62 protein-coding genes (2 of these 62 only partly in view) are annotated in these 54,710 nt (G+C 64.0%); 29 read left to right on the top strand and 33 right to left on the bottom strand.

The window, feature by feature from the left end:
* The 3 genes in view from AC3YMN_RS08510 to AC3YMN_RS08500 are tightly spaced (each overlapping or abutting the next) and all read right to left on the bottom strand, a layout consistent with a single transcriptional unit that may run on beyond the window.
* Positions 1-1,297, bottom strand: partial view of an error-prone DNA polymerase gene (locus AC3YMN_RS08510; protein ID WP_489889680.1) — the start only. Its footprint begins 2,126 nt before the window's first position; 1,297 of the gene's 3,423 nt are visible here — the first part of the coding sequence; its start codon is at positions 1,295-1,297; its stop codon lies off the left edge, out of view.
* Entirely contained in the window at positions 1,294-2,964 is a 1,671-nt protein-coding gene (locus AC3YMN_RS08505) for a Y-family DNA polymerase (RefSeq protein WP_489889679.1), read from the bottom strand. The genes AC3YMN_RS08510 and AC3YMN_RS08505 overlap by 4 nt, the downstream gene beginning before the upstream one ends.
* Complete coding sequence (locus AC3YMN_RS08500; RefSeq protein ID WP_489889678.1) at positions 2,849-3,655, bottom strand: ImuA family protein; 807 nt, start codon at positions 3,653-3,655, stop codon at positions 2,849-2,851. The genes AC3YMN_RS08505 and AC3YMN_RS08500 overlap by 116 nt, the downstream gene beginning before the upstream one ends.
* A 200-nt stretch (positions 3,656-3,855) precedes the next feature.
* Between AC3YMN_RS08500 and AC3YMN_RS08495 the strand changes: the two genes are divergently transcribed.
* Positions 3,856-4,296, top strand: a complete 441-nt coding sequence (locus AC3YMN_RS08495; protein WP_127754712.1) for a tellurite resistance TerB family protein — start codon at positions 3,856-3,858, stop codon at positions 4,294-4,296.
* 1 nt (position 4,297) lies between these two features.
* On the opposite strand, the gene AC3YMN_RS08490 is transcribed toward AC3YMN_RS08495, so the two are convergent.
* Entirely contained in the window at positions 4,298-4,810 is a 513-nt protein-coding gene (locus AC3YMN_RS08490; protein ID WP_127754713.1) for a hypothetical protein, read from the bottom strand.
* Between the two features lie 126 nt (positions 4,811-4,936).
* Between AC3YMN_RS08490 and AC3YMN_RS08485 the strand changes: the two genes are divergently transcribed.
* From AC3YMN_RS08485 to AC3YMN_RS08470, 4 genes are all read left to right on the top strand, one after another.
* Positions 4,937-5,389 (top strand): universal stress protein, encoded by a 453-nt coding sequence (locus tag AC3YMN_RS08485; RefSeq protein ID WP_489889677.1) that lies wholly within the window; start codon positions 4,937-4,939, stop codon positions 5,387-5,389.
* A 94-nt stretch (positions 5,390-5,483) separates the two neighbouring features.
* On the top strand, positions 5,484-6,017 hold the full coding sequence (ppa, locus tag AC3YMN_RS08480) for an inorganic diphosphatase (RefSeq protein ID WP_127754715.1): 534 nt from the start codon (positions 5,484-5,486) through the stop codon (positions 6,015-6,017).
* A 65-nt stretch (positions 6,018-6,082) separates the two neighbouring features.
* Positions 6,083-7,453: a serine hydrolase gene (locus tag AC3YMN_RS08475; protein ID WP_489889676.1), complete on the top strand. Its 1,371-nt coding sequence runs from the start codon at positions 6,083-6,085 to the stop codon at positions 7,451-7,453.
* Positions 7,450-8,049, top strand: coding sequence for a chloramphenicol phosphotransferase CPT family protein (locus tag AC3YMN_RS08470; protein WP_489889675.1), 600 nt, complete (start codon positions 7,450-7,452; stop codon positions 8,047-8,049). The genes AC3YMN_RS08475 and AC3YMN_RS08470 overlap by 4 nt, the downstream gene beginning before the upstream one ends.
* On the opposite strand, the gene AC3YMN_RS08465 is transcribed toward AC3YMN_RS08470, so the two are convergent.
* Positions 8,046-8,588 carry a cytochrome b gene (locus tag AC3YMN_RS08465; protein ID WP_489889674.1) on the bottom strand — a complete coding sequence of 181 codons (543 nt, stop codon included), beginning with the start codon at positions 8,586-8,588 and terminating at the stop codon, positions 8,046-8,048. The two genes, AC3YMN_RS08470 and AC3YMN_RS08465, sit on opposite strands and share 4 nt — an antisense overlap.
* A 75-nt stretch (positions 8,589-8,663) precedes the next feature.
* Between AC3YMN_RS08465 and AC3YMN_RS08460 the strand changes: the two genes are divergently transcribed.
* Positions 8,664-9,122 (top strand): MarR family winged helix-turn-helix transcriptional regulator, encoded by a 459-nt coding sequence (locus tag AC3YMN_RS08460; RefSeq protein WP_489889673.1) that lies wholly within the window; start codon positions 8,664-8,666, stop codon positions 9,120-9,122.
* On the opposite strand, the gene AC3YMN_RS08455 is transcribed toward AC3YMN_RS08460, so the two are convergent.
* The 4 genes from AC3YMN_RS08455 to AC3YMN_RS08440 form a co-directional block, all read right to left on the bottom strand.
* Entirely contained in the window at positions 9,119-9,670 is a 552-nt protein-coding gene (locus tag AC3YMN_RS08455) for a dihydrofolate reductase family protein (RefSeq protein WP_489889672.1), read from the bottom strand. The genes AC3YMN_RS08460 and AC3YMN_RS08455 overlap by 4 nt on opposite strands.
* Positions 9,671-9,887: 217 nt before the next feature.
* Positions 9,888-12,029: a sodium-translocating pyrophosphatase gene (locus AC3YMN_RS08450; protein ID WP_489889671.1), complete on the bottom strand. Its 2,142-nt coding sequence runs from the start codon at positions 12,027-12,029 to the stop codon at positions 9,888-9,890.
* A 126-nt stretch (positions 12,030-12,155) separates the two neighbouring features.
* Positions 12,156-12,446 carry a DUF167 family protein gene (locus tag AC3YMN_RS08445; protein ID WP_489889670.1) on the bottom strand — a complete coding sequence of 97 codons (291 nt, stop codon included), beginning with the start codon at positions 12,444-12,446 and terminating at the stop codon, positions 12,156-12,158.
* 46 nt (positions 12,447-12,492) lie between these two features.
* Positions 12,493-12,783, bottom strand: coding sequence for a YggT family protein (locus AC3YMN_RS08440; protein WP_489889669.1), 291 nt, complete (start codon positions 12,781-12,783; stop codon positions 12,493-12,495).
* A 153-nt stretch (positions 12,784-12,936) separates the two neighbouring features.
* Here AC3YMN_RS08440 and AC3YMN_RS08435 point away from each other — a divergent pair, with 153 nt between their 5' ends.
* Complete coding sequence (locus AC3YMN_RS08435; protein ID WP_489889668.1) at positions 12,937-13,434, top strand: DUF3597 domain-containing protein; 498 nt, start codon at positions 12,937-12,939, stop codon at positions 13,432-13,434.
* A 39-nt stretch (positions 13,435-13,473) separates the two neighbouring features.
* Here the strand turns inward: AC3YMN_RS08435 and AC3YMN_RS08430 are convergent, their stop codons facing one another.
* The 5 genes from AC3YMN_RS08430 to AC3YMN_RS08410 form a co-directional block, all read right to left on the bottom strand.
* Entirely contained in the window at positions 13,474-14,082 is a 609-nt protein-coding gene (locus AC3YMN_RS08430) for a DedA family protein (RefSeq protein ID WP_489889667.1), read from the bottom strand.
* A gap of 93 nt (positions 14,083-14,175) precedes the next feature.
* Positions 14,176-15,987 (bottom strand): translational GTPase TypA, encoded by a 1,812-nt coding sequence (typA, locus tag AC3YMN_RS08425; protein WP_127754726.1) that lies wholly within the window; start codon positions 15,985-15,987, stop codon positions 14,176-14,178.
* A gap of 186 nt (positions 15,988-16,173) precedes the next feature.
* A complete protein-coding gene (gene chrA / locus AC3YMN_RS08420) occupies positions 16,174-17,394 on the bottom strand; it encodes a chromate efflux transporter (protein ID WP_489889666.1) in 1,221 nt (406 codons plus the stop codon).
* Positions 17,395-17,454: 60 nt separating this feature from the next.
* The gene (locus AC3YMN_RS08415) at positions 17,455-19,548 is read right to left on the bottom strand and encodes a sensor domain-containing protein (RefSeq protein ID WP_489889806.1); all 2,094 of its coding nucleotides are present in this window, start codon (positions 19,546-19,548) and stop codon (positions 17,455-17,457) included.
* Between the two features lie 115 nt (positions 19,549-19,663).
* On the bottom strand, positions 19,664-20,890 hold the full coding sequence (locus AC3YMN_RS08410) for an argininosuccinate synthase (RefSeq protein WP_489889665.1): 1,227 nt from the start codon (positions 20,888-20,890) through the stop codon (positions 19,664-19,666).
* A 114-nt stretch (positions 20,891-21,004) separates the two neighbouring features.
* On the opposite strand from AC3YMN_RS08410, the gene AC3YMN_RS08405 reads away from it, so the two are divergent.
* The gene (locus AC3YMN_RS08405) at positions 21,005-21,652 is read left to right on the top strand and encodes a LysE family translocator (RefSeq protein ID WP_489889664.1); all 648 of its coding nucleotides are present in this window, start codon (positions 21,005-21,007) and stop codon (positions 21,650-21,652) included.
* A gap of 51 nt (positions 21,653-21,703) precedes the next feature.
* Positions 21,704-21,862, top strand: coding sequence for a YqaE/Pmp3 family membrane protein (locus tag AC3YMN_RS08400; RefSeq protein WP_072343446.1), 159 nt, complete (start codon positions 21,704-21,706; stop codon positions 21,860-21,862).
* Positions 21,863-21,864: 2 nt separating this feature from the next.
* On the opposite strand, the gene AC3YMN_RS08395 is transcribed toward AC3YMN_RS08400, so the two are convergent.
* The 8 genes from AC3YMN_RS08395 to thpR all read right to left on the bottom strand — a co-directional run bounded on the left by AC3YMN_RS08395 (position 21,865) and on the right by thpR (position 26,177).
* Positions 21,865-22,245 carry an HNH endonuclease family protein gene (locus tag AC3YMN_RS08395; RefSeq protein WP_489889663.1) on the bottom strand — a complete coding sequence of 127 codons (381 nt, stop codon included), beginning with the start codon at positions 22,243-22,245 and terminating at the stop codon, positions 21,865-21,867.
* Complete coding sequence (locus AC3YMN_RS08390; protein ID WP_172121543.1) at positions 22,245-22,649, bottom strand: bleomycin resistance protein; 405 nt, start codon at positions 22,647-22,649, stop codon at positions 22,245-22,247. Before AC3YMN_RS08390 ends, AC3YMN_RS08395 begins: the two co-directional genes overlap by 1 nt.
* 10 nt (positions 22,650-22,659) lie before the next feature.
* Complete coding sequence (gene rlmN / locus AC3YMN_RS08385; RefSeq protein WP_172121544.1) at positions 22,660-23,862, bottom strand: dual-specificity RNA methyltransferase RlmN; 1,203 nt, start codon at positions 23,860-23,862, stop codon at positions 22,660-22,662.
* Positions 23,863-23,957: 95 nt separating this feature from the next.
* Complete coding sequence (locus AC3YMN_RS08380) at positions 23,958-24,083, bottom strand: hypothetical protein (protein ID WP_489889662.1); 126 nt, start codon at positions 24,081-24,083, stop codon at positions 23,958-23,960.
* The gene (locus AC3YMN_RS08375) at positions 24,080-24,301 is read right to left on the bottom strand and encodes an amino acid transporter (RefSeq protein ID WP_489889661.1); all 222 of its coding nucleotides are present in this window, start codon (positions 24,299-24,301) and stop codon (positions 24,080-24,082) included. Before AC3YMN_RS08375 ends, AC3YMN_RS08380 begins: the two co-directional genes overlap by 4 nt.
* Positions 24,302-24,305: 4 nt before the next feature.
* Complete coding sequence (locus tag AC3YMN_RS08370) at positions 24,306-24,809, bottom strand: invasion associated locus B family protein (protein ID WP_489889660.1); 504 nt, start codon at positions 24,807-24,809, stop codon at positions 24,306-24,308.
* A gap of 90 nt (positions 24,810-24,899) precedes the next feature.
* Positions 24,900-25,421, bottom strand: coding sequence for an invasion associated locus B family protein (locus tag AC3YMN_RS08365; protein ID WP_127754737.1), 522 nt, complete (start codon positions 25,419-25,421; stop codon positions 24,900-24,902).
* 216 nt (positions 25,422-25,637) lie between these two features.
* Complete coding sequence (thpR, locus tag AC3YMN_RS08360) at positions 25,638-26,177, bottom strand: RNA 2',3'-cyclic phosphodiesterase (RefSeq protein ID WP_127754738.1); 540 nt, start codon at positions 26,175-26,177, stop codon at positions 25,638-25,640.
* A gap of 201 nt (positions 26,178-26,378) precedes the next feature.
* On the opposite strand from thpR, the gene AC3YMN_RS08355 reads away from it, so the two are divergent.
* A complete protein-coding gene (locus AC3YMN_RS08355; protein WP_127754739.1) occupies positions 26,379-27,149 on the top strand; it encodes a Bax inhibitor-1/YccA family protein in 771 nt (256 codons plus the stop codon).
* A 99-nt stretch (positions 27,150-27,248) separates the two neighbouring features.
* Positions 27,249-27,746 (top strand): GNAT family N-acetyltransferase, encoded by a 498-nt coding sequence (locus AC3YMN_RS08350; RefSeq protein WP_127754740.1) that lies wholly within the window; start codon positions 27,249-27,251, stop codon positions 27,744-27,746.
* 81 nt (positions 27,747-27,827) lie between these two features.
* Here the strand turns inward: AC3YMN_RS08350 and AC3YMN_RS08345 are convergent, their stop codons facing one another.
* The 4 genes from AC3YMN_RS08345 to acnA form a co-directional block, all read right to left on the bottom strand.
* A complete protein-coding gene (locus tag AC3YMN_RS08345; RefSeq protein ID WP_248305368.1) occupies positions 27,828-28,175 on the bottom strand; it encodes a DUF2794 domain-containing protein in 348 nt (115 codons plus the stop codon).
* Positions 28,176-28,497: 322 nt separating this feature from the next.
* Positions 28,498-29,199, bottom strand: a complete 702-nt coding sequence (locus tag AC3YMN_RS08340; protein ID WP_164854909.1) for a DUF1223 domain-containing protein — start codon at positions 29,197-29,199, stop codon at positions 28,498-28,500.
* A 108-nt stretch (positions 29,200-29,307) separates the two neighbouring features.
* The gene (locus AC3YMN_RS08335) at positions 29,308-29,673 is read right to left on the bottom strand and encodes a VOC family protein (RefSeq protein WP_127754743.1); all 366 of its coding nucleotides are present in this window, start codon (positions 29,671-29,673) and stop codon (positions 29,308-29,310) included.
* A gap of 126 nt (positions 29,674-29,799) precedes the next feature.
* Positions 29,800-32,472, bottom strand: a complete 2,673-nt coding sequence (acnA, locus tag AC3YMN_RS08330; RefSeq protein ID WP_127754744.1) for an aconitate hydratase AcnA — start codon at positions 32,470-32,472, stop codon at positions 29,800-29,802.
* Positions 32,473-32,671: 199 nt separating this feature from the next.
* Between acnA and ccmA the strand changes: the two genes are divergently transcribed.
* The 5 genes from ccmA to AC3YMN_RS08305 are packed head-to-tail and all read left to right on the top strand — an operon-like array spanning position 32,672 to position 35,419.
* Positions 32,672-33,280 (top strand): heme ABC exporter ATP-binding protein CcmA, encoded by a 609-nt coding sequence (gene ccmA / locus AC3YMN_RS08325; RefSeq protein ID WP_489889805.1) that lies wholly within the window; start codon positions 32,672-32,674, stop codon positions 33,278-33,280.
* The gene (gene ccmB / locus AC3YMN_RS08320) at positions 33,277-33,942 is read left to right on the top strand and encodes a heme exporter protein CcmB (RefSeq protein WP_489889659.1); all 666 of its coding nucleotides are present in this window, start codon (positions 33,277-33,279) and stop codon (positions 33,940-33,942) included. Before ccmA ends, ccmB begins: the two co-directional genes overlap by 4 nt.
* A 9-nt stretch (positions 33,943-33,951) precedes the next feature.
* Complete coding sequence (locus tag AC3YMN_RS08315; protein ID WP_489889658.1) at positions 33,952-34,716, top strand: heme ABC transporter permease; 765 nt, start codon at positions 33,952-33,954, stop codon at positions 34,714-34,716.
* Complete coding sequence (ccmD, locus tag AC3YMN_RS08310; protein ID WP_489889657.1) at positions 34,713-34,886, top strand: heme exporter protein CcmD; 174 nt, start codon at positions 34,713-34,715, stop codon at positions 34,884-34,886. Before AC3YMN_RS08315 ends, ccmD begins: the two co-directional genes overlap by 4 nt.
* The gene (locus tag AC3YMN_RS08305; RefSeq protein WP_127754749.1) at positions 34,886-35,419 is read left to right on the top strand and encodes a DsbE family thiol:disulfide interchange protein; all 534 of its coding nucleotides are present in this window, start codon (positions 34,886-34,888) and stop codon (positions 35,417-35,419) included. Before ccmD ends, AC3YMN_RS08305 begins: the two co-directional genes overlap by 1 nt.
* 59 nt (positions 35,420-35,478) lie before the next feature.
* On the opposite strand, the gene AC3YMN_RS08300 is transcribed toward AC3YMN_RS08305, so the two are convergent.
* Positions 35,479-35,706, bottom strand: a complete 228-nt coding sequence (locus AC3YMN_RS08300) for a DUF1674 domain-containing protein (RefSeq protein WP_489889656.1) — start codon at positions 35,704-35,706, stop codon at positions 35,479-35,481.
* Positions 35,707-35,799: 93 nt separating this feature from the next.
* On the opposite strand from AC3YMN_RS08300, the gene htpX reads away from it, so the two are divergent.
* From htpX to AC3YMN_RS08270, 6 genes are all read left to right on the top strand, one after another.
* Positions 35,800-36,783 (top strand): zinc metalloprotease HtpX, encoded by a 984-nt coding sequence (htpX, locus tag AC3YMN_RS08295; protein ID WP_489889655.1) that lies wholly within the window; start codon positions 35,800-35,802, stop codon positions 36,781-36,783.
* Positions 36,784-36,857: 74 nt separating this feature from the next.
* Entirely contained in the window at positions 36,858-38,093 is a 1,236-nt protein-coding gene (locus AC3YMN_RS08290; protein ID WP_489889654.1) for an RsmB/NOP family class I SAM-dependent RNA methyltransferase, read from the top strand.
* 116 nt (positions 38,094-38,209) lie between these two features.
* Positions 38,210-39,823, top strand: coding sequence for a heparinase II/III family protein (locus AC3YMN_RS08285; RefSeq protein WP_489889653.1), 1,614 nt, complete (start codon positions 38,210-38,212; stop codon positions 39,821-39,823).
* A gap of 72 nt (positions 39,824-39,895) precedes the next feature.
* Entirely contained in the window at positions 39,896-41,488 is a 1,593-nt protein-coding gene (purH, locus tag AC3YMN_RS08280) for a bifunctional phosphoribosylaminoimidazolecarboxamide formyltransferase/IMP cyclohydrolase (RefSeq protein ID WP_489889652.1), read from the top strand.
* A gap of 98 nt (positions 41,489-41,586) precedes the next feature.
* Positions 41,587-42,990 (top strand): 3-isopropylmalate dehydratase large subunit, encoded by a 1,404-nt coding sequence (gene leuC / locus AC3YMN_RS08275; protein WP_172121561.1) that lies wholly within the window; start codon positions 41,587-41,589, stop codon positions 42,988-42,990.
* On the top strand, positions 42,981-43,397 hold the full coding sequence (locus AC3YMN_RS08270; RefSeq protein WP_489889651.1) for a metallopeptidase family protein: 417 nt from the start codon (positions 42,981-42,983) through the stop codon (positions 43,395-43,397). Before leuC ends, AC3YMN_RS08270 begins: the two co-directional genes overlap by 10 nt.
* A 3-nt stretch (positions 43,398-43,400) precedes the next feature.
* Here AC3YMN_RS08270 and AC3YMN_RS08265 read toward each other — a convergent pair whose 3' ends face one another.
* Positions 43,401-43,793, bottom strand: coding sequence for a hypothetical protein (locus AC3YMN_RS08265; protein WP_489889650.1), 393 nt, complete (start codon positions 43,791-43,793; stop codon positions 43,401-43,403).
* A gap of 125 nt (positions 43,794-43,918) precedes the next feature.
* On the opposite strand from AC3YMN_RS08265, the gene rimM reads away from it, so the two are divergent.
* The 6 genes from rimM (at position 43,919) to AC3YMN_RS08235 (ending at position 48,024) form a co-directional block, all read left to right on the top strand.
* Entirely contained in the window at positions 43,919-44,455 is a 537-nt protein-coding gene (rimM, locus tag AC3YMN_RS08260) for a ribosome maturation factor RimM (RefSeq protein ID WP_127754758.1), read from the top strand.
* A complete protein-coding gene (trmD, locus tag AC3YMN_RS08255) occupies positions 44,452-45,132 on the top strand; it encodes a tRNA (guanosine(37)-N1)-methyltransferase TrmD (protein ID WP_489889649.1) in 681 nt (226 codons plus the stop codon). Before rimM ends, trmD begins: the two co-directional genes overlap by 4 nt.
* 194 nt (positions 45,133-45,326) lie before the next feature.
* Complete coding sequence (gene rplS / locus AC3YMN_RS08250; protein WP_173088316.1) at positions 45,327-45,872, top strand: 50S ribosomal protein L19; 546 nt, start codon at positions 45,327-45,329, stop codon at positions 45,870-45,872.
* A gap of 123 nt (positions 45,873-45,995) precedes the next feature.
* A complete protein-coding gene (locus tag AC3YMN_RS08245; RefSeq protein ID WP_127754761.1) occupies positions 45,996-46,898 on the top strand; it encodes a polyprenyl synthetase family protein in 903 nt (300 codons plus the stop codon).
* Positions 46,899-46,901: 3 nt separating this feature from the next.
* Positions 46,902-47,537 (top strand): MOSC domain-containing protein, encoded by a 636-nt coding sequence (locus AC3YMN_RS08240; protein WP_489889648.1) that lies wholly within the window; start codon positions 46,902-46,904, stop codon positions 47,535-47,537.
* Between the two features lie 7 nt (positions 47,538-47,544).
* Entirely contained in the window at positions 47,545-48,024 is a 480-nt protein-coding gene (locus tag AC3YMN_RS08235) for a YbaK/EbsC family protein (RefSeq protein ID WP_489889647.1), read from the top strand.
* On the opposite strand, the gene AC3YMN_RS08230 is transcribed toward AC3YMN_RS08235, so the two are convergent.
* Together AC3YMN_RS08230 and ispG are read right to left on the bottom strand one after the other, a co-directional pair.
* Positions 48,021-48,158, bottom strand: coding sequence for a hypothetical protein (locus tag AC3YMN_RS08230; protein ID WP_489889646.1), 138 nt, complete (start codon positions 48,156-48,158; stop codon positions 48,021-48,023). The genes AC3YMN_RS08235 and AC3YMN_RS08230 overlap by 4 nt on opposite strands.
* A complete protein-coding gene (gene ispG, locus AC3YMN_RS08225; RefSeq protein ID WP_489889645.1) occupies positions 48,155-49,396 on the bottom strand; it encodes a flavodoxin-dependent (E)-4-hydroxy-3-methylbut-2-enyl-diphosphate synthase in 1,242 nt (413 codons plus the stop codon). Before ispG ends, AC3YMN_RS08230 begins: the two co-directional genes overlap by 4 nt.
* Positions 49,397-49,511: 115 nt before the next feature.
* Here ispG and AC3YMN_RS08220 point away from each other — a divergent pair, with 115 nt between their 5' ends.
* The gene (locus tag AC3YMN_RS08220; RefSeq protein WP_489889644.1) at positions 49,512-49,868 is read left to right on the top strand and encodes a YkvA family protein; all 357 of its coding nucleotides are present in this window, start codon (positions 49,512-49,514) and stop codon (positions 49,866-49,868) included.
* A gap of 70 nt (positions 49,869-49,938) precedes the next feature.
* On the opposite strand, the gene pyc is transcribed toward AC3YMN_RS08220, so the two are convergent.
* The 3 genes from pyc to AC3YMN_RS08205 form a co-directional block, all read right to left on the bottom strand.
* The gene (gene pyc / locus AC3YMN_RS08215) at positions 49,939-53,379 is read right to left on the bottom strand and encodes a pyruvate carboxylase (protein ID WP_489889643.1); all 3,441 of its coding nucleotides are present in this window, start codon (positions 53,377-53,379) and stop codon (positions 49,939-49,941) included.
* A gap of 93 nt (positions 53,380-53,472) precedes the next feature.
* A complete protein-coding gene (locus AC3YMN_RS08210) occupies positions 53,473-53,889 on the bottom strand; it encodes a protein tyrosine phosphatase family protein (RefSeq protein ID WP_127754766.1) in 417 nt (138 codons plus the stop codon).
* A 168-nt stretch (positions 53,890-54,057) separates the two neighbouring features.
* Positions 54,058-54,710, bottom strand: partial view of a glycine betaine ABC transporter substrate-binding protein gene (locus AC3YMN_RS08205; RefSeq protein ID WP_489889642.1) — the 3' portion only. 373 nt of this gene lie beyond the right edge of the window; the window shows 653 of its 1,026 coding nt (coding positions 374-1,026); the start codon falls outside the window, past its right edge — the gene reads right to left on this strand; it ends in the stop codon at positions 54,058-54,060.

The raw sequence follows: 54,710 nt of genomic DNA, 5'->3' as shown, positions 1-54,710 counted from the left end.
CCGTGCGCCTGCCCCCATATTTCTGGTAAACATATTGCATCACCTCTTCGCGCCGCTCATGCTCGAAATCGACGTCGATATCGGGCGGCTCGTCGCGTTCGGTGGAAATGAAGCGCCCGAACACCAGATTGCCGGTGACCGGATTGACCTCGGTGATCTCAAGGCAAAAGCAGACGGTGGAGTTGGCCGCCGAACCACGCCCCTGGCACAGGATCTTGCGCTCGTAGCGGGCAAACATCACGATGTCATGGACCGTCAGGAAATAGGCCGCATAGCGCTTATAGGCGATCAGGCACAATTCGCTCCAGATCATGCGCTTGACCTCGTCGGGTACCCCTTGAGGGAAGCGCTTGGCGGCCCCCGCCCAGGTCAGGCGCTCAAGGGTTTGCTGGGCGGTTTCCCCATTGCCGACCGTTTCCTCGGGATAGTTGTATTTGAGCTGGTCGAGCGAGAACCCAATCCGGCTCATCAGCAGCTGGGTTTGCCGGAGAGCATCGGGATGTTCGGCAAAGAGCCTTGCCATTTCCCGGCCGGGTTTGAGATGGCGTTCGGCATTGGCTTCGAGCCGCCGGCCAGCGGTTTCGAGGGTCAGGTGCTGACGGATGCAGCTGACCACATCCTGCACCATCCGCCGGTTGGGCTCGTGGTATAAAACGTCATTGGTGGCGAGCATGGGCACGCCATGCCGGTGCCCCATCTCGGCAATGCGGTTGAACCGGGCCCGATCGGCGCCGGCATAGCGGGGGGCGGCAGCAACCCACACCCGCCCCTTGGCCCGCCCGGCCAGGGTTTGCAGCGTGCGCTCGGTCAGATCCCAATCGCTTTCATCGGGCATGAGAATAAGGAGCTGCCCCGCCACCGGCTGTTCCCCCACCGCGTTCTTTTCCAGAAGATCGGCGAGATAAAGCACCGGAGCGCCCTTTTCCCCGCGCCCATTGCCCAGCGTCAGCAGCTGGCACAGGCGGCCATAGGCCTGCCGGTCACTGGGATAGGCGATGATGTCGGGCGTGCCGTCGCTGAACACCAGCCGCACGCCCACGAGATAACGAAAGCCGGGCGCCTGCGGCCCCATGTCTCGCGCCACCATGTAGCCGCGCACCACGCCGGCAAAGCTGTTGCGATCGCATAGCCCGAGCCCGGTCATGCCATAGTGAATGGCGGCCGAAACCAGCTCTTCGGGGTGCGAACCGCTGCGCAGAAACGAGAAATTGCTGGTGCTCACCAGTTCCGAAAATTGCGGCGCCGGCGGCTGCTCCCGCCCGCGCCCGGAACGGGGAAATGACAGCACCTCATTCATGAAAAGAACCCGTGCAAATACCAGGAGGGCCCCGCGGCGCCGCCATAAAAGCCCTGCCGATAGAGCCAGAACCGGCGCCCACCATCATCCTCGGCAATGAAATAATCGCGCGTTTGCGCTTCGGGATCAAAGCGCGCCAATTGGGGCAGATAGGGCTGAGCCTGCCCCGGCTTGCTCCCCTGTCCCTGCGGTGGCACCAATTGCAGGCGCTGGCCGCTGCGCCACCATTCGGCCGCCAGGCGCTCGGGCCCCGAGGTCTTGATGAACTGGTACCCAACCCGCCGCCAGATCATGCCGGCGGGAGGACCATCGGGCACCTGTGCGGCGGTGATGGTGATGGGCTCGGGCACCGGCAGGAGCCGCAGAGGCCGCGCCCGGCCGGGATCGGGCAGCGCTTCGGGATCGTCAGGGGTGCGGGCGATCACCGGTTCGAGCCGCACGGCCCGCTCGGGAATATGGGTATTGCTGAATTTGGTGCGCAGCACCGCCAGCGCCCCCAGGCGGCTGGCCATGCGGTCATAAAGCCGGTCCAGATCCTGTGCCCCATCGGCAGCGGCAAAGGCGCCCACCTGCACGGCATCGAGCGGGGACACTGAGCTGGCAGCAAGCCGGATCGCATCAATGCCGAACCCCGCATCGTAATCTCCGCCCAGCCGCTCGGAGCGATGGGCGAACAAACGCGCAATATGGGCAGGGTCGCGCGTGGCCCGGGCGGCATTGACCGACAGGCACATCACCTTGTGGTCCACCCGATAGAGGAACAGATGAAAGCTTTGCGCGCCCAGCCCTTCGCTTTCGAGCCGCAATCCGATCTGCACCGCCAGGTCATGGGCGCACATCAGCACATCGTCCATCAAGCCGATCGGATCGGCAAAGCGCCGCTCGGCATAGCGTTCGGCCAGGGGCAGGCGGGGTACGGGACGTTCTTCGAGTGCGCCATAGGCCTGGTCGAGCCGGGTCAGCAGCGACAAACCGAACCGAGCCTGCAGGGCCTTGCGCTCGCGCGTCCGCACCTGTCCCACCTGCTTGAGCCCCATTGCATTGAGCCCGGCAATCTGGATCGGGCTGAGGCGAAGCGCGGCGACCGGCAGATGCGCCAAGACCCGCTCGGTATCGGCCGCAGCCACCACCTGGTTGGCGGCAAAATGGGCGACAGCCCAGGCCGCGCCCACAGTGGAGGCCACCGCTCCCTGGACCCGGTAGCCCAGAACCGCCAGCCGCTTGAGCAGGGTTGCAAGCATCGCTTCCTCGCCGCCGAACAGATGCGATACTCCGGTGATATCGAGCACCAGATCGCCAAAGGCGCTTATATCGGGCAGCACCGCGACCAGCGGACTGGCATTGGAATGCCAATCGGCAAAATCGGCAAAGGCGGCTTCCAGGAGCGGCCGGTCGATAGGCAGCGTGTGCAGATTGGGCACCAGCGCGCGCGCATCGGCCAGGTTCTGGCCCGGGCTGAGCCCGGCCGCCGCCGCTTCCCGATCCACCGCTGCCAGCCGCATGCCCCCCTTGATGCGCTCAAACAGCGCCAGGGGTGACTGCAGCCGCCGATCAGCCCGCTTGAGATAGTCGGTCGCCCAATCGGGCAGGTAAAGTGCCAGGAAGCGGCGTGCTCCCCGTTGTTCCATCCACACCGGGGCGGGCTGCTTGCTCTGCTCGAAAGCCATTTTCTGTCCACTCCAGGATCCATTCGCCGCCATGGCTTTGCCCAAGCGCGCCCTTTTCCAGCCGGGCGCTCCAGCGGCTCGCCCCTGGGGCACGGGCATCAAAGGGGGTGGGGGCGCTCAAAACCGGCGCCACATGCCAGCGCAACTGCGCGGCGCTCGATTCGCGCCAGCGCCCATAGCGCAGCAGAAACACCGATGCCCCGCCGCTTTGGGCGCGCATGCTGAGGCGCCGGCTGGCGGTGAAATCGAGGATCTTGGGCTGGCCCGCCACGTCGGCGACCACGGCCGCAACCGCCCCGCAGCCCAGCGCTTCTTCAGCTGCCCACAGCAATTCGGCGATATTGGCCGGGCGGATCAGCACCAGGTCCTTGGCATCAAAGCCAAAAAACTGCAGCCCCCTGCCATAGGGCAGGCCCATTTCCTGGGCATCGGCCGTCATCTGCAGATAAACCACTGCTTGGCGGGTGCCCCCCAGCAATCCCCGCGCCTGCCCCAGCGCAAACCCCAGCACAGCGCCGCCATTGCGCCGTTCATCGGCGAACACTTCATGCACCACCCCCGGGCCAGCCAGGGGAAAGCCGCCCGCCATCGCTCCCGGTGCCGCCGTTTCGGCCAAGGCCGGGCGGCGTTCGAGATCGGCAATACGGGTGCGCAGCGCCGCAAGGCGCGTTTGGCGGTCAAGGTCGCTCATGGGGCTTTCGGTTCTTGGTTCAGAACAAAACAAGAACACTACGGACCGGGTTCCGGAGTCAAGCCGAGTCTTTTTGCGAGGTTGGGGAAAAGGTTAACCTTTGCCATCCACCGCCCTCGCAATGAAGGATGGAACGCTAACCGCGCCTTAGCGCTTTCCTCTTACCGCCGAAAGGCCAGATGCCGGCAGAGGTTTTTTGCATGTTCGACGCCCTTACTCGCTTGTTTGCAAAACCAGAAACGGCAATGGACGAGCATGATCCGCAACTGGCGGCAGCAGCCCTCCTGGTGCATCTGGCATCGGTAGACGGGCAGATGAAGCCCGAAGAGCAGCAGGCCATCAAGACTGCGCTGATGAGCCACTACCAACTCGATGAAGCGGCTGTGGATAAACTGGTGCGGCAAGGCGCCATGCGCGATGCCGAGGCGGTGGATTTCTACCGCTTTACCTCGGCCTTAACCGCGCTGGAGCTCGAGGATCGCATCGCCATCATCCGCATGATGTGGGAAGTGGTGTTTGCCGATGGCAAGAATCACGAACTTGAGGACAACATGGTCTGGCGCATCGCCGAGCTGATCGGCGTACCTTCGCGCGAACGCACCGTGCTGCGCAACCAGATCGGCAAATCCCGATCCTCTTGAGCTACCAGGCCTTGAAGGTGCCGATGGTTTTGGCTTCATCAAGCGCACAATCGAACTCGCCAGCCTGGTCGGCGGCGGCACGCGCCAACTCGTTGGCATCGGGATTAGCCAAGGCGTCCACATAGGCGATGTGACAGGAATTGCCTTCGGCAATCTGGCTAACCACCAGGATCTCGTTGCTGTCTTCGCCCGTTTCGGCATCGGCAGTGTGGTAGCGCACGATGGTCGCGATAGGCAGCCAGCGGCCTGAGGCGTTGGACAGCCGCCATTCCAGCTTGGGGCCGAGGCGGTTGAAGGGCGGCAGGGTTTGGGCGCCGTTCTCGTTGTTGTCGCCAAAGCCATAGGCCAGGGAAAAGCGCAGGTCCCCTTCCATGACCTTGAGCGGAAAGCCTTTATAGCCGGGGCAGGCCCAGCTGGCGCCGAAATCGTCGGCGTCAAGCACGAGGCACTCGTTCAGATCCAGATCGGTATAGGCGCTGTTGAAACCCGATTGGGCCAGGGCGGGGGTCGCCAAGGCACTGGCCCCCCATGCCGCACCGAGGCAAAATAGCCCTGCCATTCTGATCGAGATCAAATTCGCCACCTTTGTGTTTCTGCTACAAAACCGTTGCAAGCCATTCCATCACAGGGAGAAACGCCGATGTTCAACAACATCCTCATCGCCACCGACGGCTCCGAACTGGGCGACAAGGCCCTCGCTGCGGCGCTCAACCTAGGCAAGGGCAGTGGCGGAAAGGTGACCGTTTTGACCGTGACGGATCCGGTGACGACCATGGTTGGGGGCACGGGTGGATTTGGCCAGATCGATGCGGGGCCGCTGATCACCCAGCTCGAGGATGGCTATCGCGAACGTGCCGGCAAGGTACTGGCGGCGGCGCAGGGGCAGGCGCAAGCCCTTGGAATGGCTGCGGAAACGCTGCACCTGCCCGACCATCTAGCGGCTGACGGCATCATCGAAACGGCCGAGCAGCAGGGAAGTGATCTGATCGTGATGGGCTCGCATGGGCGGCGGGGACTAGGGCGATTATTGCTGGGCAGCCAGGCGGCCGAGGTGCTGGCGCGCGCCAAAGTGCCGGTTTTGGTGGTCAAATAAGCCACTAAAGGCAAGAGGCTTGCTTTTGCTGGCGGTTCTGGGCAACAAGGCCGCCACCTTTTCGCCACCCAGATGAACCAAGGCTGAACGCCCAATGAACATCGACGCCATTCCAATCGGCAAGAACCCGCCCGAAGACCTCAATGTGATCATCGAAGTGCCTTTGGGCGGCGAGCCGATCAAGTACGAAATCGACAAGGCCTCGGGCGCGCTGTTCGTGGACCGGTTCCTCTACACCCCAATGCGCTATCCCGGCAATTACGGCTTTGTGCCCCATACGCTGTGTGGCGACGGCGACCCGCTCGATGTGATCGTGATGAATTCGCGCCCGCTGGTACCGGGCGCCGTGGTGCGCTCGCGCCCGGTCGGCGTGTTGTTCATGGAAGACGATGGCGGGCAGGATGAAAAGATCATCGCGGTGCCCGTATCCAAGCTGACGCGCATGTATGACAACATCCTCGATATCGAGGATTTCCCGGAAATCCAGCTTGAGCGGGTGAAGCACTTCTTCACGCACTACAAGGATCTCGAGCCCGGCAAATGGGCCAAGATCGACCGGATCGGCAATCTGGCCGATGCGCGCAAGGTGATTCTCGATTCCATCGAGATGGCCAAGGGCGCCCAATAGGCCCTGCCCCATCTTGGCCGCAACGCGGGTGCAGCTTTCGAGCAATGCACCTGCGAGGGCCCCTGATGAACCGTCGAACTGCAACGCTGCTTACCCTGGGCCTTTGCGCCACCCCGGCGCTGGCCCAGACAGCATCATCCTCCTCGCCCGACATCGCTGCGGCTTTAGCTGACCGGCTCGATCGCGCCGGGCAAGGCAAGGGTATTGCGACGGCCCGGCTGCACAATGGGGAGGTCCAATTTGCCGCCCATGGCGTTGTTGCCCAGGGCGGCGCGCCGGTAAGCGAAACGACGATCTTCGAGATCGGCTCGATCAGCAAGCTCTTCACCAATCTGCTGCTGGCCCAACTTGTGCTCGATGGCGCGGTGAGCCTTCATGCACCCGTTGCCAACTACCTGCCGGCCGGCACGGCGGTACCCAGCCTTGCCGGCCGCGAGATTACCCTGTTTGATCTTGCGACGCACAGTGCGGGCCTGCCCGCCATTCCCCCCGATCTGGGCGTGGCTGATCCCGCCGATCCATATCGCGGCTACAGCGCCGAACAGCTGCTGGCGTTTCTGGCGGGCTACACGCTGCCCCGGGAACCGGGCAGCCAATTTGAATATTCCAATACCGGGGCGGCGCTCCTCGGACTGGCGCTCGAGCATACCGGAGGGAAACCCTACGCCGATCTCGTGCGCGAGCGCATTCTTGAGCCCTTGGGCATGACCGAGACTGGCCTTGTGCCGGTCGATCCCGGGCGGTTTGCCACCGGGCATGACCGGGCCGGCAGTGCGGTACCCCATTGGGGCTTTGACGTGTTTGCCCCGGCGGGTGGTTATTGCTCCACCGCCGCCGATCTCACCCGCTTCGTCCAGGCCGCCAGCGGCGCCGTGGTGACCGATCTCGCTCCAGCCTTCGCGCTGATGCTGGCCGAGCAACGACCGGCTGGTTCGCCCAATATGCGGATTGGGCTGGGCTGGATGGTGCTTAATGGCCCAACCGGCCCACTGATCTGGCACAATGGCATCACGGGGGGCTTCAACAGCTTCATCGGCTATGCGCCCGAAAGCAAAGCGGGTGCGGTGGTGCTGGCCAATGCGGTGACGCAAACCGGGATCGAGGATTTGGGCTTTCACCTGCTCGAGCCCAGCCTGCCGCCGGCGCCACAACCAGATCGGCGAGAGCCGGTCAGCATCGATCCAGGGCTGCTGCCGCGCTATGCCGGCACTTATCGGCTGGGGCCCGAATTCGACCTGGTGGTCACGAGCGAAGGGGGGCGGCTCTTCGTGCAGGCGAGCGGGCAAGAGCGGCTGGAAGTGCTGCCGCAAAGCCAAACCGAGTTCTTTTACACCGTGGTAGACGCCCAGATCAGCTTCGAGCTCGATGCCGAGGGGCAGGTCACCGGTCTCGTGCTGCACCAGAATGGCCAGGATATTCCCGGCAAGCGGCAATGAGCGGCCGTATTGTCATCCTCAATGGCGCGCCGCGCTCGGGTAAATCGAGCATCGCCCGGGCCATGCAGGACAGCCTGCCCGGGCAATGGATCAATCTAGGGGTGGATGGCCAGAACGCCACCCTGCCCGAAGTGCTGCGCCCGGGAATTGGGCTGCGGCCGGGCGGTGAGCGGCGCGATCTCGAGCCGGTGGTGGTCCGGCTTTATCACGCGCTTTACGCCACGATCGCCGCGCATGCCCGCGAAGGTTTTGACGTGGTTGCGGATGTCGGGCACCACGACGGCTATTCGGCACCCCTCGGGATCCTGCCGCGCTCGGCGCGGCAGCTAGCGGGGCTCGATGCACTGCTTATAGGCGTGCGCTGCCCGATCGAGACGATCATGGCGCGCCGCAATGCCGATCCGCAAAACGGGTTCTATGCCGCGGGACCAGGTGTTCCCGCACCGGTGCTGCGCTGGCAGGAGGCGGTGCACCAGCCCGGCATCTATGATGGGGAAGTGGACACGGGCAGCATGAGCCCACAGGACTGCGTGGCCGTGATCGCGGAGGCGCTGACCCGGCCCAAAACGGCCTTGCCCCAGCTCGCCCGGCTCTAGCGCCCCAGCCCCATGCGGGCCAGCAAATTGTCGCGGCGGATGAACTGGTGATAAAGCGCGGCGGCGATGTGGCCGAGCGCCAGGATCAGCAGCAGCCGCGCCACGATGGCATGCACGGTAAAGGGTGGTGCCAGGGCAAAATCGGGCAAGGCACCGCCGCCGCCAAACAGCACCAGATTACCGCCGGTTGTGATCAGGGTGCCCATGCCGCTCGCGACCATGACAAGGATCACCAGGTAAAGCCCATAGTGCACGCTGCGGGCCGCCAGGTGCTCGAGCCGCGAGGGGCTGGCACCATCCTCGGGCCGGCGATCGAAGAACACCCACCAGACAATGCGGAACACGGTCAGCACGGCGATGCAAACCCCGACAATGGCATGAAAGCGCAGCAAGCCCGCTTCGGTCGCCGGATCACTGGCATTGCTGGCATTGCTGGCAGACAGGCCGGTACCCAGCATGACGGCGATGGCCGCCGCGGTGATCCAATGGATGAGGATGGCGATAGTGCCATAACGACGCGGCGTACTCTTGAGCGACATGGGAGTGATCCTTGTGCCGGCTGGAGGGACGGCCTATACATAGCATACTATGAACAAAGATAGCAAGCTATGTAAATGCCACTGAGCCGTGAAACTTCGGCGGGGTACCTCGCCAACTGGGCCGCGCGGCTGTTTGCGCGCGAACTGGACCGCCAGTTGCAGCCCACCGGCATTGCGCCCGCCTATATGCCGGTGATGTTCGCCCTGGGCGACGGGGGAACGCTGACGCAAAAGGAACTGGCGCGCCGCGCGGCCGTGGAGCAACCAACAATGGCCGCAACGCTCAACCGCATGGAGCGCGACGGCTTCATCAGCCGCCGGCCCGACCCGGGGGACCGGCGCAGCGCGCTCGTAGCGCTCACCCCTGCCGGGCTGGCCCTGCTGCCCGAGGTGGAGCGGGTGGTGCACACGATCAATGCTCTGGCCCTGGCGAGCCTTTCCAGCGCCGAACAGGCGGCGTTCTTTGCCGCAATCGGCAAGATCATCGCGGCACTGGAACAGCAGGATCCAGCCCTTGCCCCATCGACCGCCTAATCGGCGCGCCGGCTATAGGTGAGGATGGCATTGCCCTTGCTGGTGCGCTCCATATTCTTGAGCTCGAGGCGGGTGGCCGGATCATCGGGGCCGAACAGGTGCCGCCCCTTGCCGGCAATCACCGGGTGCATGATCAGCACCAGCTCGTCCATGAGGCCCGCGAGCATCAATTGGCGCACCAGCGACAACCCGCCCATGGCGGCGATATCGCCGCCGGGCTGGTTCTTGAGCCGGCGTACGAAATCGAGCAGGTCCCCCTCGATCAGCTCGGCATTGCTCCAGGCAAGCGGCGGGGTCAGGGTTTCGGAGGCGACATATTTGGGCACGCCATTGATGAACTCGGCAAAATCGAGGTCCTGGCTGGCATTGGGCCAATAGCTCGCCCATTGCTCAAAGCCGACGCGACCCATCAAGACCGCATCGATGCTGCTGATGGTCTGGTCCATCAGGGCGCCCAGTTCCTCGTCAAAGCTATCGAATTGAAACTGATCGGGCGCCTCGGCGACCCCATCCACGGAATAAAACAGGCCGGCTATGAGTTTTCGCATGATGTTGTCCTGATCGGGATGACACTTGCTCTTGCGACGCACAGAACGGCCCGAGTTCGACAATTCTGCGGCGATTTTGTTGGGGGTCCCTCCGTTAGCTCGAAAGGTTCAGTCGGTGTTTTCCGTGGGCAAGGGAGCTTCGGGTTCCCGGCTGATGGCAAGAAGGCCCGGGAAACACCCCGGGCCTTCTTCAGTTTCGGTCGAGGCGGATGCCTTGCTAGCCCCAGTGCGCCAGGACGGCGAGCAGTAGCAGGGCGACGATATTGGTGATCTTGATCATCGGATTAACGGCGGGGCCAGCCGTGTCCTTGTAGGGATCGCCGACAGTGTCGCCGGTGACGGAGGCCTTGTGGGCGTCGCTGCCCTTGTGGTGCACCAAGCCGTGGGAGTCAGTGAAGCCGTCCTCAAAACTCTTTTTGGCATTATCCCAGGCGCCGCCGCCGGCGGTCATGGAGATGGCGACAAAAAGCCCGGTGACGATCACGCCCATCAGCATGGCCCCGAGGGCGGAAAAGCCGGCGGCGGGACCAGCGATCCAGTTGATCAGGAAGAACACCACAATGGGCGACAGCACCGGGAGCAGCGACGGCACAATCATTTCGCGGATGGCGGCTTTAGTCAGCATATCCACGGCGCGGGCATAATCAGGCTTGGAAGTGCCGGCCATGATGCCGGGATCGGCCTTGAACTGGCGGCGCACTTCCACCACGACCGATTGGGCGGCGCGCCCCACCGCCGTCATCGACATGCCACCAAAGAGGAACGGCAAGAGGCCACCAAAGAGCAGGCCCACCACCACATAGGGGTCCGCGAGCGAGAAGGTGAGCGTGCCCATGCCCTGGAAGATCGCGGGGGCATCGGGCAGGGCCGAGAAGTAGATCAGGTCCTGCGTATAGGCGGCAAAGAGCACCAGCGCCCCTAGCCCCGCCGAGCCAATGGCATAGCCCTTGGTGACGGCCTTGGTGGTGTTGCCAACGGCGTCGAGCGCGTCGGTGTTGTGCCTGACTTCGGCGGGCAGGCCCGCCATTTCGGCGATGCCGCCGGCATTGTCGGTGACAGGCCCGAAAGCGTCAAGCGCGACGACGATGCCAGCCAGCGCCAGCATGGTGGCGACCGCGACGGCAATGCCGAAGAGCCCCGCCAGCGAATAGGTGATGATGATGCCGGCAATGATCACCAGCGCCGGCAGCGCGGTGGATTCCAGCGATACCGCAAGGCCCTGGATCACATTAGTGCCGTGGCCGGTGACGGAGGCTTCGGCGATGGAATTGACCGGGCGGCGTCCGGTGCCGGTGTAATATTCGGTGATGACGATGATGAGCCCGGTGATGGCGAGCCCCGTCACCCCGCACCAGAACAGCGACCAGGGGGTAAAGACCTTGTCGCTGGCTTCGATCAGAAGGTTCATGTCGCCAAAGATCAGCCAGAGCACGGGCACGAGGACGATCAGGGACAGCACGCCGGTGGCGATGATGCCCTTGTAAAGGGCACCCATGATGTTGTTGCTGGCCCCCAGTTTCACCGCAAACGTGCCGGCGATCGAGGTCAAAACGCAAGCCCCGCCAATGGCGAGGGGCAGCACCATGCCGGCGAGTTTCAGCGTCTCGGGCAGGATGATGGCGGCCAGCACCATGGTCGCAACGATGGTGACCACATAGGTCTCGAACAGATCGGCGGCCATGCCCGCGCAATCGCCGACATTGTCGCCAACATTGTCGGCAATGGTGGCGGGGTTGCGCGGATCATCTTCGGGGATGCCGGCCTCGACCTTGCCCACCATGTCCCCGCCGACATCGGCGCCCTTGGTGAATATGCCGCCGCCCAGGCGCGCAAAGATCGAGATGAGCGAAGCGCCAAAGCTCAGCGCCACGAGGGCATCAATTACGGTGCGGCTGGTGGGCGCATAGCCGATGCCGGTCAGCAGCAGGAAGTAAACGGTGATGCCGAGGAGCCCGAGGCCCGCCACCAGCATGCCGGTGACGGCACCCGATTTGAAGGCGAGATCGAGCCCGCGGGCGAGCGAAGTGGTGGCGGCCTGGGCGACGCGCACATTGGCGCGCACCGAAACATTCATGCCGATAAAGCCGGCAGCGCCGGACAGCACGGCGCCCAGCAAAAAGCCGATGGCGGCATAGGTGCCCAGCAACAGCCAGGCGGCGATGAAGATCACCACGCCGACAATAGCGATGGTGGTGTATTGACGCTTGAGATAGGCCGAGGCGCCTTCACGCACGGCAGCCGAGATTTCCTGCATGCGCGCCGATCCGGGATCGGCGGCCAACAGGGTACGCGTGGTGATCACGCCATAAACAACACTCAGACCGCCACAAACGACGATCAGCCACAAAGCTAAAGTCATGCACAAGTCCCCTCAATGCCTTGAGGGATCCGCTCCCGGTGCGCCGATCCTCCAATCGGCGGAGCCGGCTCCTCCACGAACCCCCTCAGCGGCGATGATGCGGGGGATTGGGCGGCAAGGCAATCGCTAATGCGATGTTTTGTCGCGGCCCTCGGCAAAGCACGCGGCGAGCCGGGCTGCCAGAACCAGGCCGTCGCCGGTGATGTGAAGGGTCTTGAGGCGGGCGGTGGCGCCAGAGGTGATGCGCAGAGCCGAGCGCGAGATGCCCAGCGTCCGGGCGAGGAGGGCAATTACCGCGTCATTGGCCTTGTTCTTGTCGGGGATGGCAGCAACGCGCAGCTTGAGGGCCGCGCGCCCGTCACCCAGCACCATGATCTCGTCGAGGGCGGTGCGCCCGGCATTGGGCAGCACGCGCACGAGAAGGGTCAGCCCGGCGGCATCGATCCGCCAGGGGAGCGTTGGCTCAAACGACGTTGGGATAGCCGTAGCGCAGGATCACCTGCTGGATAAAGAAGATGATCAAGAACAGCACGATCGGGCTGATATCGAGGCCCGAGAAATTGGGCAGCATGTTGCGGATCGGGCGTAGCACCGGCTCGGTCAGTTGATTGACCATGCGCCACACCGCGGCGACGAATTCGTTGCGGGTGTTGATGACGTTGAACGAGATCAGCCAGCTCATGATGATCATGATCAGCACGATCCACCAGTAGAGCTGGAGGACAACCATGATGACATCGAGGACGGCGGCCATGAGCGGATGATCCTTCGCGAAATAACTAGGCGCTATCTAGGGCTTCGGCGTCGCTCCGGCAAGAGTGCCCATGCAAGGCTGGCAGCGACGATCCCCGGAACAGGGTTGCGCCCGAGACGTTGAGTGGCTCCAACAACAAACAGGAACCAAGCAATGGGTTTTTTCAGCGACATCAAGGACAAGATCTTCGGCAAGCACGAGGCGCAGCCCACAATCGTCGCGCAGGCCCCCGCGCAGGCATCCCCAAGCGCTGCCCCGGCCGCACCAGCTCCAAGCCGCCAGCCCGCCGGCGCTGCCGCGTCGCCGGCCGCAGCTCCCTCGCCGGTGCCAACAGCACCAGCCGCCCAGGGCAATGCTGCAGCGGCCCCGGCGGCGACTGGCGCCAGCAGCGGGGCGCAGGTCGACGTGGCTGCGATCCTTGATGCCGCGGTGGCCAAGAGCGGCCAAACGCTGGACTGGCGCAAATCCATCGTCGATTTGATGAAAGCTCTAGGTATCGACAGCAGCCTCGCCGCCCGCAAGGAGCTGGCCCAGGAGCTCAACTACACCGGCAGCACCGAGGACAGCGCGGCCATGAACATCTGGCTGCACAAGGCGGTAATCCAGAAGCTGGCCGACAATGGCGGCAAGGTGCCGGCAGAGCTGCTTTAAACAGCCAAACGGCGTCCGGCTTCTGGCCGGGCGCCTGTTCTAGCCGATATCCTTGATCGGCTTCCAGGTGGCGAAGCGATAGAGATAGATGACGACGGCAAGGATCACGACGCCGGTGGAGACCGGATCGACCCAGGCCTCGACGGCTTCATAGCCTTCGTGGAGCAGATAGCCCGACGCGGTCAGCAGCCCCGTCCAGAGCACGGTGCCGATCGCCGAAACGGTGATGAAGCGGCCAAAGGGCATGGCAGCAAGACCGGCCGGCACGGAAATGAGCGTGCGGATGGCGGGGATCAAGCGCCCAACCAGGATCGCCCAGATGCCATGGCGGTCGAACCAGTGCACGGCCTTGTCGATATCGTCTTCGCTGACCGTCGCGATGCGCCCAAGGCGGTTGCAAAGCAGGGTGAAGCGATGCAGGCCCAAAAGGCGCGCTGCGAAATACCAGACCGACGTGCCCGCGAGCGACCCCAGCACGCCGGCGAGCAGCACGCCCCAGCCATTAAGCTCGCCGCTGGCGGCGACATAGCCAGCAAAGGGCATGATCAGCTCGGACGGAATGGGTGGAAAGACGTTCTCGGCCACCATCAGGAGAAAGATCCCCACATAGCTCCATTGGGTAATGGTGCCGATGATCCACTCGCTCATGATCCACTCCGTCTCCGATGGGGCGCACCATTACCGCAAAACGCCAAGAAAGGGTAAGGGCCCCATTGTTTCCAACGGAGCCCCTGGTGTTTTTTAGCCGGCCTTGGAGCGCAGCGCGCGCTTGCGATCATTGGGGTCGAGCCAGATCTTGCGCAGGCGGATCGACTTGGGGGTCACCTCGACATATTCGTCTTCGGCGATATAGCCGAGCGACTGCTCCAGGGTGAGCTTCTTGGGCGTGGTCAGGCGAACCGCCTCATCCTTGGAGGTGGTGCGGATATTGGTCAGCTGCTTGCCCTTGAGTGCGTTCACTTCAAGGTCGTTGTCGCGGCTGTGCTCACCGATGATCATGCCTTCATAGATGTCGACGCCAGCATCGATCATGATCGGGCCGCGATCTTCGAGGTTCCACAGCGCAAAGGCGACGGACTGGCCGGTGCCGTTGGAGATCAGAACGCCGGTGCGACGGCCAGGCAGTTCGCCCTTGAACGGGGCAAAGGAGTGGAACAGCCGGTTGAAGATGGCCGTGCCGCGGGTATCGCTCAGCAATTCAGGCTGGTAGCCGATCAGCGAGCGGGTCGGCACCAGGAGCCGAATACGCGTACGGCCAACGCCCGAAGCGCGCATTTCGACCAGCTCGCCCTTCCGCTCGGTCATCTTCTGGACGACCGTGCCGGTGTGCTCGTCATCGACGTCGATGATGACTTCCTCGATCGGCTCAAGCTTGACGCCGTTTTCTTCCTTCATCAGCACTTTGGGGCGGCCGATGGTCAGCTCGAAGCCCTCGCGGCGCATGTTTTCGATCAAAACGGCCAGCTGCAATTCGCCGCGGCCAGCCACGTCGAAGCTGTCATTGTCGTCGCCCGGTGTCACCTTGATGGCGACATTGCCTTCGGCTTCGCGCATCAGGCGTTCGCGAATCACGCGGGACTGCACCTTGTCGCCTTCGCGGCCGGCCAGTGGGCCGTCATTGATGCGGAAGGTGACCGACAGGGTCGGGGGATCGATCGGCTTGGAGGCGATCGGCTCCATATTGGTCGGCGAGGAAATGGTGTCGGCAACGGTCGAGGTTTCGAGACCGGCAATGGCGACGATGTCGCCGGCTTCACCGACATCGACGGGCGTGCGCTCGAGGCCACGGAAGGCCAGCACCTTGGAGACGCGACCCTTTTCGACGATCTTGCCTTCGCGGCTGAGCGTATGGATGGGATCGCCGGCCTTGACCGAGCCCGAAAAGATGCGGCCGGTCAGAATGCGGCCGAGAAAGGCATTACGCTCGATGGTGGTGACCAGCATGCGGAACGGGCCGGTTTCGACCTTGGGCTCGGGCACATGCTCGATGACCTTGTCGAGCAGCGGCGCGAGGCTTTCCTTGGGACCGGCGGGATCGGCACTCATCCAGCCCTGCTTGGCAGCGCCATAAAGGATTGGGAAGTCGAGCTGTTCGGGCGTTGCGTCGAGGGCGATGAAGAGATCAAAGATTTCTTCGAGCACTTCGAGGTGCCGCTCGTCCGACTTGTCGATCTTGTTGATCGCCACAATGGGACGCAGGCCCTGGGCCAGCGCCTTGCCAAGCACGAACTTGGTCTGGGGCATCGGGCCTTCGGCGGCATCGACGAGGATCACCACGCCATCGACCATGGAGAGGATACGCTCCACTTCGCCGCCGAAATCGGCGTGGCCGGGGGTGTCCACGATATTGATGCGGGTGTCTTTCCAGAGCAGCGAGGTCACCTTGGCGAGAATGGTGATGCCACGTTCGCGCTCGATGTCATTGCTGTCCATGGCGCGCTCTTCGACGCGTTCATTTTCGCGGAACGAGCCGGACTGCTTGAGCAGCACGTCGATCAGGGTGGTCTTGCCATGGTCAACGTGAGCGATGATGGCGATATTGCGCAAGGACATTAGGGGCGGAGCCTTTGAATGCATGATTCACGCCCACAAACCGCCACGCGGCGACAACGAGTTGAACCATGAAGGAAAACAACAACGCCACCCGCTAACAGGCAGGACCGGCGCTTTTGTCGCGGCTATTACAGGTTTTAGCGCCATCGGACAATCCCTGTGACTGCAGGGCGGCAATGCACCGCGTCACACAAGGGCCAAAAGGCATCCACCAAGCGCGGTCGCGCCGACCAAAATCCAGGGCGGCACGCGACCGACCGCGAGTAGTAAATACATGGTTACGGCGAGGGCATAATCCAAGGGGGTGCGCAGGGCCAATGTGGCCACGGGATCAAACAAGGCGGCAGCCAGCAGCGCCACCACCGCCACATTGGCGCCCGCAATCAGGTGGGCAATGGCGGGAACAGCGGCTAGGCGGCGCCACAACGGCAAGGCTGCCCCCATCAGCAGCAAGCCGGGCGCGAAGATGGCGAGCGTTGCGCCGAGCGCACCCAGCAGCGTGTAGCCGGACGGGGCGGCGGCAGCGCCAAGGAAGGTGGCAAAGGTAAACAGCGGCCCCGGCACCGCCTGGGCGGCGGCATAGCCGGCCAGAAAGGTTGGCGGCGACACCCAGCCGGGCGCCACCACGCTGTCTTCCAGCAAGGGCAGCACCACATGCCCGCCCCCGAACACCAGGGCGCCGGTGCGATAAAAGGCATCAAGGAACTGCACGGCAAAGCCGCCCACCCCCGCAGCGGCGAGCAGCGGCAGACTAAGGAGCAGCAGGGCGAAGGCCGCAAGGAGGGCGATGCCCATACGCATCGACAAGGCTCCGGCAGGCACGGAAGCGCTGGTTCCGCTGGTGTTGCCCCAGCCCAGCAGAAGGCCACAAAGCGCGCCAAGGCTCATCACCAAAAGCTGCCCGGCAATGCCGGGCACCAGCGCCAGCAACACCAGCGCCAGGGCAGCCACGCCAAGGCGGGAGGGCGTGGTGAGGAGCGCCCCGCGCATGCCCCAGACGGCTTGGGCCACAACAGCCACCGCCACCAATTCAAGGCCATGGAGCGCCCCAGACAGGGCTGGTCCCTGAAGGGCAAGAAGGCCGGCAAAGAAGGCCAGCATCAGGAGGGCCGATGGCAGGGTGAAGCCAACAAAAGCTGCCAGCCCGCCGAGCCAGCCGGCGCGCACCACGCCCAGGGCAAAACCGACCTGGCTGGAGGCCGGCCCCGGCAGGAGCTGCCCCAAGGCTACGAGCTTGGCATAGCCATGCTCATCCACCCAGCCGCGGCGGGCGACAAGTTCGTCGCGGAAATAGCCGAGATGGGCGATGGGGCCGCCAAAGGAGGTCAGTCCCAGGGCGAAAAAGGCGGCGAAAACCTCGCCCGGCGTGCCGGCAGGCGGGGCGGTGGGGGCGTCGGCTCGGCTCATCCGCGCACCCTTAGCCTCAAGTTATGACAGCGCGATAACGCCACCGCTCACCAGCGGCGCTCAGGAGGCCGCGCGCAGCAATCGGGTGTGCTCGACTTGCCGAATAAGCATCAGCTCGAGCACGGCCGGGGCCAGGGGCGGGGAAAACAGGAACCCCTGCACTTCCGAGCAACCCAGGGCGCGCACCAGTTCGAGCTGTTCGGGGGTTTCCACCCCTTCGGCCGTGGTGGTCATCCCGAGGCTCTGCCCCAGCCCGATCACCGCGCGGATGATAGCCAGATTGTCGCTGCGGGTGGTCAGATCGCGCATGAAGGAGCGGTCGATCTTGATCTTGTCGAAGGGGAAGGAGCGCAGATAGGAAAGCGAGGAATAGCCGATGCCGAAATCGTCCATGGAAATGCGCACACCCATGGCGCGCAGCTGATGCAGCGCCCGCAGGGTCGATTCGTTGTCGGCGAGCAGCAACGATTCGGTGATTTCGAGCTCGAGGCGGCTCGCGGGCAGGCCCGCATCGGCAAGCGCCGAGCGGATTACGCTCACCAGTTCCTTGTTGCGGAACTGGACGGTTGAAAGGTTCACTGCAACGCGCACCCCGTCGGGCCAGGTGGTGGCCGTGCGGCAGGCCTCGCGCAGCACCCATTCGCCCAGTGGCACGATGAGGCCGGTTTCCTCGGCAATGGGGATGAACTCGGCGGGAGAAATCGAACGCTCCGCGCAATCCCAGCGCAACAGGGCCTCGACGCAGCCGATCTTGTTGTGCTCCAGATCGAGCAAGGGCTGGAAGACGAGGCGCAGCTCGTCGCGCGCCAGGGCGGCCCGCAGGCCCGCTTCGATGCTGCGGCGCTGCTGCAACTCCTCGTCCATACCCGTTTCAAAGAAATGGAAGGTGGAGCGGCCATCCGCCTTGGCCTTGTAGAGCGCCATATCGGCATGCTTGACCAGGGTATCGGTGTTCACCCCATCCTGGGGCGCCATGGCGATACCGACCGAGGCGCTGATATCGATCTGGTGCTCGCCGATGGTAAAGGGGGCCGCCATGGCCTTGACGATGCGGTTGGCCACCTTGGCCGCATCGGCCTCGCTCGACACCGAGCGCAGCAGCAAGGCAAATTCATCGCCCCCCAGGCGGGCCAGCAGGTCGTTGTCGCGCGTCGTGCGCCACAAGCGCATCCCGGCTTCCCGGATCAGCTCGTCGCCCACCGCATGGCCCAGCGTGTCGTTGACACCCTTGAAGTGGTCAAGATCGATATACAGCACCGCCGCCTGTTCGCCGCGCCCGATCGCGGCTTCCGCATTGGCCATTTCCTCGAGGAACTGCACCCGGTTGGGCAGATCGGTCAGGGCGTCATGGCGGGCGAGATAGCGGATGCGCGCCTCGATCTGGCGCTGCTCGGTGATGTCTTCGTGGCTCGACACCCAACCGCCATCCTTCATCGGATGGTGCTGCATCATGATAACGCGGCCGTTGAATTCATGCACGTTCTTGCCGTATTCGCCGCGCGCGATGATGTCGCGGCGCCAGGCGATATATTGCTGCCGGGACGTGCCCGAACTCATGCCGCTATCGAACAGGTGGCCCAAGATTTCTTCGAGCTGCGTACCGGGGCGCACCAGCGCCTCGGGCAGATTGTAGATGCGCTGATAGGGCTCGTTGCAGATCACGAGGCGCCCCTGGGCGTCGCACATGCACAGACCCTGGGAGATATTGTTGACCGCCGCGTCGAGCCGGATGTTCTGGCGCTCGAGTTCGCGCCCGCGCTTTTGCATCACCTCGGTGCGCGCGATTTCCTCGGTCACGTCCTCATGGGTGATCACCCAGCCCAGCGCCGGATTGAACACATGGGCGGTTTCGATGATGCGCCCGCCCCGCACCGCTTCCTGGCTTTTGTGGCGCGCGCCATCGCGATTGGCCAGCAATTCGCCGGCATAGGCCGCGTAAAAGGCCTCGGGGGTTTGGTCGGGGTGATTGCCCAGGCTCGACGAGATCCCCACCACCGCCTCGAGCGTCATGCCGACCTGGAGGTGCTCGGGCTCAAAACCATAGATTTCGCAATAATGCTGGTTCCACAGCACCAGGCGAAATTGGGGGCTCCACACGCAAAATCCATAGGGCATGCTTTGGAGCGCCGCATCCAGCAGCAGCGCCCCGGACATCTCGCTCAAACTTCCAGCGTCCAATGCCCGCACGAGCCGACCCCTTCCGCGGTGCTTTGCGCACAACGGACTAACGCTAGAGGTCGGCTCTTAAGGCCCGATTAACGCGGAAGGCTTATGGGCGCTCCGCCTTGCGATTGCGCGCCGCCCAAGTCTTGAGCCGCAAGCCGTTGAGGCGGATGAAGCCCTCGGCATCATGGTGGTCATAAGCGACCGCGCCTTCCTCGAAGGTGACGAGGTCCATGGAATAAAGCGAGTTGGGCGAGGTGCGCGCAATCACATTGGCGCTGCCCTTGTAGAGCTTCACCGTGACTTCGCCCGACACATAGTCCTGGCTCTTGTCGATCATGGCCTGCAGCATCTCGCGCTCGGGCGAGAACCAGAAGCCGTTATAGATCAGCTCGGCATATTTGGGCATCAGCTCGTCCTTGAGGTGAGCTTCGCCGCGATCGAGCGTGATCGATTCAATGCCGCGATGGGCCACCAGCATGATGGTGCCGCCCGGCGTCTCATAAAGCCCGCGCGACTTCATGCCGACAAAGCGGTTTTCCACGAGGTCGAGACGGCCAATGCCATGCTTGCCACCGAGCTCATTGAGCTTGGTCAGCAGCGCGGCCGGCGACAGCTTTTCGCCATTGACCGAAACCGGATCGCCCTTTTGGTAGCCGATGGTGATGATCTCGGGCTCGTTGGGGGCCTGTTCGGGATCAACCGTGCGCTGGGGCACATAGTCGGGATAAGGCACGCCGGGATCTTCCAGCACCATGCCTTCCGAGGAGGTGTGCAGCAGATTGGCGTCAACCGAGAACGGGGCTTCGCCGCGCTTGTCCTTGGACACCGGGATCTGGTTGCGCTCGGCATAATCAAGCAGCTGGGTGCGGCTGCGCAGGTCCCATTCGCGCCAGGGAGCGATCACCTTGATCGATGGGTCGAGCGCATTGGCGGTCAATTCAAACCGCACCTGGTCATTGCCCTTGCCCGTGGCGCCATGGGAGATGGCATCGGCGCCGGTTTCCTGGGCGATTTCAACCAGGCGCTTGGCGATCAGCGGGCGGGCAATGGAGGTGCCCAGCAGATACTGACCCTCATACACCGCATTGGCGCGGAACATGGGAAACACGAAGTCGCGCACGAATTCCTCGCGCAGGTCCTCGATGCGGATATCCTTGATGCCGAACATCTCGGCTTTCCGGCGCGCCGGCTCGAGCTCTTCGCCCTGCCCGAGGTCCGCGGTGAAGGTCACCACTTCGCAGTTATAGGTTTCCTGCAGCCATTTGAGGATGATGGAGGTATCCAGGCCGCCCGAATAGGCGAGCACGACCTTCTTGATGTCTTTTGCCATAACTTTGGTTCTTGCGCTTGGGGGTTGGCGCCAGCTGGCGCCACAAATCGGGCGCACCCTATTCAGCCCGGGCCGGGCATGCAATTGTCCGGGCCGAATTTCTTGAGCACCCCTATGCCCGCCTTTGTTCCTGATCTTTCCGTGCTGCTCGCCTTTGCGCTGGCGGCTTTCGTGCTGGCGATCACGCCCGGACCAGACATGGCGCTACAGATCTCGCGCGCCATCAATTACGGGCGTGGGCATGGCTTTGCCACGGCAGCGGGGGCGATGAGCGGCATCCTGGTGCATACGGGCTTGGCCGCTTTTGGCATTTCGGTGCTGATCGTGGCGGCGCCGACGGCATTTCTCGTGCTCAAGATCGCTGGCGCCCTTTATCTTTTGTGGCTGGCCTATGGCGCGGTGATGCATGGAGGCGGGCTGCGCCTGGCCGAACGGGCGGCCCGAACGCCAACGCTGCGCGAAAGCTATGCCACCGGGATCGGGATCAATCTGCTCAATCCTAAAGTGGTGCTGTTTTTCGTGACCTTCCTGCCCCAGTTCGTTGACCGGCACGATCCGGCCGCGCCCGGCAAGCTGTTTTTCCTGGGGGGCGAATTCATCCTGGTTTCGATCCCGGTCGCCATTGCCATGGTGCTGGCGGCCGAGCGCATGGCGGGCCTGCTCGCGACCAACAAGCTAGTGCAGCGCGCGCTCAACTGGAGCTTTGCGGCGGTGTTCACCGGTTTTGCCCTGACCATCCTCCTTGCCGAAGGGCGCCGCTAGGAACGGCTGGCCGCGTTTGTTCGTTAGCCCGGCAAAACAAGAGGGCAAGGCATGGACGTTCTGCGCATTATCCTGTCGGTGATCATTCCACCGGTCGGCGTCTTTCTTCAGGTGGGGCTCGGGCTGCAGTTCTGGCTCAATATCCTGCTGACGCTGCTGGGTTATTTCCCCGGCCTGATCCACGCCGTGTGGGTGATCTTGCGCAAATAGAACTAGTCGCGCGGCTTGCGGCTGGCGCGCCGCTCCCGCGTCATGCGAGTGGGGGCGTGGAAGTCGGGCCGCTTGGTTTGCACCCACGCAATGAACTCGGCCAGTTCCTGATCGGCCCGCAGCGCCTCGACGTCGTTGAGCTTGCTCGCCAGCTCGGTTTCGGAAAACCGCGCGTGAATGGCGCTGTGGCAGATCTGGTGCAGCTGCACCGTACCCAAATGGGTACCGCCCTTGAGGCGCGGCGTCAGATGATGGCGGCTGGATTTGGCTTCGGGCGGGATGGGGCGTTCGCACAGGGGGCAGATCAAAGGCGCCCTCGCCGCGGCCAAGCGCTCCGCTGCCGCGATGGCCGCATCGATGCGCCGTTGCGATGGTCTTGGCATCAGCCGATTTCGGCGAAGCGCAGCAGATACCCGTCCGGATCCTGCACACAGAACTGGCGTTGCCGCACCACGCCGCTGCCCGCCTGATAGATCTTGGTTTCAACGGGCAGGAACAACGCGACGCCGGCCGCCGCAAGGTGCTCGAGCACGGGATCAAGGGCGCTGACGCGGATCTGTAAGTTGATGCCGCGCCCGAAGGGAGGCTCGAGCGACCCCGTCTTCCAGTCTCGAGCCAAGCCGAGTTGGTCGAGCATGAGAAGGGCCCCTTCCCGCTCCAGCATGGCAAAGCCTTCGGCGGGCCGCTCGTAGCGAACGGCAAAGCCCAGGAGCTCGCAGTAAAAGCGCAGACTGCGCGAGAGATCGGCGACGGACAACTCGGGGATCAATGCCGGATCGCCGCCCATCGCTGCTCCCTTAGCCGGCGAGCGCTTCGCGATCCTTGCGGCTCAAGCGCTCGCTTTCGCTCTTGAGCTGGCCGCAGGCCGCAAAGATGTCGCGCCCGCGGGGCGTGCGCACGGGGCTGGCATAGCCGGCCTTGTTGACGATATCGGCAAAGCGCTCGATCCGTGAGGAAGGCGAGGTGCCATAGTTCGAGCCGGGCCAGGGATTGAACGGGATCAGGTTGATCTTGGCAGGAATGCCCGCGAGCAGCCGCACCAGTTCACGCGCCTCGGCATCGCTGTCATTGATGCCATCGAGCATCACATATTCAAAGGTGATGCGGCGGGCATTGCTGAGGCCCGGATAATTGCGGCAGGCTTCCAGCAGCTCTTCGATCGGCCACTTCTTGTTGATGGGCACCAGCACATCACGCAGATCATTGTTGGTGGCATGCAGCGAAATGGCCAGCATCACATCGATCTCGCGCCCGGTGGGCTCGATAAAGGGCACGACGCCAGAGGTCGAAAGGGTAATGCGGCGCTTGGACAGGCTCATGCCGTCGCCCGCCGACGCGATCAGCAGGGCCTGCTTGACGTTCTCGTAATTATAAAGCGGCTCGCCCATACCCATCATCACGATATTGGTGATGGCACGGCTCCCGTCAGCCGGAACAAGACCGCCATCATCGGGGCGGCTGCCGCCGGGGAAATCGCCCAGCCGCTCGCGGGCCATCAGCACCTGCCCGAGAATTTCCCCGGCGGTGAGATTGCGGACAAGCTTTTGCGTGCCGGTATGGCAGAACGAGCAGGTAAGCGTGCACCCGACCTGGGAGGAAACGCAAAGCGTGCCGCGGTCCTGCTCGGGGATATAAACGGTTTCCACCTCGACGGGTGGATAGAGCGGATTGGCGGGATCGCGGAAGCGGAACAGCCATTTGCGGGTGCCATCGCTCGAAACCTGCTCGGAAACGATCTCGGGGCGATCAAGGATGAACTTGTCGGCCAGCAGCTGGCGCACCGGTTTGGCGACATTGGTCATGCGCTCGAAATCGGTGACCCCGTTCACATAAAGCCAGTTCCACAACTGGCTCGCGCGCATCTTGCTTTCGCGCTCGGCAATACCCGCGCCCACCAATGCCTCGGCGAGCTGCGGCTTGCCCAGGCCGATCAGCGAAGGCCGGCTGGCAACCGGCGAACGCACGGCAGACGAATGGTCAAGATTAAGCGCAATGCTCATGGGGGCAAAGGTCCGGAAGGTGCGGGATCAGGTGGCCAATAGCATATGGAGCGCCCCGGCGCAAAGTCACGGGCCCGGGAGGTGCTGAGGGGCTGCTATTCGCCAGGCGCGGGGTGATCCTCGCCGGGCGCGGGGCGATCAAGCGTGGTGGCCCAGAAGGCCACGGCGGCAACGCCAGCAAAGAAGACGGCATAGAGCGAAAGAAAGGTTATCTCGTTCATTCTTCGAGCCCTCCCAGGGTGCGCCTTCCCAACCAATGTAGGCCAGCGCTAGCCAGGATACAACCAATCACCACGGCAAAGGCCGCAAGGCTGGGATTGGCCGACTGCGCCAGTGCAACAATGGGAGTGAACCCGCCCACCCCCATCACCGCAATTGCCGCGCCGTTGAGGTAAGTGGCGGTCAGCTTGCGCTGTTCATTGGGGACGAGCTTGCTCAATCCCTCAGCATTCGGCGGCGACGGCCTGGGTGGCAGCGGTGGAGCCGGCGAGCGAGAAGGTTTGCGCCACCTTGATGCCGGCACTGGTGGTGCCTTCAACGACCAGGCTCGAGCCGGCGCGGATGGCGCTGGCGAGCGCATCGCTTTGCCCGGCATCCTCGAGCCAGGCGGCATCGTTCTGGGTAAAGAGATTGAAGGTCTGCCCATTCACCGTGACGGTCGCGCCGCTATCGGGCTGGAAAGTGAAGCCGGCAACCAGGTTGAACTCGCTGGCGACATTTTCGCCGGGCCGGCTGGTGAGGTAGAGATAGGCCTGCGTATAGCCGTCGGGCGTGGGGGTCACAGTGGTGGGCTTGGTCATGGCAAAGCAGACCGGCCCGGCCCCATCGGACGCTGCATAGCTCGACCAGTCCCGGAAATCACCGAGCAGCCGCACCGACTGGGCTGCAGCGCTGCCAACCGAAAGCAGGCTGGCCACGACCACAAGCGAAACAAAGCGCGAAACCATAAGGGGCCTCATCAAACACAGGAAGGACGAGGGCCGCGACGCGGCACCTCGCCCGGATAGAAGGATTGCTCGAGCGGGGTCCAGCCCCGATCAGGCGCAGGCTGCGTCGATGGCGTTCATCGCCGCCGTGGCGCCCGAAAGCGAATAGGTGTCGATCGTGTTGGTGCCGCGCTGGGAGGTGCCGCGCACCTGCAGCTTCGTGCCGCCCTTGAAGGCCTGGACAAACCCGCCTTCGTCGCCGGTCGAAGCCAGCCAGGCGGCCGAGCCCTCGGTGACCATCGGATAGGACTTGCCATCAATCGAAGCGCTGGCCTTGGCGTCGCTGCTGTTGAAGGGGTAGCCGATAATGGTCTGCACCTCGTTCTTGGTGCCCATGCCCTTGCGGTGAATGATCATGAAGTGAATGGGGTCGCGATTAACACCGGCGGGCTCGCTCGATTGCGGCGCGGCCGAGATATAGCAGAGCACCCCCGAAGCATCGGTCGCCTGCCAGGCGGTCCAGGCATTGAAACTGCCGAGCTCGGTTGCCTGCTGCGCCTGCGCGACAGGGGCCAGAGCCATGACCGCGCCGACCGCGAGCCCAAACACAAGGCTACCGGTTTTCAACGTCATCGCCAAATCTTCCTCATCTTTGAAGGTACGCATCTAGTGGGATTTGCTGCTCGCAAGCTTAAGCCCCACATGGTTACTAAGGTGTCAAGCGCCGCCACGCCCCAGCGCCAGCCATCAAGTGAGCGGCAATCGTGACGCTAAAAAGGCGCGGGGCAGCGGCAATGACGTGCTTTGCAGGTAAAGGGTCAAGCTCGCGTTAACACTGCCGTGAGCGGCTCACGCTTCGAGCGAATAACTTTGCTCGACCACATAGGGGCCGCCACCCACCGAGTCACGGCTGGAAAACAGCACAAAGCGCCTGGGCGTGAATTCAAGCGGCTCGAAGCGCCCGGCCTCGGCGATAAAGCGGGCCACCTCCTCGGGCGCCGAGCCGCGCAACCTGGCCAAGGTTATATGGGGCACGAATTTGCGGCCCTCGGCGGGAAGGCCGGCGCGCTGCAGCACCCGCTCCTGGGCCGCCTGCAGGCGGCTGAGCGCCTCGCTGGGCTCAACTGCGGCATAAAGCGCGCGCGGCTTGGCCCCGCCAAAGGCACCCAGATGGGTCAGCCGCACCGGAAAACTCAGAGACTGGCTGAGCCGGTCGAGGCTGTCGGCGACTTCATTGGCGGTGCCGTGATCCACATCACCGATGAAGCGCAGGGTGATGTGGTAATTCTCGGCATCGATCCAGCGCGCGCCGCTGAGGCCGCCGCGCTTGAGCGACAGGGCAAAGGCGATATCGCCGGGAACTTCAAGGCCAGTAAACAGCCGGGGCATGAGGCCTCCTTTGCCCGCGGGCAGGCAAGACAATCGCAGCCAGCCTAGCATAACTGCCTGAGAGGGGCAGTCGAATCGTCGCGGCTGGGCGAACAGGGTTGTAAAGGACTTCTCCCCCATCCATATTACCGATCAAGTGGCGCCCAACAACGCCCTCGGCGGGAGGAAACCGCCTTATCCGTCAGTGAAAGGATAGTGCATATGGCTGAATATGACCGTCAGACCCTGAATGCGCGGGCCGGCTCGGCCTTAGCCATCGACGAGGGCCTGCGCAGTTACATGCTGCGCGTCTACAATTACATGGGCATTGGCCTGGTGGTAACTGGCCTTGCGGCCTGGTTTGCTGCCGCCGCTGCCATCACCACCAATCCAGATGCCGCCGTGGCCCAACTGGCCAATGGCCAGTATGTGACCCAGTGGGGTTACCTGCTTTATGCCAGCCCGCTGCAGTGGGTCGTGATGCTCGCGCCCCTCGCCTTCGTGATGGTGCTGAGCTTTGGCATCAACAAGCTCTCCGTGCCCGCCGCCCAGGCCACTTTCTGGGCCTTCTCGGCGATCATGGGCCTGTCGATGAGCTCGATCTTCCTGGTTTACACCGACGCTTCGATCGCCAAGGTTTTCTTCATCACCGCGGCCACCTTTGGCACGATGAGCCTTTATGGCTACACCACCAAGCGTGACCTGACGGCGATGGGCTCGTTCCTGATGATGGGCCTGATCGGCCTGATCATCGCCTCGATCGTCAACATCTTCATGCAGTCGAGCATGATGGAGTTCATCATCTCCGCTGTCGGCGTGCTGATCTTTGTGGGCCTGACCGCCTATGACACCCAGAAGATCAAGGAAAGCTATGCCGAGCACCATGGTGCCGACACGCTGGCCAAGAACGCCATCATGGGTGCACTGTCGCTGTATCTGGACTTCATCAACCTGTTCATGATGCTGCTCCGCCTGTTCGGCAACCGCGAATAATCCCGACCCGCGGCCACCCGCCGCGGATTTCGATGGACACTGTTTGGGGACCGCAGTCATAAAGGCTGCGGTCCCTTTGCTTTGTCGAGTTGACGTATCGTGTCCGACTTCCGCCTGCGCCCGTTCGAGTGGTCCGATGTGCCCGCGATCACCCGCATCTACCGACATTATGTCGATCACACCGCCATTACCTTTGATACCGAAGCGCCCGACGAAACGGCCATCGCCGAGAAATATGCGGGCCTCTTGCGCTTGGGTCATCCGGTGATCATCGCCGAGCGCGCGGGCAAGCCCATCGGCTATGCCTATGCCAGCTTTTATCGGCCCCGCGCCGCCTATCGCTTCACCTGCGAGGATTCGCTTTACCTAGACCCTGCCGAAACCGGGCGCGGCATCGGCAAGGCAATGCTGAGCGAGCTTTTGGCGCAGTCGCGGGCCTTTGGCTTCAAGCAGATGCTGGCGGTGATCACCGCCGATACGGCCAACTCGGTCGGCATCCACGAGAGATTTGGCTTCCGCCGCGTCGGCTATTACGAAGCGGTTGGCCTCAAATTCGACCGCTGGCACGACATCGTGCACCTGCAACTGGCGCTTTGATCGAGCAGCTTGTTGAACCGATGAGCCTGAGCAACATCCGCTCAGGCGCGGGCTGCAGTCCGCCAAACCGGCAACTGGCGGTTAACCCACCACCGCCAGTTGCGGATCGAGCACGCGGAGCACCTGCGCCAGTTCGTGGCCGCGCTTGAGGATGCGGCCCTGCTGGTTGGTGACGGCATATTGCCCCTGGCGATTGCGCAGGCGGGGGGTTTTCTCGATCAGGTAAAGCGGGCGCTCGGACACGCGGGCATATACCGAAAACACTGCCCGCTCGCGCAGGAAGTCCATAGCGTAATCTCGCCACTCGCCCTGAGCGACCTTGCGGCCATAAACCGACAGGATCAGCGCCAGTTCCTTGCGGTCAAAGGCAACAATGGCGGGGACCTTGCTGGGCTGCGGACTGGGCGGCGCCTCGGCCTGATGCACCAATTCGAGCTTCACCGGCTTGCTGTTTGGAACACGCGCTTGCACGCTTGGCCTCGCACTCCTTGTTGCAGAACCGTCATGATCGCGGCATTCGACCGGCGATGCAAGCGCTTCACGGCACCGCCATCGCCCTAGGCCAAAATACCCCATTTAGGCCACACTGCTTCCCTTTGGCTGCCCCATTGCACCGCGACAGTGTCATCGTTGCCCCAAGGCTGGTGGCTGGCCGACCGAGCCCCCCGAAGAACGCCGCCACCAGTTCCTCCAAAGAGCAGTCAACTTCTCCCGTCCCTGGTTTCCAGCGGCGGGAGATTTGTTTTGAGGGTCAGCGTTCGTAGGACGCAGCGCCCAGAATGGCTCCAGGCAGCCCATTGCGGTCTTCCTGCACGATCACGGCGATGCCGTCGCCCGCTTCGGCGGCAAGTTCGGCCAATGGCAGCTTGAACCGAGCCCCCGCCTCGCCCTCCCACATGCCCAGCATGTGCCGACCGGTGACCACCTGGGTATAGCTCATCGCCTTGCCGGCGTTTTCGCCGCGCTCGATCTGCACCTGCGCCTGGCGCAGATAGGTGACGAGCCAAACCACCGCATCGGCGGTTCCGGCACGAGGGCCGATCTCGACCTCGAGCATGCCGGCATCGCTTTCGATATCCACCGGCAGGGTCAGGCTGGCCGAACGAATGGCGCTATGCACTTCGGCGCGGCGCGATCCCACCACGTCCTGCTTGCCGTTGACCACCATCTGGGGCGTGTAGATGCGCGGTGTGCCCCAGCTCTTGGCATAGGCGCGCTGGCGGTCGGAATTGGCGGGATCGCCAAACGTGTCCTTCCAGCCCACATAATCCCAATAGTCGACGTGGAAAGCGAGGGCGATGACATCGTCGTCCTTGCCCAGGCTCGACAGCAGCGCATCGGCCGGCGGGCAGGACGAGCAGCCCTGGCTGGTGAACAATTCTACCACAGCCTTGGGCCGCTCGCGCAGGCTTTCGGCCTGGCTAGAGGGGGCCATGGCCAGAAGTGCGATCATCGCCATGATTACGGCGGGGGTGCAAGGAGGAACCATCCCCAAGTTGTAAGCCACAGATTGGTTGGCCCGCCAGTCAAAACGGGGTGACAAATACCGGCTCGGTTAACCTTAGGCGGGAGCGTGGCAGACCAGCTCCAGGTTATTGCCGTCGGGATCGAGCACAAAGGCGGCATAATAATCGGGACCGTAATTGGGCCGGAGCCCCGGGCCACCATTGTCGCGGCCACCTGCGGCGAGAGCGGCGGCATGGAATGCATCCACGGTCGCGCGGTCGGGGCTGCGTAGGGCGACATGGACCGGCATCGCGCCGTCGGCTGCGGTCAGCCACAGATCGGCGGGTTCGCCCGTTCCGCCCAGCCCCGCAACCCCGGGATAGGCCGCTTGCTGGCTATAGCCGAGCGGAGCCAATGCTGCCTTGTAAAAAGCCAGCATCGGCTCGAACTGCCCGGTGACAATGCCCAGATGATCGATCATTTTTTCCACTCCATTTGCGTATGGCGGAACCCTCGCAGCCCCTTGCGACAAACCCTGTCAGCAGCAAACGAAAATGGCGGCCCCCAAGGGCCGCCATCAAGAATTATCTGGCGCGGGAATGAACCCTTATGCGGCCACGAGGCTGCGCAGCACATAGTGCAGGATGCCGCCATTCTTGTAGTAATCGAGCTCGTTGGCCGTATCGATGCGGCAACGGGTTTCGATGATAAAGCTTGTGCCGTCGGCGCGGGTGATCTTGACCGGCACAATAGCACGGGGAGCCAGGTTTTCCACCCCGACGATGTCGATGGTTTCGGTGCCGTCGAGCCCCAGCGTCTGCCAGCTCTCGCCGTCCTTGAACTGCAGCGGGATCACGCCCATGCCCACAAGGTTGGAGCGGTGAATACGCTCGAAGCTCTGCGCGATCACGGCCTTAACGCCCAAGAGATTGGTGCCCTTGGCCGCCCAGTCGCGCGATGAGCCCGTGCCATATTCCTTACCCGCAAAGATCACGAGCGGCGTGCCCTGGCCCTGATAGGCCATGGCCGCATCATAGATCGGCATCTGCGAGCCATCGGGACCCTTGGTGAAGCCACCTTCAACGCCCGGCAGCATCTGGTTCTTGATGCGGATATTGGCAAAAGTGCCGCGCATCATCACCTCGTGGTTGCCGCGCCGGGCGCCATAGGAGTTGAAATCGCGCGGGGCGACCTGGTGCTCCTGCAGATATTGGCCCGCCGGGGTGGAGGGTTTGAACGAGCCGGCCGGGGAGATGTGGTCGGTGGTGATCGAGTCAAGGAACAGGGCCAGCACCCGCGCGCCGTTGATATCGGTCACCGGCTTGGGGGTCATGTCCATGTCTTCGAAATAAGGCGGGTTCTGCACATAGGTCGAGGAGCTGTTCCAGCCATAGGTTTCGCCGCCTTCGATGGCGATGGCCTGCCAGTTGTCGTCGCCCTTGAACACATCCGAATAGCGCCGCTTGAACATTTCAGGCGTCACATGGGTGCGCACGATCTCGGCGATCTCGTGATTGGTGGGCCAGATATCGCGCAGATAAACCGGCTGGCCGTTCGAGCCGATGCCCAGCGGCTCAGTGGTGATGTCGACATTCATCGAGCCGGCAATGGCATAGGCCACAACGAGCGGCGGGGAAGCGAGGAAGTTCGCCTTCACATCCGAATTGACGCGGCCTTCGAAATTGCGATTACCCGACAGCACCGACGCAGCCACCACGTCGCCGGTCTGGATCGCCTTGGAGATGGCGGCCGGCAGCGGGCCCGAATTGCCGATGCAGGTGGTGCAGCCATAGCCGACAAGGTTGAACCCAAGGGCATCAAGATCGGCCTGAAGGTTCGCGGCGGTGAGGTAGTCGGTCACCACCTGCGAGCCGGGGGCCAGCGAGGTCTTGACCCAAGGCTTGGAGTTGAGGCCGAGGGCGCGTGCCTTGCGGGCAACGAGACCGGCAGCCACCAGCACCGATGGGTTGGAGGTATTGGTGCAAGAGGTGATGGCAGCAATCACCACATCGCCATGGCCGATGCTGAACTCTTCGCCTTCCACGGGAACGCGGGTGTCCTCGGTCTTGCCAAATTCCTTGGGCAGCCCTTCGATAAAGGCCTGCTTGGCATTGGTCAGAACGATACGGTCTTGCGGGCGCTTGGGACCCGAGATCGAGGGCACGACGGTGGAAAGATCGAGCTCGAGGGTCGAGGTGAACACCGGATCGGGCGAATTGGTGTCGCGGAACATGCCCTGGGCCTTGCTATAGGCCTCGACCAGCGCCACGCGCTCGGGATCGCGGCCCGAAGTGGTGAGGTATTTCAGCGTATCGGAATCGACGGGGAAGTAGCCGCAGGTGGCGCCATATTCAGGGGCCATATTGGCAATGGTCGCCTGGTCTTCGAGGCTGAGGTAGTCGAGACCCGGGCCATAGAACTCGACGAACTTGCCGACCACGCCCTTCTTGCGCAGCATTTCGGTGACGGTCAGCACGAGGTCGGTGGCGGTGATGCCCTCGTTGATCTTGCCGGTGAGCTTGAAGCCCACGACTTCGGGGATCATCATGGTGATGGGCTGGCCGAGCATCGCGGCCTCGGCCTCAATGCCACCCACGCCCCAGCCCAGCACCGCCATGCCATTGACCATGGTGGTGTGGGAATCGGTGCCCACCAGCGTATCGGGATAGGCGACGATCTCGCCGTTCTCTTCGCGCGTCCACACGGTCTGGGCGAGATATTCGAGATTGACCTGGTGGCAGATGCCGGTGCCGGGGGGCACGACGCGGAAATTATCGAAGGCCGACTGGCCCCAGCGCAGGAACTCGTAGCGTTCGCCATTGCGCTCATATTCGAGCTCGACATTCTGCTCGAAGGCCATCGGCGTGCCAAAGCTGTCGACCATCACCGAGTGATCGATTACGAGGTCGACGGGCACCAGCGGATTGATCTTTTGCGGATTGGCGCCGAGCTTGGCGGTCGCATCGCGCATTGCGGCCAGATCCACCACGGCCGGAACGCCGGTGAAGTCCTGCATCAGCACGCGCGCCGGGCGATAGGAGATTTCGTGCTCGGTGCTGCGCGTCTTGAGCCATTCGGCCACAGCCAGGATATCGGCCTTGGTGACGGTGCGGTCATCTTCGAAGCGCAGCAGGTTTTCCAGGACCACTTTCATGGAATGGGGCAGCGCGGAAACGCCCTCCAGCCCGTTCTTTTCGGCTTCGGCGATGGAATAATAGGTGTAGCGCTTGCCGCCGACCTCAAGGGTCGATTTGGCGTTGAAGCTGTTCAGTGAGGTCACGGTGTTCCGCCCTGTCATCTAGCGTTGCGGCGAACGCGGGGCGTGCGGCCAAAGGGGCCGGGCAACCGCCCAAAGACGTCGCCTTTCCTGGAATGACTCCAATCTAGAGGGCTTATATCCAACAAAGATTACCCTTGCCAGTGCCGCCTTTAGTTCAATACGAGATGGGGCCATGTCCCCTCGGCAAGTGTTTCCAGCCCTGCATCTGCGCGCCCAAGGCCTTCAATGCGGACGGGGCGGCACGCCCCTTGGCCGGCCTTTGGACCTCATGGCCGGACCGGGCACGGCCCTGCTGCTGCGCGGACCCAATGGCGCGGGCAAGACAACGCTGCTGCTGACGCTCGCGGGCGTAGTAGCGCCCATAGCGGGCAGCCTTGCGCTCGACGGCGTTGATCCCGATGAGGGGCCATTTCTCCATTTCTGCGGCCACCGCAACGCCGTCAAGCCGCGGCTGAGCGTCGAAGAAAACCTGCAGTTCTGGGCCGCGCTGAACGGCGGCGATGGCCTGCCGGTGCTCGATGCGCTGGAACAGGTGGGTTTGGGCGCGCTGGCCCGGCTCGATGCCGGCTATCTGTCCGCCGGCCAGGGGCGGCGCCTGGCGCTGGCCCGGCTGCTGGTCTCGCCGCGCCCGCTGTGGCTCCTTGATGAACCCACCGCCGCGCTCGACCGGCAGGGCCAGGCATTGGTTGCCGGCCTTATCGATGCGCAACTGCAAAGCGGCGGCATTGTCGTGGCTGCCACCCATGACGAACTCGCCCTCGCCGATCCCACGCGGATCGCTACCCTGACGCTGGAGCCGAGCCGGTGAGCGGTTTTGCGGCGGCGCTCGGGCGCGACCTCCGCCTCGCCTTGCGCGGGGGTGGCGATGTGCTGACGCTCGTCCTCTTTTTTGTGATCGTGGGCGTCGTTGTGCCCTTTGCCGTTGGTCCCGATCAGGCGCTGCTCGCCCGGCTCGCGCCCGGCATGATCTGGATCGCGGCGTTCTTGTCCATGCTGCTCGGGCTCGATCGCCTGTTCCGGCCCGACCATGAGGATGGCACCCTGCTGCTCTTGCGTCAGGCGGCACTCCCCATGCCCGCGATCATCGCCGCCAAGCTCCTGGCGCACTGGCTGCTCGCGGCCTTGCCGCTGCTTCTTGCCAGCCCGCTGCTGGCAATCTTGTTGTCCATGGACCTTGCGAGCTTTTGGCGCACCCTGCTGTCGCTGCTGGTGGGCACGCCAGCGCTTGCGGCCTTTGGTGCTATCGGCGCGGCGATAACGGTGGGCATCGGCCGAGGCGGTTTGCTGGCCCCGATCCTCATCGCGCCCCTCTCGGTGCCGGTGCTGATCTTTGGCGTTGGCGCCATTCCGGCCGGCCCGGGACCCGATCAATCCGGCAGCGCCCTGCTGTTTCTCGCGGCGATTAGCCTCATCGCCTGCGCCACTGCGCCCTTTGCTGCGGCTCTTGCGATAAGTGCGAGCGAGGATTAGTTGAGCCCCATGACGCTTGCAACCGCACCCAAACAGCGCTGGTGGAACCGCATTGCCCATCCGGGGCAGTTCGTCGCCTGGACGCGCCCGCTGCTCTGGCCCCTGACCCTGGCCACCGCGCTCCTGTTCCTGGCTGGGCTGTGGCTCGCCTTGTTCAACTCGCCCCAGGACTACCAGATGGGCGACACCGTGCGCATCATGTATGTGCATGTGCCCACCGCGTGGCTGAGCCAGTTCGTTTACGCGACCATGGCCGTTTCGGCGCTGGGCACCCTGGTCTGGCGCCACCCGCTGGCCGATGTGGCGATGAAGACCGCCGCGCCCCTGGGCGCCTGCTTTACAGCGCTGGCGCTCTTTACCGGCTCGCTTTGGGGCCGCCCGACCTGGGGTACGTTCTGGGAATGGGACGGGCGCATGACCTCGACACTGGTCCTGCTGTTCATCTATCTCGGCATTATTGCGCTCTGGCGCGCCTTTGACGACCAGCTGCGCGGCGCCCGGGTGATTGCCGTCTTCACCCTCGTGGGTGCGGTCAATATACCCATCATCAAGTTCTCGGTGGATTGGTGGTCGACGCTGCACCAGCCGGCAAGCGTTTTCCGCGCCGATGGCCCGCGCATGCCCGGATCCATCCTGACGCCGCTGTTTGTGATGTTTTTTGCCTTCACGCTGTTGTTCGTCACGCTCCAGCTCAAGGCCATGCATACCGAGATCAAGCGGCGGCGCGTTGCCACGCTCGAGCGCCGGGCGGCGCAGGGAGCGGCAGGCGCATGATCGATCTTGGACCCCATGCGCTGTTTATCGTTTGCGCCTATGGCGGCGTTGCCCTTGTGGTTGCGGCGCTGATCGGCTGGACCCTGTGGGACGCGCGCCGCACCGAGCAGCGGCTCAAGGACCTTGAAGCGCGCGGCATCCGCCGCCGCTCGGCCGAGCCCGTCGCCTGATGCGCTTTCTCCTTTTCGCCCTGCCCCTGCTGCTGCTGGCCGGTCTTGTTGCGATTTTCGCCAGCACCATGAACCGCGATCCCTCGCTGGTGCGCTCGGTGCTGATCGACAAGCCGGCGCCGGTTTTCGCGCTCGAGCCCGTGCCCGAGCTGGGCGTGCCCGGCTTTGCCACCCAGGACCTCACCGGCGGGGTGACCGTGGTCAATGTCTTTGCGTCCTGGTGCATCCCCTGCCGCGCCGAGCACCCGCTGCTGACGAACCTCAAGAACAGCGGCGAGATCCGGCTGTTTGGCATCAACCAGGCCGACGCCCCCGAAAATGCCCGCGCCTTTCTGGCCGAACTGGGCAATCCCTATGACGCCGTGGGCGCCGACCGCGACCGGCGCGTGTCCATCGACTGGGGCGTTTACGGCGTACCCGAAACCTTTGTGGTCAATGCCCAGGGGATCATCACCTTCAAGCATGTGGGCCCGCTGACCCCCACCAGCCTCGAGCAGGAACTGTTGCCCGCCATTGCCGCGGCGCGGGGATAAAGTTCAGGGCTTTTCATCCGGCGCGAAGCGCCCTCGATAGAAGTCACCGGGCGCCCCCCTCAGAAATCGCTGGTCAAACCCTTGATCTCCCAGTCCCCGTAGCGCACCGGCTCAAGGCCGCCGCGGCCGCCTTTTTCGGCTGGGCTTTGGGCGGCCAGGCGATCGATCTCGTCGCGCCGAGCCTGGGCTTCGGCCAGGGCGCGTTGCGCTGCGCCAGATAGGGGCGGGCGGGGCGCCAGCTCTTGGGCGGGGGGCGCAACTTCGGGGATTGGCTCATTGTCGTTCATTGCGCTTCTCCCAAGGCTCGGGGCTCCGGCGCCTTGCATGCAACCGGATCGCACCCAACATAATTGGCCAGACACGCAAACCCAAGAGGCACCATGTACAACACGCTTCGCACCTTTGGCCTGCTGGCGGCGCTGACGGCGCTGTTCATGGTGGTCGGCTATTTCATTGGTGGCAGCTCGGGCATGATGATGGCCTTTGGCTTTGCGCTGCTGACCAATCTGTTCAGCTACTGGAACTCCGACAAAATGGTGCTGCGCATGCAGAACGCCGTCCCGGTGGAGCGCAGCCAGGTGCCTCAACTCTATGAGATGGTCGACATCCTCTCGCAAAAGGCCGGCATCCCCACTCCCGCTGTTTATGTGATCCAGACCGACCAGCCCAATGCCTTTGCCACGGGGCGCAATCCGCAGAACGCGGCAGTGGCGGTGTCCACGGGCCTCCTGCAGCAGCTCGATACCCGCGAAGTCGCCGCCGTGGTCGCCCATGAGCTGGCCCATATCCGCTCGCGCGATACCCTGACCATGACCATTACCGCCACCTTTGCCGGCGCCATTTCGGCGCTGGCACAGTTCGGCCTGTTCTTCGGCGGCGGCAACAACCGCGACAATCCGTTGGGCGGCATCGGCGCGCTCTTGATGGTGTTCCTGGCGCCGGTTGCGGCCATGATCGTGCAGATGGCGGTGAGCCGCACCCGCGAATACGAGGCCGACAAGGATGGCGCCGTCATTTCGGGCGATCCCCTGGCGCTTGCCTCCGCGCTGGCCAAGATCGCCACCCTTGCCGGGCGGCAGGTCAATGTTCAAGCCGAACGCAACCCCGCGATGGCCCATATGTACATCATCAATCCCCTGTCCGGGCAGCGCATGGACAATCTGTTTTCCACCCACCCCGATACGGGCAACCGCATTGCCCAGCTCCAGCAGCTTGCAGCGCAGCTTCAGGTGGTTGATAAGGACCCCCGGCCGGCGCGCGGGCCCTGGTCGGCTTCGCCACGCCGCCCGGCGCCTGGCGGTGCCACCTGGCGCGCGCCGTCGGCCGGCCGGGACAATCCCGGTGATCGCGGCCCCTGGGGATAGAACAAATCAAGACGCACAAACCTGAACCGGCTGGCCTCAAGCTTCGCCTCGTTGCCGCGCAGCGCCTGCGGGGCGTGCTCGCGGGCGAACATTTCGCACCCCTGGGCCCTGCCGATCTGGCTGACGGACGCGATCGCGCTCTCGCCAACCGGCTGATCACCACGGCGCTGCGCCGCCACGGCCAACTCAACTTCATCCTCCATGCCCTGCTCGACAAGGGCATGCCGGGAAAGTCTGGCACCTTCGAAGCCGTGCTGCGCCTGTCGGTTGCGCAACTGATCTTCCTGCCGGACCTTGGCGCCCATAGCGCGCTGTTCCTCGCCGTTGAAGCGGTCAAGCGGGACCCAAAGGCGCGCCACCTGGCCGGGCTGATGAATGCCGTGTTGCGCACCGCGCAGGCCAATTCGGCCAAGTTCAGCATGCTGTCCGACGATCTGCTGCTGCCCGAGACCTTTGGCGACACCTGGCTGGCCGCCTATGGCGAAGACGCCATCATTGCCTTTGAAGCCGCGCTGCTGGCCGGCGCACCGCTGGACCTGACGCTCAAGCATGACGACCCCGAACTGCGCGATGCGCTGGGCGCCGTCCCCCTGATGGCCGACAGCGTGCGGATCGATGCGCGCGACAAGCCGGTGGAAGCCCTGCCAGGATATAGCGACGGGCGCTGGTGGGTGCAGGATGCTGCCGCCGCGATCCCAGCGCGCCTGCTCGACCTGCCCGCGAATTCGCGCGTGCTCGACCTTTGCGCCGCGCCGGGCGGCAAGACCGCCCAGCTGGTCAAGGCCGGCTATGCAGTCACCGCGCTCGACGCCGATGCTAAACGCATGGAGCGCCTCGCCGGCAATCTCGAGCGCCTCGACTATAGCGCGCAAACCGTCGTGGCCGATGCCACCACCTATGCGCCCGAAGAGTTCTTTGCCGGCATCGTGCTCGATGCCCCCTGTTCGGCGACCGGCACTTTCCGGCGTCACCCCGAAGTGCTGTGGCACCGCTCGCTCAGCGACATTGCCGGGCGCGTGCGCCTGCAGCGCAATCTCCTGCGCAATGCCGCCAAGTGCCTCGCGCCCGGCGGGGTGCTGATTTATTGCGTCTGCTCGCTCGAACCTGACGAAGGCGAAGCACAGGCCGCATGGGTGCTGGCCAACCTGCCCGAACTTGAACTGCTGCCGGTTACAGCAGAGCAATTGCCCGGCTTGCCCCAAGCCATCACGTCAGAAGGAACGGTACGCACGCATCCGGGCATGGCACCAGGCGCGCAAAACGGGGGAATGGACGGTTTCTTCGTGGCGCGATTCCGCCGCCGCTCCTAGAATGGCCGCCAGAAAGTCGCGCAAATCACCTAGCGCCTTTGAGGCATGAACTCGTTGCAGCCATTAGCCGCCCCGGCGGACCCATATCGCTCCCTGCCACAAGGAAGCGCCCCGCCGTGATTCCACTGGTTCATCACGCCCGCCGCGCGGCTCTTGGGCTGGCCGACCGTGTGGTCACGCTTCCGGCTGTGCGCTGGACCTGGCGCAGCCTTGCCGACAATAGCTGGAGCGGCAACCTGCCCGAACTGCGCCCGGCCGATGCGGAAGCCGTACGCGACATGATGGCGGGGCGTTATCTGCTGGCCTCCAAGCTGGTGCAAACCGGCGGCACCTCGCCGTTCGCCGAGCCGCCCGAGCACCTCGAATGGTGGCAGAACCTGCAGAGCTTTTCCTGGCTCCGCCATTTCCGCGACCTGCGCGATCCCGGCGAGCGCTTTTTCGCCCGCACCCTGGTGCTGGACTGGATCGCGCGCGATGGCGGCTTTGCCCGCGCCAGCTGGGCGCCCACGATCTGCGCGCAGCGCGTGCTCAATTGGCTGCGCCACCTCAATATGCTGCTCGATGGCGCGACCCCCGAGCAGTCCCGCACCATCCAGCGCGCCCTTGGCGCCCAGATCCAGAGCCTGAAAGTACGCGAAGGGCTGGCGAGCGACTCGGTTGATGCGCTGTTTGCCGGCATTGCCCTTTTGGGCGCCGCCGCCTGCGATGCCGAAGGCAGCAACGATCTGGCCGCGCGCCTGCGCCGCCTCAATGCCCTTTTGGCCGAACAGCTCGACCGGGACGGGCTGCATCGCTCGCGCAATAGTCGGCTGCAGCTGCAATTGCTGGTGGAGCTTTCAAGCGTGCGCCGCGCGCCCCTGGGCCCCAAGACCGAAGCTACGGCTGAACTGGCGGCTCAGATCGATCGCATGCATATGTGCCTTGATGCCCTGACCCTGGGCACGGGCGAGCCGGCTTATTTCCAGGGCTGCGGCCAGCTGCCCCACGACATCCTGATCGCCGTGCAATCCGATGGCCCGCCGCTGCGGCGGCGCAGCATGCTGCTCGGCGGCTACGGCATTTTGCGCGCCGGCGACGCGGTTCTGGTGGCCGATACCGGTCCCGCGCCTGCACCGGACTTTGCCGCCCAGGCGCATCGCAGCCCGCTGGCCTTCGAGTTCTCGAGCGGCAACGCGCTGCTGGTGGGCAATTGCGGCCCAGCCCCTGCCGAGCTCCCCGGCAGCGAAGCTTCGTTCCGGCAAGCCGTTGCCCACTCCGGCCCAACCATTGATGGCCAAGATCCCGAACCATCCGGTGCCGCCGGCCGTCGCGGGCCCCTTCCCAAGCCAAAGCTGGAACTGGCTGAAAACGCGCTCACCCTCACCACGGCCGGTTATCGCCGCCGCTTCGGGGTCGACATCGAACGCCAGATAACCTTGATTGGGGATGGCGAAACCCTGGTCGGCCAGGATCGCCTGATTGCGCAGGGCACGCCCAGTGGCGTGCTCTGCCTGCGCTTTCATCTCGGGCCCGGCACGGTGGTGCACCGGGTTTCGGAAGAAAGCGTTGCGCGGCTTGTTCTCCCCAATGGCGAAGTGTGGAGCTTTTTGTGGGAAGGCGCGAGCCTTTACGAAGACGATTCCGTGCGCCAGTCTGCCTCCTTGGGCTTGGTGCGTACACGCCAACTCGTGCTCGAGGCACAGGCCGCTGCTGGCACGGAGATCGCCTGGATCTTCACCCGCCAGAACTGACAGGCGGTTGGCGCATGCGGGCGCTTCATGCTAGCGAGCACCCGGCAAACACCAGATATAGGGGCAAAACTGATGGACGCGGGCAACACACATAAGATCGGCCGGGCGCTGCTATCGGTGTTCGACAAATCCGGCATGGTCGAGTTTGCCTCGGGCCTTGCCGAAGCGGGGGTGGAACTGGTGTCCACTGGCGGCACCCAGCGCCTGATCGCCGAAGCCGGCCTGCCGGTGCGCGAGATTGCCGACCTCACCGGCTTTCCCGAAATGATGGATGGCCGCGTCAAGACCCTCCACCCCAAGGTGCATGGGGGCCTTTTGGCCGTGCGCGACAATCCCGAACATGCCGCCTCGATGAGCGAGCACGCCATCGGGCCGATCGACCTCGTCGCCGTCAATCTTTACCCCTTCGAGCAGACCGTGGCCTCGGGCGCGGGCTATGACGCGATCATCGAGAACATCGATATTGGCGGCCCCGCCATGGTGCGCTCGGCGGCCAAGAACCACGCTTTCGTGACGGTGGTGGTCGACCCGGCCGATTACCCCGCCATTCTCGAAGCTGTGCGCGCTACTGGCGGCGTGCCCTTTAGCCTCCGCCAGAAGCTCGCCGCCAAGGCCTATGCCCGCACCGCGGCCTATGACAGCGCCATTTCCGCCTGGTTTGCCCAGACGCTCGATTATCCCGAAATCCCCTATCGCGCCTTTGCCGGGACCTTGCGCGAAGTCATGCGCTACGGCGAAAACCCGCATCAATGGGCGGCATTCTACACCACGGGCGAAAACCGCCCCGGCGTCGCCACCGCCCGGCAGGTGCAGGGCAAGACCCTGAGCTACAACAACATCAACGACACCGATGCAGCCTTTGAGCTCGTAAGCGAGTTCGACCCCGCCGAGACCGCGGCTGTTGCCATCATCAAGCATGCCAATCCTTGCGGCGTTGCCGTTGGCCCCGATCTGCTGACGGCTTATCGCGCGGCGCTGCGCACCGACCCGGTCAGCGCCTTTGGCGGCATTGTCGCCACCAACCAGCCGCTCGATGCGGCGGCGGCCGAGGAAATCGTCAAGACCTTCACCGAAGTGATCGTCGCCCCTTCTGCCTCGCCGGAAGCGGAAGCCATCATTGCCGCCAAAAAAAACCTGCGCCTGCTGCTGACTGGCGGCGTTGCCGATCCCAAGGCCGATGGACTAACCGTCCGCTCGGTCGCCGGTGGCCTGCTCGTGCAGGGGCGTGACAATCGCAACGTCAACGACTGCGAGCTTCAGGTCGTCACCCAGCGTGCGCCCACCGAGGCCGAAATGCGCGACCTCAAGCTTGCCGCCGTGGTCGCCAAGCACGTCAAGTCCAATGCCATTGTTTACGTCAAGGATGGCGCTACCGTAGGCATTGGCGCGGGGCAGATGAGCCGGGTGGATTCCGCCCGCGTTGCCCATCGCAAATCGATCGACGCCGCCCAGGCCGCCGGGATCGATGGCGCGCTGACCCAGGGCTCCGTCGTGGCCTCCGATGCCTTTTTCCCCTTTGCCGATGGGCTTGAAGCGCTGGTTGCGGCTGGCGCCACTGCGGTGATCCAGCCCGGCGGCTCCATGCGCGACAATGAGGTGATCGCTGCGGCCGATGCCGCGGGTATCGCCATGGTGCTCACCGGCATGCGCCATTTCCGTCACTGAACAGTAACCGTACCCTCGGGTACGGTTCTGCTTGACCGGTATGGGGGCTTGGGCTTAGAACGGCTCCAAAGTACAGCCCCTATCCGGAACGCTCGCCCATGGCACCCCGCACGCTCTACGACAAGATCTGGGACGACCACCTGGTCCAGAACAATGCTGACGGCACTTCGCTGATCTATATCGATCGGCATCTCGTGCACGAAGTGACGAGCCCGCAGGCCTTTGAGGGGCTGCGCATGAACGGGCGCAAGGTGCGCCATCCCGAGCGCACCCTGGCGGTGGTGGACCACAATGTCCCCACCACCGACCGCTCGCTGCCTAATCCCGACCCGGAAAGCGCCATCCAGATCGCGGCGCTGGCCGAGAACACCCGCGATTTCGGCATCGAATATTTCGACCCCTTCGACAAACGTCAGGGCATCGTGCACATCGTGGGCCCCGAACAGGGCTTCACCCTGCCCGGCATGACCATTGTGTGCGGCGACAGCCACACCTCGACCCACGGTGCCTTTGGCGCTTTGGCCCACGGCATCGGCACCTCGGAAGTCGAGCATGTGCTGGCGACCCAGACGCTGATCCAGCAAAAAGCCAAGAACATGCTGGTGCGTGTGGATGGCAAGCTGCCCCCCCATGTCACCGCCAAGGACATCATCCTGGCGATCATCGGCGAGATCGGCACCGCCGGCGGCAATGGCCATGTGATCGAATTTGCCGGCGAAGCCATCCAGGCGCTGTCGATGGAAGGCCGCATGACGGTCTGCAACATGACGATCGAAGGCGGCGCCCGCGCCGGCCTTATCGCGCCCGACCAGACCACCTTTGACTATGTCCAGGGTCGCAACCGTGCGCCCAAGGGCCAGGCCTGGGACATGGCGCTCGACTATTGGAAGACGCTCTACACCGACGAAGGCGCCCATTTCGACAAGGTCGTGGTGCTCAACGCCGCCGACTTGCCCCCGATCGTTTCCTGGGGCTCCTCGCCCGAGGACGTGATCTCGGTGACCGGCGTCGTCCCCAATCCCGACGACATCGCCGACGAGAACAAGCGTGCCTCCAAGTGGCGGGCGCTCGATTATATGGGTCTCAAACCCGGCACCAAGATCACCGATATTCCGGTGGAGCGCGTGTTTGTGGGCTCCTGCACCAATGGCCGCATCGAGGATCTGCGCGCTGCCGCCGCCGTGATCGGTGACCGCAAGGTGGCTGCCGGCGTTTCGGCCATGGTCGTGCCCGGCTCGGGTCTGGTCAAGGATCAGGCCGAAGCCGAAGGGCTGGACCAGATCTTCAAGGCTGCTGGCTTTGAATGGCGTGAACCGGGGTGCTCGATGTGCCTCGCGATGAACCCCGATAAGCTCAAGCCGCAGGAGCGCTGCGCTTCGACCTCCAACCGCAATTTCGAAGGCCGCCAGGGCTTCAAGGGCCGCACCCATCTGGTGTCGCCCGCCATGGCCGCGGCTGCCGCGATTGCCGGCCATTTCGTTGATATCCGCGAGTGGCAGTAAATCCCTGGGGAGAGCGCCTGGCGCCCTCCCTCGATGATTTCGAAGCCTTGGCCCGCGAAGCCCTTGCGGGCCTTCCCGAGCCGTTCAAGACCCTTGCGGCCGATGTCACCTGTTCGGTCGCCGAATGGGCCGAGGACGATGTGCTCGAAGGCTTTGGCATGGAAAGCCCCTATGAGCTGATGGGGCTGTTCCAGGGCATTGGTTTGACCGAGGACGGTGCCGTGCCCCAGACCGGGCAGATGCCCAATAATGTGACGCTTTATCGCCGCGCCATTCTCGATTTCTGGGCCGAAAACGACACCGACACGCTGGGCGAGATCATCACCCATGTGCTGGTGCACGAAATCGGCCACCATTTCGGCTTTTCCGACGACGATCTGGACGCCATCGACAACGCCAGTGATTAGGGACTAGGACGCCCGGTCATCCGGATTGGGTGACTGCACCGTGATCGCGGCCGGCTTGCGGGCGGCGTCGGTGGTCTGGTCTTCCTCGCTGCCCTCGCGCGGCACGAATTCATAATCATTGCTGAGCGTGCCGGGCTCGTCGTCATTGACGCGCAGCGAGAGGCGCTGCTTGTCCAGCTGCACGAACCAGTCATCCCAATCCACCAGTTCCCAGCCGCCATAGGGGTTCACGTCCGGCCCCTCATTGCGCTCGGCATTGAGCGCATGCTGGCCAAAGGTCAGCTGCAGCAAATAGCGGCTTTCGCGCACATCGGGCGTTTCCATCATGATGGGGTTGCCGGCTCGCGCCTGCGTCCATTGCCGGATTTCTTCCCGACCGCTCAGAACTCTCGCCATTGCTGGGCTCCTTTCAACTGTGTGTGCACAATTGCCGGACGCCCCCTTGGTTCCCGCTCCCCTCGCAGGCAATTCCCAAGCGTCGTGCCGCCTGCTATGGGGAGCCATCCCCAGCGAGGTAAGCCATGACCCCAACCAATAACCGCCTGCTGCTTGGCAAGATCGGGGCCGCACACGGCATCAAGGGCGAGGTGCGCATCGCCACCTTTACCGCCGAACCCCAGTCCATTGCCCAGTATGGCGCCCTCGAAACCGATCGCCCCGGCCTCACCATCACCATCGAGGCCCTGCGCCTGCAGAACAATGTTGCCATTGCGCGCCTCAAGGGCATTGCCGACCGCAATGCCGCCGAAGCGCTCAATGGCGTGTCGCTGTTTATCGACCGGGCTCGCCTGCCCGAGCACGATGATGAGGACGAGTTCTACCACGCCGACCTCTTGGGCCTCGAAGCGCGGCTGGAAAATGGCACCGTGCTCGGCACCGTCGTGGCGCTGCCCAATTTTGGCGCCGGCGATCTGATCGAAATCCGCGATCCCGTTTCCGGCGACACTTTTCTTTACCCTTTCACCAAGGCCGTCGTGCCCGATGTCCGGCTGGGCGACGGCTATCTGACCATCGTGGTTCCCCTCGATGCACCCGAGGGTGAGGAAGAGCCCGATTGAGCTTTTCGGCTGATATCATCACCCTGTTTCCGGACCTGTTTCCCGGACCCCTGGGTGCTTCGGTGCTGGGGCGGGGCCTCGGGGAAGGCTTGTGGTCGCTACGCACGACGCAATTGCGCGATTTCGCCACCGACCGGCACCGCACGGTCGACGACACCCCGGCCGGGGGTGGCGCCGGCATGGTGCTCAAGCCCGATATCGTGGCGCGCGCCATTGATGCCGTGGCGCCCGCCGGCGATCCGCGCCCGCGCATCCTGATGAGCCCGCGCGGCGCGCCTCTGACGCAAAAACGGGCGCGCGAGCTGGCGCTGGGGCCGGGGGCGGTGATCCTTTGTGGCCGCTTCGAGGGGATCGACCAGCGGGTGATCGAGCATCGTCAACTCGAGGAAATCTCCATCGGCGATTATGTTCTCGCGGGCGGGGAAGTTGCGGCCATGGTGCTGCTCGAAGCCGTAGTGCGCCTGATCCCGGGTGTGCTGGGCGGGGCCGACAGCCATGCCGAGGAAAGCTTTGAAAACGGGCTCCTCGAATATCCCCAATATACCCGCCCGCAGAGCTGGGAAGGATCCGAAATCCCATCCGTTCTGCTGTCGGGCGACCACAAGCGCATTCGCGAATGGCGGCACGCGCAAAGCCTGGAGCTCACCCGGTCTCGGCGCCCGGACCTGCTGGATTGAACGGGGTGCCGGATGTGCCCGGGATGGCTGGACTTTGCGGCAAAAATCCCCTATAGCGCCGCCACGACTGGACGGTGGGCTATCGGACCCGCTGCCGACGACAACAAGAAGACCAAATTCTCCGTTGTAACCAAGACCGGGCATCGATCCGCAAGGCTCGAACAACTGCCCCAGTGAAAAGATCAGGACGGATCATGAATATCATCCAGCAGCTCAATGCTGAGCATGTTGAGCAGCTCGCCGCCAAGCGCACTCTTCCCGAATTCACCCATGGCGATACCGTCAAGGTGTGGGTCAAGATCCGCGAAGGCGAAAAAGAGCGTCTGCAGGCCTACGAAGGCGTCGTTATCGCTCTCAACGGTGGCGGCCTGACCGCCAGCTTCACCGTGCGCAAGATTTCCTATGGTGAAGGCGTGGAACGCGTGTTCCCGCTTTATTCGCCCAATATCGCTTCGGTTGAAGTGCTCAAGCGCGGCAAGGTGCGTCGCGCCAAGCTTTATTACCTGCGCGATCGTCGCGGCAAGTCGGCCCGTATTTTCGAATCGACCAACGCCCGCACCAAGAAGATCGAGGCCGAAGAGCGTACGGCAGCCCAGGCTGCTCGCGATGCGCGTGACGCCGAAAAGGTCGCCGCTGCCGAGGCTTTTGCCGCCGAGCAGGCTGCCAAGGACGCCGAAGCTGCAGCCGCTGCTGCCGCCGCCGAGCAGGAAGCCGCTGCTGCCGAGACCAAGAGCGAATAAGCTCACGACCTCCTCCCCATTTCTGCAAAGGCCCGGCCACCAGCCGGGCCTTTGTTTTGCCGGGTGCGCCTCGCATCCCCCGCCCCCTTGCCGCTTGGGCGGCGAACGGCTAGCAACAAACCCATGTACGATTTTGCCGCCGACATTGCCGATTGTGCGCTTGCCGTGGAAACCGCGCTGGATCGGGCGCTCGGTGCGACCCGCCTTTCGGGCCCCGGCCCGGCTCCCGAGCGCTTGATCGCTGCCATGCGCCATGGCAGCCTTGCCGGCGGCAAGCGGCTGCGGCCCCTGCTGGTGCGCCAGGCCTCGGCAGTGTTCAATGTGCCACCTGCCCAATCGCTGATGGCGGGCCTCGCGGTGGAACTGGTGCATTGCTATTCCCTGGTGCATGACGATCTTCCAGCCATGGATGACGATGATCTGCGCCGCGGCCGCCCCACCGTGCACAAGGCCTATGACGACGCCACGGCGATCCTGGCTGGCGATGCGCTCCTCACCCATGCTTTTGGGCTCCTTTCCAGCCCCGAATGCCATCCCGATCCTGCGGTGCGCATTGCCCTGGTTGGGGAACTCGTTGCCGGGAGCGGCGCTGGGGGCATGGTTGGGGGGCAAATGCGCGACATTGCCGGCGAAGACGCCGATCTCTCGCCGGCCGAAATTGCCACCATGCAGGCGATGAAAACCGGCGCCCTGATCCGCGCCAGCGTGCGGATCGGAGCCCTGCTCGGCACGACCGATGGCCGCGCCCTTTCGGCCCTCACCGCTTATGCCGAAGCGGCCGGTCGCGCCTTCCAGCTCGCCGACGATATTCTCGATGTCACTGCCTCGCCCGAAACCATGGGCAAGGCCACCGGCAAGGATGCCGAGGCGGGCAAGCAGACCCTCGTGGCCTCGCTTGGCCTTGATGGGGCCCGTACGGCCCTGTCGCGCACCGTCAACGAGGCTTTGCTGGCCCTGCGTACCTTCGGCCCCAAGGCCGACGGCTTGCGCGCCACGGCCCGCTATTTCGCCAGCCGGGAGCATTAGCGGGTGCACGAACTGCTTGCCGTCTGCTGCGGAACGCCCCAGCCGATCCCGGGCAAGAAGGCCAAGACCGGCATCTTCAAGACCCCGGTGGAGGGCCCGGTCGCCATCGACACGTTAGGCTTGGCCCGCGACGCGGTGATGGACCGCAAGCATCATGGTGGCCTCGATCAGGCGGTCTACCTGTATTTCGCCGACGATTATCGCTGGTGGACCGGAGAACTGGGCGATGAGCCCCTGCCCGGTACCTTCGGCGAAAACCTGCTGCTCGATGGCCTCGAAGGTCGCGCCATCGCCGTTGGCGATCGCTTCGGAATCGGGGCGGTGGAGCTCGAAGTCACCTCCCACCGCACGCCCTGCCTGACCTTCAGCGCCCGCATGGGCGATCCGCGCTGGGCCAAGCGCTTTCACCGCGCCAACCGCCCCGGCGCTTATTGCCGCGTGCTGGCGACTGGCGAAGTCGCCGCGGGAATGGCGGTTACCTACACCCCCTTTGCCGGGACCCGCATCACCGTCGCCGAACTGATGGCGCTGGACGGGGTGCGCGATCCCGATCCATCCATCCTGCGCCGCGCGCTTGAAGCGCCCCTGCACCACAAGCTGCGCGACGATTTCGCCTCGCGGCTCGCCCGCCTGTTCTGAGGATTTCATGACCCTGCAATCTGTCCGCGCCGACCTGGCGCTGCGTGCCCCCGACCTGCCCATCATCGAAACCGCGGAGGCGACCTCGACAGTCGATCTGGCGGCGGCGGTGCATGGCTGCGCGCCCGGACAGATCGCCAAGACGCTGTGCATCCGGGTCAGGGGGGAAGTGCTGCTGCTAGTCACCCGCGGCGATGCGCGGCTCGACAACACCAAGGCCAAGACAGCGCTCGGCGGCCGCCCGCGCATGCTGGGGGCCGAGGAGGTGGAGCAGCTCACGAGCCACAAGGTCGGCGGCGTTTGCCCCTTCGGCCTGCCCCAGCCGCTGCCGATTTTCCTGGACCAATCGCTCAGGATCTATGACGAAGTCATTCCGGCCGGCGGAGACACCCATTCCTCGGTGCGCCTCAGCCTCAAGCGGCTGGCCGAACTCTGCGGCAATCAATGGGTGGATGCCTGCCTCGTACCCGAGGCGGTGACGTCCTAGTCGAGCACGCCCAGCGCCTTGAGCACCAGCAGCGCCAGGATCAGCACACCGATATAGATCCAGCGCCGCTTGTTGCCATAAAGCAGCTGCAGGGCGCTGCGGCGCCCTTGCCGCTCCTCAGGGTTCTCAATCATTCCGCCGCCGTTTGCTGGCTGGCACCGAATTTGCGCTCGATATAATCGGCGACCATCACCTTGAACTGGTCGGCCACATCGGCCCCGCGCAGCGTCGCAACCTTCTGGCCATCGACGAACACGGGCGCCGCCGGGGTTTCCCCGGTGCCGGGCAGCGAGATGCCGATATTGGCGTGCTTGGATTCACCCGGGCCATTGACGATGCACCCCATCACCGCGACCGAAAGGGTTTCAACGCCGGGATAGCGCTCCTTCCACTCCGGCATGGAGGCGGACAGGTGATCCTGGATGTCCTTGGCCAGCGTTTGGAACGTGGTGGAGGTGGTGCGCCCGCAGCCCGGGCACGCAGCCACCACCGGCAGAAACTGGCGGAACCCCATGGTCTGCAGCAGCTCCTGGGCCACCTTGACCTCGGTGGTGCGATCCCCACCCGGCTCGGGGGTCAGCGAAATGCGGATCGTATCGCCAATCCCCTGCTGGAGGAGAATGCCAAGCGCCGCCGAGGAGGCCACAATGCCCTTGGAGCCCATGCCCGCTTCGGTCAGCCCGAGATGGAGCGCATAATCGCAGCGTGCCGCCAGATCCTGGTACACAGCAATCAGGTGCTGCACATCGCTGACCTTGGTAGACAGGATGATCTTGTCGCGCCCCAGCCCGATTTCCTCGGCCCGGCGCGCCGACAGCAGGGCGGACTGGATAATCGCCTCGCGCTGCACGGCGGCGGCCGAGATCGGCGCAGCGGAAATGGCATTCTCGTCCATCAGCCGGGTCAGCAGCTCTTCATCGAGCGAGCCCCAGTTGACCCCGATCCGCACCGGCTTGTTGTAGCGGATGGCGAGCTCGATCAGCGTCGAGAACTGCGTGTCGCGCTTGGCCTTGAAACCCACATTGCCCGGATTGATGCGATATTTCGCGAGGGCTTCCGCGCAGGCCGGGTGATCCGTCAGCAGCTTGTGCCCGATATAATGGAAGTCACCCACCAGCGGCACGTCATAGCCCATAAAGGCCAGGCGGTCGCGAATATGGGGTACGGCAGCCGCCGATTCATCACGGTCCACGGTGATGCGGACGATCTCCGAGCCCGCTCGCGCCAGTTGCATCACCTGGCGGACAGTAGCGTCGATATCGGCCGTGTCGGTATTGGTCATGGATTGCACCACGACCGGCGCGCCCCCGCCCACGAGGACCCCGCCAACATCCACTCCAACCGATTTTCTGCGCAGTGCCGGGCCCGACATGAAACACCTCTTTGCTGAGCCACAAATAAGCGGCGCAGCTTACAAGCGCAATCCGACGCTTACGTGAACGCCGAGGTCTTGAACTAAAGCGAACCAGGGCCATTTAAGAGCTATGATGAAAAACCTCTTCTCGCCCCTAAATTTGCTCGGTCGCTTCACCGTGGGCCGGTTCTTTATCTTCCGCAAGGAACTGCTGCTGCTCTGGCGCGGCTTTCGACACGCGGAAACGCCGCTGGCGCTGAAATTCGCCATGCTGCTGGTACCGCTCTACCTGATCAGCCCGGTCGACCTCATCCCCGACGTGCTGCCCTTTCTCGGCATTGTCGATGACATGGTGATCGTGCCGCTGCTGGTGAGCTGGATCGTCGGCATGCTGCCGCTCGAAGTGCGCGGCGAAAAGGTCCGGGCCGGTGCCCGCGCCGCTCGTCCCACTCAGGGCAATGTCATCGACGGCAAGGCCCGCCGGCTCTGACCCACTGGCCCGGTTCAACCCGGGACAGCGGCAGAAGTAGCTCCATCGAGCCGCGGGATCGCTTCCGCGGCTATTCCATGCGCACCAGCAAGTCCTTGGCATCGATCTGATCGCCCGGCTTGACCAGCACTTCGGCGACAACGCCATCGGCTTCGGCATGGATGGCGGTTTCCATCTTCATGGCTTCAATGGAACACAGCACATCTCCGGCAAACACCGTTTGCCCTTCCTTGACAGCCAGGGTCGAGATCACCCCCGGCATGGGCGCGCCCACCTGCTTGCTATCCCCCAGCCCCGCCTTGGCGCGCAACTTGACCTCGCCCGCTTTCAGCCGATCGGGCACGGTGATGGTGCGCGGCTGACCATTGAGGTCAAAGAACACCCGCACTTCGCCCTTCTCGTTGGTTTCCGCGCGGCCGAGATAATTGACCACCAGCGTCTTGCCCTTTTCGATATCCACCAGCAGTTCCTGGCCTTCGATGAGGCCATAGAAATAAACCGGGGTGGGCAGCACTGCGGTGGGGCCATAGCGATCCTGCGTCTTGGTAAAATCGGCAAAGACCTTGGGATACATCAGCGCTGAAGCGAGGCGGAAATCATCGATCTCCTGGCCCGCTTCCTCGGCGATACGGGCGCGTTCGGCTTCGAGATCGATCGGAGCCAAGTAGGAGCCCGGCCGTTCGGTCAGCGGCTCGCGCCCCTTGAGCACCTTCTTCTGCAGCGCCGCTGGAAAGCCGCCCGGCGGCTGGCCGAGATCGCCGGCAAAGAACCCCACCACTGAATCGGGGAAGGCGATGTCGCGCCTGGGGTCTTCCACCTCGGCGCGCGTGAGGCCGGCCGAGACCATGGCCAGCGCCATGTCGCCCACGACCTTGGAGCTGGGGGTTACCTTGACGATGTCGCCGAACATCTGGTTAACGTCGGCATAGGTCTGGGCGACCTCGTGCCAGCGGGTTTCGAGGCCGAGCGAGCGCGCCTGCTCCTTGAGATTGGTGAATTGCCCGCCCGGCATTTCATGCAGATAGACTTCCGAAGCCCCCGCGCGCAGATCGCTTTCAAAGGCGCGGTACTGCGTGCGCACGGCTTCCCAGTAAAACGAGATCTGCCGGATGGCCTTGGCGTCGAGCTCGCTGTCGCGCTCGCCATCCGCCAGCGCTGCCGCGAGCGAGCCGATTGTGGGCTGCGAGGTCGTGCCACTCAGGGCATCCATCGCCGCATCCACCGCATCAACGCCTGCTTCCACCGCGGCGAGCACCGTCGCGGCGGCCGCCCCTGAGGTGTCGTGGGTATGAAGGTGAATGGGCAGGCCCACTTCTTCCTTGAGCGTTGCCACAAGCTTGCGCGCGGCGGCTGGCTTGAGCACGCCAGCCATGTCCTTGATCCCCAGCACATGACTGCCGGCCGCTTCCAACTCCTTGGCGAGCGCCACATAGTATTTGAGGTCATATTTGGCCCGGTCGGGGTCCAGCATGTCGCCGGTATAGCAGAGGACGCCTTCGCAGACCTTGTCGGCCTCGAGCACCGCGTGCATGGCGACGCGCATATTGTCGACCCAGTTGAGGCAATCAAAGACGCGAAACACATCCACGCCCCCTTTGGCGGCCTGCTGCACAAAGAAGCGCACCACATTGTCGGGGTAATTGGTGTAGCCCACGCCATTGGAGCCGCGCAGCAGCATCTGCGTCAAAATATTGGGCGCGCCATCGCGCACTTGCGCCAGCCGCTCCCAGGGGTCTTCATTGAGGAAGCGCATGGCGACATCAAAGGTCGCCCCGCCCCAGCACTCCAGCGAAAACAGGTTCGGCAGCCCATTGGCATAGGCCTGCGCCACCCGCGTGATGTCGAACGAGCGCATCCGCGTGGCGAGCAGGCTTTGATGCGCATCGCGCATCGTGGTGTCGGTGAAGAGAACGCGCTTTTGCGCCTTCATCCAGTCGGCGAGGCCCCTGGGTCCCGCGCGTTCCAGCACCTGCCGGCTTCCTTCGGCTGCGGCAGGCGGCGCGAACTGCGGCACGACAGGGGCCGCTGCCTCGGCGGGCGGACGCGGGCGGTCGCGCACTTCGGGATGCCCGTTGATCGTCACATCGGCGATGTAGCTGAGGAGCTTGGTCGCCCGGTCCTTGCGGCGGGCAATGTCGAACAGCGCCGGCGTGGTGTCGATGAAGCGCGTCGTATAGCGGTTCTCGACGAAATCTGGGTGGGTGATGATGTTTTCGAGGAACGCCAGGTTGGTCGACACACCCCGGATACGGAACTCGCGCAGGGCGCGATGCATGCGGGCAATGGCTTCCTCGGGCGTCGGGGCCCAGCAGGTGACCTTTTCCAGCAGCGGGTCGTAATAGCGGGTGATCACAGCCCCCGCATATGCGGTGCCGCCATCGAGGCGCACGCCAAAGCCGGTGGCGCCGCGATAAGCGGTAATGCGGCCATAATCGGGAATGAAGTTCTGCTCGGGATCTTCCGTCGTCACCCGGCACTGGATGGCATTGCCATGCAGCTTGATATCGGCCTGGAGCGGCACGCCCGATTCCGGCGTGCCGATCACCGCGCCATCGAGCAGCTTGATTTGCGCCTTGACGATGTCGATCCCCGTCACTTCCTCGGTGACGGTATGCTCCACCTGAATACGCGGATTGACCTCAATGAAATAAAATTCGTCGGTATCGGCATCCATCAGGAACTCGACCGTACCCGCGCCGCGATACTGGGCGGCATTGCCCAGCCGCAGCGCCGCATCGGTGAGCTTGGTGCGCACTTCTTCCGACAGGTACGGGGCGGGCGCGCGCTCCACCACTTTCTGGTTGCGCCGCTGCACCGAGCAATCGCGCTCGAAGAGATGCACGAGATTGCCGTGATCATCCCCCACGAGTTGCACCTCGACATGGCGGGCCCGTTCGACGAGCTTTTCGAGATACATCTCGTCCTTGCCAAAAGCCGCCTTGGCTTCGCGCTTGCCTTCCGAGACCTCCGCCAGCAGCGTTGATTCATTCATGATCCGGCGCATGCCGCGCCCGCCCCCGCCCCAGCTGGCTTTCAGCATCAGCGGATAGCCGATCTCGGCCGCCATGGCCTTGACCGCATCGAGATCGTCGGGCAGCGCATCCGTGGCGGGCACCACCGGCACGCCGGCGGCGATCGCCATGTTGCGGGCGGCAACCTTGTTGCCGAGATCACGCATGGTCTGCGCCTTGGGGCCGATGAAAACGATCCCGGCCGCCTCGCAGGCATCGGCGAATTCCGGGCTTTCCGAGAGGAGCCCATAGCCGGGGTGGATGGCATCGGCGCCCGACAGGCGCGCCACCCGGATATATTCGTCGATCTGCAGATAGGCCTCGACGGGCCCCTTGCCCACCCCGATCAGATAGGCCTCGTCGGCCTTGAAGCGATGCAGCGCCAGTTTGTCTTCTTCGGCAAACACCGCAACGGTCTTGAGCCCGAGTTCATTGGCGGCCCGGAACACGCGAATGGCGATCTCGCTGCGATTGGCAACAAGGATTTTCTTGATTGGCATCGATTTAAATTCCCGGCCAGAGGGGATTGGGGCGCAACAACGCGGCTCAGAAATGCAAAGGGGCCCCGGTTGAACCGGGACCCCAATGCGCAATCACTTGCTGTTCAGATGTCCGGCGAGGTGGGACATGTCATAGCCCGCTTCCCCGGCCTGGCGGATGATCTCGCCCGCATCCTGTTGACCGGCTTGGGACAGCGCCCACAGCGTCGTCGAACGCGTGCCCGAGCGGCAAAAGGCGAAAACGGGACCGGGGCTGGCGGCAATCGCGGCCTGGGTCTGTTCCACCATGTCGGGCGACACGCCTTCGCGCCCAAGGGGAATGGCGTGATAGACGAGGCCGGCAGCCTCGGCGGCAGCGGCGATGGCGGCGCCTTCCGGCTGGTCGGGCGATTCCCCATCCGGCCGGTTGTTGATGATGGTGGTGAACCCCGCGGCCTTGAGCGCTGCTACATCTTCGGGATTGATCTGGCCCGATACGGTAATGCGATCGTTGATCCGCTTCAAATCCAAGGCTCTGCTCCTGCTGGCGCCCGACTAGGGGCATGGGCGAACTATATCCGCCCCGGCAAGCCATGCAACCAAGACGGAAGGATAAGGGCCATGCACCGAGCTAGGGGGTAGCTGAGCCCAGCGCCACGGCGCGGGCGGGCCAGCGCTAGGACTCCGTCGAGCCCAGCGCTAGGGCGCGGGCGGCGTGCCAACCCAATCGCGCCACAGCTCGCCTCGCTCGGCCACAAACCGGTCAGCCACCGCTTCCACCGTGGCGCCGGGTTCGTTGATCTGGGCGAGGAGAGTGTTCATCTCCGACACCGGCATGCTGGCCCGACTGAAATAGGCGGCAATCTGGGGTGCTTCGGTGAACACCCATTCGGCCAGAGCTCCCACCACGACGTCAGGCACGAAGGCCGACGGCTTGGGTTCGGGGCACTGGAGTCGCGCCAGGCATTGCGCCGCCGCCTCGTCATAGGCGCCCATGTCGAGCCCGGCGAAGTCAAACTGCGCCAAAACGGCATTGGGCTGCCAATAATAGAATACGAAGGGCTCCTTGGCGCTCACCGCCGAGGCGATCAGGGTATCCATTTCGAACCGGTTGGCCGGCTCGACCACTTCGAGCAGGTCCTCGAGGCCCAGCGCCCGGATCAAATTGCGGTTGATCAGGGCACAGGCCCAGTCGGCTGGACAGGAGATAAACTTGACCGGACCATCGCCCCCCAAGGCAGGCAGCGCTTCGGCGAGGCCCGCCGCACTTTCCAGCTCAGGACGGCTCGCAGCCACGTAATCTGGGATGAACCAACCCTCGAATGCTTCCTCCCCATAGGTGTCGCCGGCGG

The organism is Devosia sp. Z11_6, assembly GCF_058133665.1.
Note: the sequence above shows the minus strand (reverse complement) of the source record. Positions and strands in the feature narration are given on the sequence as shown.

Excerpts from the sequence above, each read along its gene's own strand:
- AC3YMN_RS08505 (WP_489889679.1), bottom strand. The coding sequence starts at position 2,964 with ATGGCTTTCGAGCAGAGCAAGCAGCCCGCCCCGGTGTGGATGGAACAA.
- AC3YMN_RS08500 (WP_489889678.1), bottom strand. The coding sequence starts at position 3,655 with ATGAGCGACCTTGACCGCCAAACGCGCCTTGCGGCGCTGCGCACCCGT.
- AC3YMN_RS08495 (WP_127754712.1), top strand. The coding sequence starts at position 3,856 with ATGTTCGACGCCCTTACTCGCTTGTTTGCAAAACCAGAAACGGCAATG.
- AC3YMN_RS08485 (WP_489889677.1), top strand. The coding sequence starts at position 4,937 with ATGTTCAACAACATCCTCATCGCCACCGACGGCTCCGAACTGGGCGAC.
- ppa (WP_127754715.1), top strand. The coding sequence starts at position 5,484 with ATGAACATCGACGCCATTCCAATCGGCAAGAACCCGCCCGAAGACCTC.
- AC3YMN_RS08475 (WP_489889676.1), top strand. The coding sequence starts at position 6,083 with ATGAACCGTCGAACTGCAACGCTGCTTACCCTGGGCCTTTGCGCCACC.
- AC3YMN_RS08470 (WP_489889675.1), top strand. The coding sequence starts at position 7,450 with ATGAGCGGCCGTATTGTCATCCTCAATGGCGCGCCGCGCTCGGGTAAA.
- AC3YMN_RS08465 (WP_489889674.1), bottom strand. The coding sequence starts at position 8,588 with ATGTCGCTCAAGAGTACGCCGCGTCGTTATGGCACTATCGCCATCCTC.
- AC3YMN_RS08460 (WP_489889673.1), top strand. The coding sequence starts at position 8,664 with ATGCCACTGAGCCGTGAAACTTCGGCGGGGTACCTCGCCAACTGGGCC.
- AC3YMN_RS08455 (WP_489889672.1), bottom strand. The coding sequence starts at position 9,670 with ATGCGAAAACTCATAGCCGGCCTGTTTTATTCCGTGGATGGGGTCGCC.
- AC3YMN_RS08450 (WP_489889671.1), bottom strand. The coding sequence starts at position 12,029 with ATGACTTTAGCTTTGTGGCTGATCGTCGTTTGTGGCGGTCTGAGTGTT.
- AC3YMN_RS08440 (WP_489889669.1), bottom strand. The coding sequence starts at position 12,783 with ATGGCCGCCGTCCTCGATGTCATCATGGTTGTCCTCCAGCTCTACTGG.
- AC3YMN_RS08435 (WP_489889668.1), top strand. The coding sequence starts at position 12,937 with ATGGGTTTTTTCAGCGACATCAAGGACAAGATCTTCGGCAAGCACGAG.
- AC3YMN_RS08430 (WP_489889667.1), bottom strand. The coding sequence starts at position 14,082 with ATGAGCGAGTGGATCATCGGCACCATTACCCAATGGAGCTATGTGGGG.
- typA (WP_127754726.1), bottom strand. The coding sequence starts at position 15,987 with ATGTCCTTGCGCAATATCGCCATCATCGCTCACGTTGACCATGGCAAG.
- chrA (WP_489889666.1), bottom strand. The coding sequence starts at position 17,394 with ATGAGCCGAGCCGACGCCCCCACCGCCCCGCCTGCCGGCACGCCGGGC.
- AC3YMN_RS08415 (WP_489889806.1), bottom strand. The coding sequence starts at position 19,548 with ATGTCCGGGGCGCTGCTGCTGGATGCGGCGCTCCAAAGCATGCCCTAT.
- AC3YMN_RS08410 (WP_489889665.1), bottom strand. The coding sequence starts at position 20,890 with ATGGCAAAAGACATCAAGAAGGTCGTGCTCGCCTATTCGGGCGGCCTG.
- AC3YMN_RS08405 (WP_489889664.1), top strand. The coding sequence starts at position 21,005 with ATGCCCGCCTTTGTTCCTGATCTTTCCGTGCTGCTCGCCTTTGCGCTG.
- AC3YMN_RS08400 (WP_072343446.1), top strand. The coding sequence starts at position 21,704 with ATGGACGTTCTGCGCATTATCCTGTCGGTGATCATTCCACCGGTCGGC.
- AC3YMN_RS08395 (WP_489889663.1), bottom strand. The coding sequence starts at position 22,245 with ATGCCAAGACCATCGCAACGGCGCATCGATGCGGCCATCGCGGCAGCG.
- AC3YMN_RS08390 (WP_172121543.1), bottom strand. The coding sequence starts at position 22,649 with ATGGGCGGCGATCCGGCATTGATCCCCGAGTTGTCCGTCGCCGATCTC.
- rlmN (WP_172121544.1), bottom strand. The coding sequence starts at position 23,862 with ATGAGCATTGCGCTTAATCTTGACCATTCGTCTGCCGTGCGTTCGCCG.
- AC3YMN_RS08380 (WP_489889662.1), bottom strand. The coding sequence starts at position 24,083 with ATGAACGAGATAACCTTTCTTTCGCTCTATGCCGTCTTCTTTGCTGGC.
- AC3YMN_RS08370 (WP_489889660.1), bottom strand. The coding sequence starts at position 24,809 with ATGGTTTCGCGCTTTGTTTCGCTTGTGGTCGTGGCCAGCCTGCTTTCG.
- AC3YMN_RS08365 (WP_127754737.1), bottom strand. The coding sequence starts at position 25,421 with ATGACGTTGAAAACCGGTAGCCTTGTGTTTGGGCTCGCGGTCGGCGCG.
- thpR (WP_127754738.1), bottom strand. The coding sequence starts at position 26,177 with ATGCCCCGGCTGTTTACTGGCCTTGAAGTTCCCGGCGATATCGCCTTT.
- AC3YMN_RS08355 (WP_127754739.1), top strand. The coding sequence starts at position 26,379 with ATGGCTGAATATGACCGTCAGACCCTGAATGCGCGGGCCGGCTCGGCC.
- AC3YMN_RS08340 (WP_164854909.1), bottom strand. The coding sequence starts at position 29,199 with ATGATCGCACTTCTGGCCATGGCCCCCTCTAGCCAGGCCGAAAGCCTG.
- AC3YMN_RS08335 (WP_127754743.1), bottom strand. The coding sequence starts at position 29,673 with ATGATCGATCATCTGGGCATTGTCACCGGGCAGTTCGAGCCGATGCTG.
- AC3YMN_RS08315 (WP_489889658.1), top strand. The coding sequence starts at position 33,952 with ATGACGCTTGCAACCGCACCCAAACAGCGCTGGTGGAACCGCATTGCC.
- ccmD (WP_489889657.1), top strand. The coding sequence starts at position 34,713 with ATGATCGATCTTGGACCCCATGCGCTGTTTATCGTTTGCGCCTATGGC.
- AC3YMN_RS08305 (WP_127754749.1), top strand. The coding sequence starts at position 34,886 with ATGCGCTTTCTCCTTTTCGCCCTGCCCCTGCTGCTGCTGGCCGGTCTT.
- AC3YMN_RS08300 (WP_489889656.1), bottom strand. The coding sequence starts at position 35,706 with ATGAACGACAATGAGCCAATCCCCGAAGTTGCGCCCCCCGCCCAAGAG.
- htpX (WP_489889655.1), top strand. The coding sequence starts at position 35,800 with ATGTACAACACGCTTCGCACCTTTGGCCTGCTGGCGGCGCTGACGGCG.
- purH (WP_489889652.1), top strand. The coding sequence starts at position 39,896 with ATGGACGCGGGCAACACACATAAGATCGGCCGGGCGCTGCTATCGGTG.
- leuC (WP_172121561.1), top strand. The coding sequence starts at position 41,587 with ATGGCACCCCGCACGCTCTACGACAAGATCTGGGACGACCACCTGGTC.
- AC3YMN_RS08265 (WP_489889650.1), bottom strand. The coding sequence starts at position 43,793 with ATGGCGAGAGTTCTGAGCGGTCGGGAAGAAATCCGGCAATGGACGCAG.
- rimM (WP_127754758.1), top strand. The coding sequence starts at position 43,919 with ATGACCCCAACCAATAACCGCCTGCTGCTTGGCAAGATCGGGGCCGCA.
- rplS (WP_173088316.1), top strand. The coding sequence starts at position 45,327 with ATGAATATCATCCAGCAGCTCAATGCTGAGCATGTTGAGCAGCTCGCC.
- AC3YMN_RS08245 (WP_127754761.1), top strand. The coding sequence starts at position 45,996 with ATGTACGATTTTGCCGCCGACATTGCCGATTGTGCGCTTGCCGTGGAA.
- AC3YMN_RS08235 (WP_489889647.1), top strand. The coding sequence starts at position 47,545 with ATGACCCTGCAATCTGTCCGCGCCGACCTGGCGCTGCGTGCCCCCGAC.
- AC3YMN_RS08230 (WP_489889646.1), bottom strand. The coding sequence starts at position 48,158 with ATGATTGAGAACCCTGAGGAGCGGCAAGGGCGCCGCAGCGCCCTGCAG.
- ispG (WP_489889645.1), bottom strand. The coding sequence starts at position 49,396 with ATGTCGGGCCCGGCACTGCGCAGAAAATCGGTTGGAGTGGATGTTGGC.
- AC3YMN_RS08220 (WP_489889644.1), top strand. The coding sequence starts at position 49,512 with ATGAAAAACCTCTTCTCGCCCCTAAATTTGCTCGGTCGCTTCACCGTG.
- pyc (WP_489889643.1), bottom strand. The coding sequence starts at position 53,379 with ATGCCAATCAAGAAAATCCTTGTTGCCAATCGCAGCGAGATCGCCATT.